Origin of the sequence: Curtobacterium flaccumfaciens (assembly GCF_051548005.1) — a bacterium.
In the GTDB taxonomy this organism is placed as follows: domain Bacteria; phylum Actinomycetota; class Actinomycetes; order Actinomycetales; family Microbacteriaceae; genus Curtobacterium.
In genome coordinates, this window is the sequence record NZ_JBPUGH010000005.1 from 1 (window position 1) to 57,671 (window position 57,671).

The window sequence follows — 57,671 nt, forward strand, 5'->3', positions numbered from 1 at the left end:
GACCCGTCCCACCCGGGGTGCACGTCCTGGAGCACCTCGAGGTCGCTGTCGACGGTCAGCTCGGTGACCAGTGCGAGGTGCGAGGGCAGGAGGTCGAGGTCGTCGTAGTACTCGCGTGCCCGGTCGTCCTGCCCGTCGACGCCGAGGTCCTCGTCGTTCTCATCCTCGGCATCGCCGTCGTACGGCTCGAGCACGCCGAGGTCGTAGCAGAGCACGTCGAGCACGAGCAGCTTCGCGGCGAAGTCGGCGAACTCGACGGGTTCTTCGGTGGTGTTCGTCTCGGCGTCCATGGACCGGAGCGTAGCGATCAGCTCCCGAGCACGTGCCCGATCGGCGTGGGTCGCGCAGGACACGGGCGTGTTGCGGTCACCGGAGAGAACCCTGTGAGACTGGACAGAATGGTGTCCCCCGGAAGATGGTGGGGCATGGCCACCACCACGAAGGACCGCCCCGCCGGCGAGCAGACCGAGCTCCGGCGGGTCATCGGTCCGAAACTCCTGCTGCTGTTCATCGTCGGCGACATCCTCGGCACGGGTGTCTACGCGCTCACCGGTCAGGTCGCGGCGGAGGTGGGCGGAGCGGCGTGGCTCCCCTTCCTCATCGCGTTCGCGGTGGCGCTCCTGACGGCGTTCTCGTACCTCGAGCTCGTCACGAAGTACCCGCAGACCGCCGGCGCCGCCCTCTACGTCCACAAGGCGTTCGGCATCCACTTCCTCACGTTCATCGTCACCTTCATCGTGATGTGCTCCGGGATCACCTCGGCGTCGACGGCGTCCCGGGCGTTCGCGGCGAACCTCGGCGCCGGGTTCGGCCTCGAGCTGCCGAACGCGGTCGTGATGCTCATCGGCATGGGCTTCATGCTGCTGGTGATGGCCGTGAACTTCCGCGGGGTCAGCGAGAGCGTGAAGACGAACGTCGTGCTGACGCTCGTGGAGCTGTCCGGTCTCGTCATGGTCATCCTGATCGGGTTCTGGGCGATCGCCGGCGGCAACGCAGACTTCTCGCGCGTCGTGATGTTCGACACCCCGGAGGACAAGACGCTGCTCCTCTCGATCTCCACCGCGACGTCGCTCGCCTTCTTCGCGATGGTCGGCTTCGAGGACTCGGTGAACATGGCCGAGGAGACGAAGGACCCGTCACGGATCTTCCCCAAGGTGATGCTCACGGGCCTGGGCATCACCGCCGTCATCTACGTGCTCGTGTCGATCTGCGCCGTCGCCGTCGTGCCGATCGGTGAGCTCGCCGGCAACGAGACCCCCCTCGTGACCGTCGTGCAGACCGCCGCGCCGGGCTTCCCGATCGCGGCACTGCTGCCGTTCATCTCGATGTTCGCGGTCGCCAACACCGCGCTGATCAACATGATGATGGCCTCGCGCCTGCTCTACGGCATGAGCAAGCAGGGTGTCCTCCCCGGGTTCCTCTCCCGCGTCTCCCCCGCCCGACGCACGCCGTCGACCGCGATCGTCTTCACGACGCTCATCTCGCTCGCCCTCATCGGCTGGGTGTCGCTCAACCCGGACTCCCCGATCGTCGTGGTGCTCGGTGGGACGACGTCACTGCTGCTCCTCTCGGTGTTCGCGGTCGTCAACCTGTCGGTGCTCGTGCTCCGGCGTGACCGGGTCGACCACCGGCACTTCCGGGCGGGCGTGGTCATCCCCGTGATCGGTGTGGTGACGTGCGTCTGGCTCGTCCTGCCGTGGTCGTCCGGTCGTGATCCGCAGCAGTACGAGATCGCCGGCGGCCTGCTCGCGCTCGGCATCGTGCTCTGGCTCGTGACGTGGTTCACGCACGGGCGCAAGCAGGCCGAGAAGGCGCCGACCGGACTCGTGACCGAGCCCACGGCCGTGCAGCGCGACCGGGACGCGTCCGACAACCGAGACGCGTGATGGACAGCGTCGATCTGATCTTCGCGATCTCCATCGGGATGGTCGTGGTGTCCGCCGGCGCTGCCGCGGGCTGGTTCCGGCGACGCCGCGACGAGTGACCTGACGCGGGACGGACGACACCCGATCGGGCGGGAGCGGTTCTCCAGGAGGTGCACGTACCCTCGTCATGCTCCGAACCGCCCCGCCCGAGAGGACCCCGCCATGCGCCGCGCTGGCATCACGATCGCGTCGGTGTTCGGCGCGGGCGTCGTCGCTGCGGTCATCGGCGTCGTGGTGCTCGTCGTCGTCGCGGTGAACTCGTTGTCCGGCGCCGCCCGCTCCGCCGAGGTGGCCGCACCCACCTGTCCCGCGGCAGCCACCAAGACCGTCGGTGGCATCGCCGTTCCGGCCGGTCCGATCGCGGGCTTCTGCCAGGACCGCCTGGTGAACGCCGCGGCGGTGATCCAGGCGGCGAAGGCGCTCGGCATCGGGCCGCACACCCAAGCCGTCGGGGTGATGACCGCGATCGGCGAGTCGAGCCTCGTGAACCTCGACCACGGAGACGCCGCCGGACCGGACAGCCGCGGGCTCTTCCAGCAGCGTGACAACGGCGCGTGGGGCACCTACGAGCAGCGGATGGACCCGTACACGGCCGCGTCGATGTTCTACGCGAAGCTCGTGAAGGTCCCCGGCTGGAAGACGATGACCCCGACCCAGATGGCCCACGCCGTGCAGATCAACTCGGACCCGGACCACTACGCGAAGTTCTGGCCGGAGGCGAAGGCGGTCGTCGAGGGCCTGACCGGCGAGACCGTCCCCGACACCGCACCGCAGACCTGACACCGCACCGCACTTGACCCGGCGCCGCAGGGCTGACGCGGCCCCGCGGAGCCGAGGTCCTCACCGCCACGCTGCTCGTCACGCTGCCGCCTCGTCGAGCTCGAGCATCTCCACACCCCGGTCGTGCACGATGACCTGCCCGCGGAGCCGCACGTGCCGCTCCCCGAACGAGCACGCGACCGCGTCCACCCACTCCCAGTCGACGGCGTGCGCCTGGTCGTTGCCGGGCCGCTCCCACACGACCACGACGTCGTCCGCGCCGACCTGGTCGGTGACGTCGGCGATGAGCGCCGCGAAGTCGTCCACGTGCTCGTCCGGCTGGTAGGGCAGTTCGGAGACGGGCAGGAGCAACGGGATGGGCACGCCGCGCTCGGCGAGGAAGACGACCCAGCACTGCCGGGTCAGCGGGCGACCGATGAGCGTGCGGACGAGGTCGAGGACGTCGCCGTCGGTCCGGACGGGTTCATCGGTGAGGCGGTCGATCATGTCGGTGTCTGGCATGCCCCCAGCGTCCCGCCAGAGCGCGCGTCAGCCAGGCACGGAACGGGCATCTGTGGAGAAGCCGACCGCCAGGCGAGCCCGTGCAGGAACCGATCAGATCCCGCGCGTGACCGCTGCGTCCACCAGCAGCCGGCAGGCGAAGAACACCACGACGATCGCCGTGATGCCCACGACCGGGACCGGCCACGCCACCCGACGGCGGGCCATCCGGAACACCGCCCACACGATCGCGACCAGCGCGACGAGGCCGACGAGCACGGGACCGACGTACACCACCGCGCCCCCGAGCGCCGCGTTGCAGCTGTTCCCCGGGGCGTTGCACGACCCGAACGCCAGGGAGAGGAAGACGACCGCCCACCCCGCGACGACGGCCTCGAGTGCCAGGCCGACCAACAACACGACCGAGGCGACCACGTCTGCGACACGACGGCCACCTGTCAGGGGGTGCCGTGCCTCCCGGCCGGTGGGAGCGACCGACGAGCCGGCCCCGTCCGCCGACGAGCCGGCCCCGTCCACCGACGAGCCGGCCCCGTCCACCGACGAGCCCGGGTCGGGGCTGCGCGCTGCCGAGGCCATGGTGGTCACGACGCGGTCCGCGACACCGACGCAGGCCGCTGCCCGCGGGTCGACCAGAGCGCGGCGGCGATCAGCAGGGGCTGTCCGAACAGGCGGCCGATGCGCTTGGCGTCGGTGTCGAGGCCGAACGCCGACCGACGGTTCAACCACTGCGCGACGTTGCCGGGGAACACGGCCACGAAGAACCACGCGGCGACGGTGCCGACGCGACGACGGGCCGATCGGGGCGCGAGCAGGAACGCCGAGCCGAGGCCGATCTCCGCCACGCCGGAGCCGAGCACCACGGCGTCCGTGTCGAGCGGGAGCGACTCGGGCACCTGGGCGCGGAAGTCCTCCCGGGCGAACGTCAGGTGCGAGACGCCGGCGAACACGAGGAAGAGTCCCAGCAGGACCCGGAGGAAGGAGCGCATGCCTCCATCGTGCTCGTCGGGCAGCCCGGACGCTCGGCGACCGGCGGGAGTCGGACACATCCGGCGAGCGCGAGGACGGCGGGCGGGTCGCTCCCGGCGTCGGTACGGTCGGGTGCATGGCTGCTGTCGCCCGGGACCACGAGCCGCCCGGAGTCCTCGCGACCGTGGCCGTCGTCCTCGCGCCGGTGTCGTTCTACCTCGGCCTGTTCCTGCCGGCGGAGGGCACGGGCAAGCACCTCGTGCTCGGCACCGTCTTCGGGGTCGTCGGCGTCCTGTGCGCGTGGCGGGCGATCCGCATCGCCGGGCGGCGGCGGGCGGTCCGGGTGTGGTCCTGGCTCGGGGGCGTCGTGTGCCTGCTCGGACTCGTGATGCTCTACTGGCAGGTCCTCGTGCTCGTCACCGGCGGCGCGTTCCCGCCGCCGTTCTGGTCGCCGTACGCGAACCGCTGACGGGGCAGGGCGCGCAAGGCGAGGCCGCGGCGGCGGGAGCGCGGGCGAAACCTGGGCGCCGCGCGCACTGTCGCTTCCGCGAGAGCGACAGAACGCCGCCGTGCGACAGCCAAGATCTGTCGCTTTCCCGGGGTGGTCGGCGCGCTCTCCTCGAGATCTGTCGCTTGGGCGTGGCGCCCCGCGCCCGACGCGCCCACCCACCGGCCGGGAGGCACGGGTCGGGTCCGCACCGCGCCTCCAGGCCGTCCCGTGGTCACCACGCGGGCACGCGGCCGCCTGAGCCTGCAGCTCACGCTGACGCGCGATACGCGCGCCCGCGTCCGGTCACCAGCCGAAGGTGCCGGCTCCGCCCTTGAACGGGCCGACGACCTCCGAGGTGATCCAGCCGCCGTAGAAGTCCCCTTCCTGCGCCTGGACGACCTCGCCACCGACCTCGCACGAGTCCATCGCCGAGGGGTAGATCGCGACCCGGTCCCGGAGCTGCTCGTAGCCCGGCTCCGGGGTCGGGTAGTTCCACGCCGCCCGAGGGGCCACGACGCCGCCACCCCGGACGTCGAAGTACCGCGCACGCCCCTTGAACTCGCACATGCTCGATCCGTCGGCCGGCGCGAGCGTCCCGTCCGCGAGGTCGGCGACGGGCAGGTAGTACACCGGCGGGTGCGAGGTCTCGAGGACCCGCACGGCGTCGGTCGTGTCCGCGATCACTTCCCCGCCGAGCCGCACGACGACACGTTTCGAGACGGCCTCGACAGCGGGTGGGCGCGGGTAGTCCCACACCGACTCCTGGCCCGGCCCCGGTTCGATCCGCTCTGGTCTGCGCATGTGCCCGTTCTACCGCCGTCGGTCCGGAGTCCGCCGAGAGACGACGGACCGGAGTCCGCCGGGCGGTGGCGGGCCTCCGTCGATGGGTGCAGAGTGGGCGGATGACATCGACGTCACCACGCGCGACCCTGTTCCGCCGCAAGCCCATCGACACGATCGAGGACGAAGCCGGCGGCGAGGGTGGCCTCAAGCGGCACCTCGGTCTCTGGCAGCTCACCGCGATCGGCATCGGCGGGATCATCGGCGCGGGCATCTTCACCCTCGCCGGCACCGTCGCGCACGGGGTCGCCGGCCCCGCGGTGCTCATCTCGTTCCTCGTCGCCGGTGTCGCGAGTGCCGCGGCAGCGCTGTCGTACGCCGAGTTCGCCGGGATGATCCCGAAGGCCGGCAGCGCCTACACGTACGGGTACGCGGTGCTCGGCGAGATCGTCGGGTGGTTCATCGGCTGGGACCTGCTGCTCGAGTACACAGCGATCGTGGCCGTCGTCGCGATCGGGATCTCGGGGTACGTCGGGTTCCTCGTCGGCCAGTTCGGCGTCGACCTGCCCGCCTGGATGCTCGGGGCGCCCGGCACCGGGGACGGGCACGTGATCGACGTGTTCGCGATCGTCCTGTGCCTGCTGACGGCGTTCGTCCTGACCCGGGGCATCCGGAGCGCCGCGCGGTTCGAGCTCGTCGCGGTCGGCATCAAGGTCGGGCTCGTCGTGCTCATCGTCGTGCTCGGCGTGTTCCACATCAACAGCGCGAACTACCAGCCGTACTTCCCGTTCGGGTTCGGCGGGGTGATGACCGGTGCCGCGACGGTGTTCTTCGCCGTGTTCGGCTACGACGCCATGTCCACCGCCGCCGAGGAGTCGGTCGACGCCCGGAAGCACATGCCGAAGGCGATCCTGTTGTCGCTCGGCATCGCGATGGTGCTCTACGTCCTCGCGACGCTGGTGCTCACCGGCATGCAGAAGTACACGGACATCGACCCCGCCTCCGGGTTCTCGTCGGCGTTCGCGTCGGTCGGGCTCGGCGGGGTGGCGAACGTCATCGCGATCGGCGCCATCGTGGGCATCATCACGGTCCTGCTGACCTTCATGCTCGGGGCGTCCCGCGTGTGGTTCTCGATGAGCCGCGACGGCCTCATGCCGAAGTGGTTCGCGCACACCGACCCGAAGCGCCACGTGCCCACCCGCGTCACGTGGATCATCGGCATCGCAGCGGCGGTCCTCGCGGGCCTGCTGCCGATCAGCATCGTCGCGGAGCTCACGAACATCGGCATCCTGCTCGCGTTCGTCGTGGTCTGCTCAGCCGTGATCGTGCTCCGCTACCGGCAGCCCGACCTGCCGCGGACCTTCAGGCTGCCCTTCATGCCGGTGATCCCGGCGATCGGCGTCATCGCGTCGCTGTGGCTCGTCACGTTCCTGCAGTGGGAGACGTGGGTGCGCTTCGCGGTCTGGTTCGCGATCGGACTCGGGGTGTACCTGGGGTACTCGCGGAAGCACAGCAAGCTGGCCACGTCGGAGCGCAGCGGGTCGTAGCCACGCGCGGGTGGCGCGCGCGGGTCAGCCCTCGCTCCGGTGCTTCCCCTGCGCCGCCGCCGGGTCGGCCATCGGGTGCGACCGGAACCACCGCAGCAACTCCCGCGACCGGCTCCGGTCCGCGCTCCGGTCCCCCTCGGGGAGGAAGTCGCTGAACCCCTCGGGCGGCTCGGTGCCCTGGTCGCCGCGGTCGTACGCCATCGACCACTCCGGGAACCGCCGGGTGTGGATCGACTCCTCCGCGAGCAGCACCACGCTGTCGTGCCGGTCGTCGTCGAGGATCCGACGGTAGGTCGCCATCACCGCGTCGTACGGCCCCTCGAGCAACTGCATGAACCGGCCGCCGCGCGCGACGAGGAGCCCGGTGAGGCCATCCGCGGTGTTCCGGGAGCGCGCGTGCTCGAGCACGGCGTCGAGTTCGGCGTCGTCGAACGGTGTCGTGGCCGAACTCATGTACACGAGGGACTGCAGCATGCCGTCGATCCTGCCCGAGCGCGGTCCGGAGCGCTCGCCCCAGAACGGGACGTCGGTGGGTGCTGGCACGATTGACGGGTGCCAGCCGCCCCGATGATCGACGCCGTCGACGTCATCCGCTTCGTCGGACCGCAGGCGTTCGGGCGCGCCCGCGACGTCGTCCGCGCGGGCCTGGTCGAGGACGCCACCTGGCACGACGACGACGGCACGGTCACCGCGACGGTCTCCGGCTCCGCCGACGACCCGTACGACGTCCGCATCGAGACCACCCCGGCCCGCGGCGAGTTCATCCGACCGGTCCGCAGTTCGTGCTCCTGCCCGCTCGGTGGCGACTGCAAGCACGTCGCGGCGGCGCTCCTGACCGTCAACGCCCGCTCCCTCGCGGCGGCCGCCGGTCCGAAGGCGCTGGCCCCGGCTCCGCCGGCCCCGGACTGGAGGCACGAAGTCGCCCGCCTCGCCGGTGACACCGAGCAGGCGGTCGCGCCGCAGGGCACCCCCATGGGGATGCAGTTCGAGTTGCGAGACGCGGTCTCCGCGCGCTTCGCCGCGCGTGCGCGCGCAGCCGGCCGGTCGCTGCCGGCGGCCTCGCGGACGGTGCGGCTCGGCGTGCGTCCGGTCACCCGGAGCGACGCGGGCAACTGGGTCCGCGGACAGCTGACGTGGAGCACGCTGCCGTACTCGCAGAACCGGCTCGGGCTGGCGCCGGAGCAGCACGCGTGGTTCCTCCAGCTCGCCGCGCTCCACCGTGCCGGGGCGCTCGCGGGGCTGCCCGGCGAGAGCGACTGGATCCACCTCGACGACTTCGAGAGCCCACTGCTCTGGCCGCTCCTCCGGCAGGCCGAGGGGCTCGGCATCGCGTTCGTCACGGGCAAGCAGGCGAGCGGCGTGACCCTCGGGTCCGAGGCCCGGGTGCTGCTCGACACCGCGCGCTCGGAGGGTGGGCTGGTGATCGGCGCGAGCGCGGTGATCGACGGGCGTCCGGTCGTCGCCGGGGCTGCACGCACGATCGGCGACCACGGCGTCTACGCCTTCCGCGAGAGCCCGGCGTTCCAGGTCTCGCTCGCCCCCACCCCCGAGCCCGTACCCGAGGACCAACGGCGCATGCTCGTCGAGGGCGCCCGCATCACCGTGCCCGAGGCCGAGGTCGACGAGTTCCTCGCCGACTGGTCACCGCGGCTCCGTGGAGCACGCGGCCTCGTCAGCTCCGACGGCTCGGTGGAGCTCCCGGAACGCGGCGCCCCCGAACTCGTGCTCACGGCGACGTTCGAGCCGGCCCGGGCACCGCGGACGGACGACCGCGTGCACCTGCAGTGGCGCTGGCACGTCGACGGCCGGAAGGACCCCGTCGCCCTGCACGGACCCCTGCCCGACCTCACGGAGGTCCGTGCCGCCGACGACGCCCCGGTCGGGCCCGGCGGTGGGCTCGACTGGTTCGCCGACGGGGTCGTGGACGGAGCCGACGTCGCGGTCTTCGCGAACGAGCTGCTGCCCCAGCTGACCGCGCACGGCATCCGCACGGTGGTGCAGGGCGAACGGCTCGACTACGAGCGGCTGAGCGGTCGGCCGAACATCCGCGTCACGACGATGCCGTCCGAGAAGCACGACTGGTTCGACCTCGGCATCATCGTGAGCGTGAACGGCAAGGAGATCCCGTTCACGCCGCTGCTCCGAGCGCTCGCGGGGCGTGCTCGGCGGCTCAAGCTCATCGACAACTCATACCTGTCCCTCGCCGACCCGGCGTTCGACCGGCTCAAGGAGCTCATCGACGAGGCGCGCGACCTCGGCGAGTGGGAGCCCGATCAGGCGATGACGGTCACCCCGCTGCAGGCCGGGCTGTGGTCGGAGTTCGACCAGCTCGCCGACGAGACCTCCCACGACGAACGGTGGCAGGCGATCGCCGCGGGGCTGCTCGGTGCGACCCCGCCCGCCGACACTCCCGTGCCGGACACGGTGCACGCCGAACTCCGTCCCTACCAGCACGCCGGGTACGCGTGGCTGGCCTTCCTCCGTTCGCACGGCGTCGGCGGGGTGCTGGCCGACGACATGGGCCTCGGCAAGACGCTCCAGGTCCTCGCGATGATCGCCGCTGCCCGGGCGGAGACACCGACCGGCGCGCCGTTCCTCGTCGTCGCGCCGACCTCGGTCGTCGGGAACTGGGCGTCCGAGGCCGCCCGGTTCGTGCCCTCGTTGCGTGTGTCGACCGTGACGTCGACGTCGCTGAAGGACCCGACGCTCGTCGCCCGCACGGCTGCGGAGTCCGACGTCGTCGTGACCTCGTACGCGCTGCTCCGGCTCGACGCCACCGCGTGGTCGGAGCAGTCGTGGGCCGCGCTCGTCCTCGACGAAGCCCAGTTCGTGAAGAACCCGCAGTCCCAGATCCACCGCGTCGTGACGGACCTCCGCGCGCCGGTGAAGTTCGCGATCACGGGCACGCCGCTCGAGAACGGCCTGACCGACCTCTGGGCGCTCTTCCACGTCGTGGCGCCCGGACTGCTGTCGTCGTGGACGCGCTTCGGCGACGACTACGTGAAGCCCCTCGGCTCGCCGGACCTCCGCGGCGACGCCAGACGACAGCTCACCGAGCGTCTCCGACGGCGCATCCGGCCGCTCATGCTCCGGCGGACGAAAGAGAGCGTCGCCGCCGACCTCCCGCCGAAGCAGGAGCAGGTCGTCCGGGTGACGCTCGACCCGGCGCACCGGGAACTCTACGAACGGACGCTCAACCGGGAGCGCCTCAAGGTCCTCGACCTCATCGACGACCTCCCTCGCAACCGCATGATCGTGTTCCGGTCCCTGACGCTCCTCCGGATGCTCGCGCTCTCCCCCGCCCTCGTGCCCACCGCGGCGCCCTCGGGCGACCTCGACGCGCCGGCCGAGGTCTCGGACATCCCGTCCGCGAAGCTCGACCTGCTGCTCGACGAGCTCGACCAACTCGCCGCTGAGGGCCGACGAGCGCTCGTGTTCAGCCAGTTCACCTCGTTCCTCCAGATCGTCGCCGACGCGCTCGACGCCCGCGGGCTCGGGTACGAGTACCTCGACGGGTCGACTCGCCGCCGACCCGAGGTCATCGACCGCTTCCGCAACGGCACCGCACCCGCGTTCCTCATCTCGCTCAAGGCCGGGGGCTTCGGGCTCACCCTGACCGAGGCGGACACCGTGTTCGTCCTCGACCCGTGGTGGAACCCCGCCGCCGAGAACCAGGCCGTCGACCGCACACACCGCATCGGGCAGACCCGGTCGGTGAACGTCAACCGCCTCATCGCCGAGGACACCATCGAGGAGAAGGTGCTCGCCCTCGCCGCCAAGAAGGCCGAGCTGTTCGCCACGATGATCGACGACGACGCACTCTTCGCCGATGACCTCACCCCCGACGACATCCGCTCGCTGCTCGCCTGACCGAGTACGTGGCAGGTCGGAGCCGGGTCGTGCGTCGGTTCAGTGGACGTCGAGGGCGGCGATCCACTGCTCAGCGGTGACGACGTCCGCCTGTCGCGGGAACACCTTCTCGGTCAGGACCCGGTGCACCTCGGGGTCGCCGTCCGTGCAGGCGTCCGCGAGGACCGTCAGCCCGAAGTCGAGGTCGGCCGCCTGCCGCAGGGTCGAGAGCACGACGCCGCTCGTGGCGATGCCCGCGAGGACGAGGTCGGTCGCGCCGAGGCCGCGCAGCAGCACCTCGAGGTCCGAGCCCGTGAACGCACTGACCCGCCGCTTCACGACGACGAGGTCGTCATCGGTCAGGCGGAACGCCCCGTGGACGTCGGTGGCCTCCGGTAGCTGATCGCCCATCCTCGCTCGGGCCGCCCCGAACATCCGGTTCCGGTCGGCGATCTCCGGTGCGCCGGGTCGGAACGCGACGCGGACGAAGACGACCGGGATGCCCGATGCGCGGGCGGCGTCGACCGCGGCGACCGCGGCGTGCAGGGCGCTGTCGGTGCCGAGGCGGTCGACGATGCCGTTCTGGTAGTCCATGACGAGGAGTGCGGAGCTCACGTCCGGAGGCTACCGATGTCTGCCGTGTCCGGCAGGATCGTGAGTCTGCTCGACCGCGCCAACCAGGAGTCCCTTCCCCCATGACGACCCGCCGACGCCGCCGCACCGGTACCGCCTCCGTCCTGCTCGTCCTCGCGCTCGCCCTCGCTGGCTACGCGCTGCACGCCGCCGGACTCCTGCCGACCGACGAGTCCTCAGCGGCGACCGACACGGGCTCGATCGCGACGGGCGGGTCCCCCGACGACCGGGGTGACCAGCCGAGCACCGGGACCGACGTGGCGGAGCCGAGTCGGGCCTCCCGGCCGGGGGTGGACGCGGCCTCGTCGCTCCGTACCCTCGCGACCCTGCCGGTGAAGGGCAAGGCACCCGCGACGAGCTACGACCGCACCGCAGACTTCGGCACGGCGTGGCTCGACGTCGACCGGAACGGGTGCGACACGCGCGACGACGTCCTCGCACGGGACCTGACGCACGTCGTTCGGCAGGGGCCGTGCCGGGTGCTGACCGGGACGCTCGTGTCGCCGTACACGGGTGGGACGATCGCGTTCGTGCGCGGGCAGACGACCTCGACCGAGGTGCAGGTCGACCACGTCGTGGCGCTCGAGAACGCCTGGCGGACCGGTGCGCAGCAGCTGTCACAGACCGCACGCGAGGCACTGGCGAACGACCCGTTGAACCTGTTCGCCGTGGACCAGCACTCGAACGCGCAGAAGCGCTCCGGGGACGCGGCGACGTGGCTGCCCGCGGCGAAGGGCTTCCGCTGTACCTACGTCGGGCACCAGGTCACGGTCAAGGCGAAGTACCACCTGTGGGTGACGCCGGCTGAGCGGGACGCGATGGTGCGGGTGCTCGACCGCTGCTGAGACGGAGCAGCTCGTTCGTCCACTGGCAGTTCCGGTGCGCTGGCGCCGCGGTTCCTCCACCGGAACTGCCACCGGCGAGATCGGGTAGCACTCCCCCGAACGACGCGTCATCGATCCTCACTCCGCACGATCGAGGCGGCACCCGTGCCCGCACGTATCGTCCCCATGCGACGCGCGACGCAGGCGGGCGCTGACCACGTGCGTCGATCACGGGCGCGACGGCATTGGCCCGGACCACGTCTCCCTCCCGGTGGTTGGCCGATCCGGTTCGCCGACATCGGGAATCCCGCACCCGATCGGCCACCCGGCGGAACCGAGCACGACGCCAGACCCACCATTAGGCAACAGGTGTAGTCTTTCTTCCGATGCAGATGCATCGATTGGACTCGCTGCCCGCGCCGGATGCGGACCCCGTGCCCTTCACCGTCGAAGACCTCAGGAGGCCTCATGTCCACCAACCGTTTCACCGACCGCGTCGTCCTCATCACCGGCGGCGGCTCCGGCCTCGGCCGCGCCACCGCCGTCCGGCTCGCGTCCGAGGGGGCCGCGCTCTCCCTCGTCGACGTCTCCGCCGAGGGTCTCGAGGCCACGAAGGCCGCCGTCCTCGAGGTCGCCCCCGACGCCGACGTCCTCACCACCGTCGCCGACGTCTCCGACGAGTCGCAGGTCGACGCGTACGTCCTCGACACGACCGAGCACTTCGGCCGCATCGACGGCTTCTTCAACAACGCCGGGATCGAAGGCAAGCAGAACCCGACTGAGTCCTTCACCGCGGCGGAGTTCGATCGGGTCGTGTCGATCAACCTCCGCGGCGTGTTCCTCGGGCTCGAGAAGGTCCTCGGGGTCATGCGCGAGCAGGGCTCCGGCATGGTCGTCAACACCGCGAGCGTCGGTGGCATCCGCGGCATCGGCAACCAGTCCGGCTACGCAGCGGCGAAGCACGGCGTCGTCGGACTCACCCGCAACTCGGCCGTCGAGTACGGCAAGTACGGCATCCGCATCAACGCCATCGCTCCCGGCGCGATCTGGACGCCGATGGTCGAGAACTCGATGAAGCAGCTCAACCCGTCGGACCCGCGCGCAGCCGCCGAGGAGTTCATCCAGGTCAACCCCACCAAGCGCTACGGCGAAGCGCCCGAGATCGCCGCGGTCATCGCGTTCCTGCTCTCCGACGACGCCTCGTACGTCAACGCCACCGTCGTGCCGATCGACGGCGGGCAGTCGGCCAAGTACTGATCAGCGCGCGCGTCAGGCTCCGGCCTGGAGGCGCGACCCGGGTCCGTCGTGCCCGCCGACCGTGACAGCATGGTCGGCGGACACCCTGGAGGGGAACGCATGAGCACCGACGGACAGCACGGGTCGGCCTTCGGCCGCGGCGTCGACAAGGCACCGCCCACCGCAGCCACCGAACTCCGCCGGCGGATGGCAGCCTCACCCGCGGGGTTCCTGCGAAGCGCAGCCTGGGTCCCGTGGAAGCCGGAGGGCACGCCGGACGGCGGCAGTGTGGCGCACGTGATGATCCGCGAGAAGCCGTTCGTCCCCGTGTTCACCGACCCCGCCGACCTCGCTGCCGGGCTACCCGACACCGAGGGGCGCCCGGTGCCGATGCACGAGCTCGTGACCGCGCTGCCGGAGGAGTTCGGCATCGTCGTCGACCCGACGAGTACGGCGGACGCCAACTTCCTGCACGCCGACGTCCTCGCCGAGATGCGAGCGCAGCTGCGCGGCGGCGTGGCGACCGACGAATCCGACGAGGGCTGACTTCAGCCTCGACGGTCCGGACGTCTCACGTCGCGATCTCGGTGACGACCGCCGACGTGATGATGACGACCATCAGGAGCGCGATCAGCGTCACGCAGGCAGCGACCCATCCGTGCGGACCGTCCCGCCTCGCGCGACCGGCAGCGATCGCACCGCCGATGAGGACCGCGAGCAACACGATGCCCTCGATCAGGCTGGGCACCCACTCGACCGCGGTGTTGCACGCGCGCGTCGACGTCGGTCGGCCGCAGCCGTACTGCGAGACAGCCGCGATGAGCCACTGCACCAGGAAGGCGGCACCCGCGGCGAGGGCCATGAGCACGAACAGCACGACCGTGACCACGAGATCGATGCTCATCGTTCGCGCGTTCCGCGGGGATGCTGTGGTCGCCGCTTCCTCTGACATCGTCGTCCCCCTGATCCTCGACGTCCGGTCGGGAGCCTACCGACCGTCCGGACCGGGCTCGACGAGCTCGATGAAGCGCGACAGCAGGGAGAGCCCGGCGATCGAGGGAGGCAACCCCGTGGTGAGGGCCGGCGAGTACACGAGGTACGCCGCCCACTTGGCCCGGGACAGCGCCACGTTGAGCCGGTTCGGCATGAGCAAGAAGTCGAGGCCGCGCGGGATGTCGGCCGCACTGGACGCCGCGAGCGACACGATCGACACCACGGCCTCGCGCCCCTGGAACATGTCGACCGTCCCGACCTGGGTGCCGGTCAGGCCGGCGCGGTCGAGCTCCTGGCGGATGAGCGCTCCCTGCGCGTTGTACGGCGCGACGACGATGACGTCCTCGTCCGTCAGCGCCCGCGTGCCGGAGTCGTCCGTCCACGACCGGCCGATCACGTCGCGGGCGAGGGCGACGACTCGCGCGGCTTCCTCAGCCGACGACGTCGTGTTCCCCGCGTGGAGGACCGGTACGGGGTGCACGCCCGCGTCGATCCCGTCGAGGTGCCGGCCGGACGCCATCGACGACAGCTGCCCGTCGTACGAGAGCGACGACACCGAGGCGGTGAGCGCCGGCTCCATCCGACGCGTCCGCGCCAGGAAGTAGCCGAACTCGGGCGGCAGGACGTGCTCGCCGTCCGTCAGCCAGCCCAGCGCGGAGACGTCGACCGGCTCCGGGTGCGAGCCCTGCGACACCTGGGGCAGCTGCTGCGGATCGCCGAGCAGGAGCAGTCGGGTGGCGGCGATCGAGGAGGCGATCGTCGGGGCCAGCGAGAACTGCCCGGCCTCGTCGACCACGAGCAGGTCGAGGGAGCGCCGCGGGATCGTGCCCTCGTTCGCGAACGTCCACGCCGTCCCGCCGACGACGCCCCCGGAGCCGGTCTCGGCGCAGGACGAAAGGAAGGCAGCGACCGCGGCGTTGTTCTTGACCGGCGTCCACAGCGCAGCCTGAAGGTCGTCCTCGGTCGCGCCCGACTTCGGTACCTTCACGACCCGGTCGGCCGGCACCCCGGCAGCGACGACCGCAGCGAGGAAGTTCTCCGACGTGGCGTGCGACTGCCCGACGACGCCGACGCGCCAGCCGTACTCGCGGACGAGCCGCGCGACGACGTTCGACCCGACGTAGGTCTTGCCCGTGCCGGGAGGCCCCTGGATCGCGAGGTACGACCGGTCGAGCCCGAGCAGCGTCGCGACCACGGCCGACACCGTGTCGTCGCCCTGTACGGGAGCGATCGGCCCGCGCGGCGGCACCCGCCGGAGCAGGTCGAACGCGGGATCGGGCAGCATCTCCGGCAGTGCGTCGAGGACCTCCTGGCCCCACTCGGCGATCGCCTCGGGCTGCGGCTTCGCGCGCGGCGGCGCTGCCGGGGCCAGCGCGACCGGGAAGTCGAGGTGCGGCTCGCCGCCACCGACCGGCAGGCTCTCCTTGACCAGGACCTCGAACGCGTCGCCGTTGTCGGCCGCGTCCAGCACGACCGCTCGAGCCGACGCGCCCTTCGACCCCGGGGCCGGGGCGGTGATCGACGACGGGAGTGGGTCGTCGTAGACGAGGTGGGGCGTGCCTCCAGGCCGGATCCGCGAGCCTGGCGCGAGCGTCCCCGACAACCGGATCTCTCGTGACTGCGACCGGGCGCGCGGCAGCGTGCCCCAGTCGCGCTCGACCGACGCACGCTCGACCACGAGCACGTCGCGGGTGTCCGCCCAGTCGTCCACCGGGTTCCGGAGGCGGTCGAAGTGGTCCTGCCAGAAGGTCTTGGCCTCGCGGCGGTGGTAGTCGATCGCGGCTGCGGCGAGCGCGAGCGCCTGCTGGTCCGGCGTGCGGTCGAGGGCGTCGACACCCTCGAGCGACGCGGCGAGGGCCGTGTACACCGGGTTCGGCTCACGGTCGACGGGGATCGGGGGCAGCAACTCGACAGGTTCGACGGCGGTCGGTGCCGGGGCCTGCGCGCGCAGCGACAGCAGCCAGTCGCGGAGGCGCAGCGTCGAGCGGCAGTCGTAGGCGTTGTAGTCGGCGACCTCGTCGAGCATGTGCTGGCCGGCTGCGGCATCACCGTTCCGGAGTTCCTCGATCGCGTCGACGTAGGCGGTGATGCTGTCGGCGGCGTTCGTGACGTCGCTCATCCGCAGGTCGGCGCCCATGTAGAGCGGCTCGAGCTTCTTGATCGAGTAGCTGTGGCTGCCGACGACGAGGGCCTTGCGGACGATCGGGTAGAGGTCGACGAGGACGCCCGCGCGCAGGAGGTCGTCGACGGCGTCCTCCCCCACCCCGTGCCGGGCGGCGAGGGACAGCAGGTGTGTCCGCTCGTACGCCGCGTAGTGGTAGATGTGCATGTCCGGGTACTGCTCGCGGCGCACCCGAACGAACTCGAGGAAGTCGACCAGCGCCTGTCGTTCGTCGCGGAGCGTGTGTGCCCAGAACGCCGTGAACCGGGCATCGGGGTCCACGAGCCCGAAGAGGTAGTCGATCCCCCAGTGCACGCCGTCCTCGGTGTACAGCGGGTCGCCCTCGAAGTCGAAGAACACGTCTCCCGCGTCGGGCGTCGGGATCGCGTCGAGGGCGCGCGGGTCCGCCACCTCGAAGACGGGGGCGCGGCTCCCGCTGGTCTCGGACCCCGCCGCTTCGGACTCGACCTGGAGGCGCGCCTGACGCACCAGGCGATCCTGCGTCGATCGCGACATCGCTGGCACGGCCGCGGTGCGCTCCGCCAGGTCGTCGATCGTCCGCACTCCGGCGCGGATGAGCTTCGTCCGCTGGTCGAGGCGCATGCCCGCGACGAGCACGAGGTCGCGGTGGTCCGCGACCTGCGTCGTGCAGATCGGGCAGCGGCCGCAGCTGCTGTAGCGCGGGTCACCCCAGAGGAGCTCGTCGTCCGCTGCCATCCGTTCGGCGATCACACGCTGCAGTTCCGCCCGCTGGGTCCGGTACACGGGCGCGATGTCGGCGAGGTTGTGCGTGGTGGTCGTGCGGTCGCCGAGGACGAGGTGGACCTGCTGCCCGGTCGGGATGCCGTGTGTCTGCATCTGCTCGGCGTAGGCGGCGAGCTGCAGGAGCGCGCTGATCTTGGCGTGGCGGGCGAGCTTGGTGTCGTAGACCTCGTACTCGCCGCGGTCGTTGCGGATGATGAAGTCCGCGAAACCGATGAAGCCCGGGGCATCGGGCGCCGCGGGACGGTGGAACGTCGGCTGGTACAGGACGTCCGCGCCGGTGCGAAGCGTGTCGAGCGCTGCCTGCGCGGCGTCCGCGTAACCGGCGGGTGCCGGCCGGTCGAACTCGACGACCTCGTGCGTCTCCTTGAGGATCTTGAGGTAGTCCAGCTCGTGCTGGTCACCGAGCCGGGCGGTCCGTTCGAGCATGTCGTCGTGGACCTCGGTCAGGGGCTCCCCGCGGCCGAGCTTGGCGTCGAGGCGTCGGAGGAACGCCCACTCGCACGCTGCCCACGTCGACAGGTCGCTCGGGCTGAGCAGGACGCTGCCGTCGGCGGTGATCTGCATGCGGGTCCCCCGTCTCATTGGTGCCCTGTGAGCCTAGGGGCGGCTGGTGACACCGCGTGCGTCGACGGCCAACGCCGACTCACCGGACCTCTGCCGATTCCCAGAGCCGTCGGAGCCCTCGCCGCACCTGACGGCCTACGGGCACCAGCAGCATCCCCACCAGCGCGATGACCGTTGCGGCACGGGAGAACGGAACGAGCTGCCAGGGGCTGGGCGTCCACGTCGCGAGGAGCCAGCACAGTGCGCCCAGCACGACCGCGATGGCGAGACCGCGGATGACTGCGTGAGAACGACGGGCGATGTGCTCGCCGACGAACACGGCGGCCACCGGAGCGGACAGGTGCGCCGCGGTGACGACCCAGTAGGGCACGGCAGGCTCGAGGGGAACCGCGACGCGACCGAGCATCGTCAGCAGGAGCACCGCGCAGACCCAGGCCGTCGGGCGTTCAGGCCGCCACACGACGACGGCCGCGACGAGCAACAGAGCGCACGCGACAGTCCCGATGATCGCGGGGCTCGCGCCAAGGTACGGACTCGCGAGCGCGAACCGCCAGATGTCGTCGACGATCAAGAGCAACACGCCGAGGCCACCGAGCACGGTCACGACGCGCACCATCTGCGAGGTACTCATCGCTGCTCCTTGTTCCCTGCGGCACGACACGCTCGTTTCCACGCTTCGCCGTGCGACGAGAGCAGCGCTGGCCAACGCTCCTCGTCCCGCGTCGCACGCAGGCGATCGAGTTCAGTCCGTGTGATCGACGACTCGACCACGTCCGCGACACCGCTGAACGCAGCGTCGTAGAACGCTCGGTCAGCGTCGGCGGTCGACTCGCGGCGGATCAGACGCACTGCTTCGTCGTAGGAGTACTGAGCACAATTGGTCAGGAACTCCTGCTCTGCGGACAGGCCGGTCCCGCCCGTCGCTGTCCGAGTGGACCCTTTCACGACAGCCCCCGTGGCCGCCGCGATTATGCAACTACACCGCGTACTGAGGTGTCAAATCCTGGTGTATCAGTTCAGGATCGTCCGTCCTCCACCTGCTCGAACCGCGGCCCCTCGTACCCGTACCGTGACACCCACGCCGTGAAGTCCGCGAGCGACCGGACCCAGTGCCCGCGCTCCCCGTACAGCGCCTGGTACACGACGACCGGCTCCTCGGTCTCGACGTCCTTCGCCACGAGGACCACCTCGTACTCCCCACCCTTGAAGTGCCGGTAGCGCCCAGGCGCCACCGAAACAGACACTGACGCGACCGCCGGCAGCAGCGACTCGAGCAACCCCGCCACCCGCCGCTTGATGTCGTCCCGGATCGGCCGCACCTCGTCGATGCCCTTACCGGCCGGGTCGGTCAGCTCCCAGTCCTCGTACCGCTTCCCCGGGAACACCGGGCACGCGTCCCCGCACCCCATCGTGATCACTGCGTCCGAGGCCTGCACGTCGGACGTCAGCAGCAACTGCGGCACCGCCCCGGTGATGTCGATCCCCTCCTCCGCCATCGCTTGGACGGCCACCGGGTTGATCGCAGACCCCGGCTCACTCCCGCCCGACAGCACGCGGACCCGGTCTCCGCCGAGCGCCCGCGCGTACCCGGCGGCCATCTGGGAGCGCCCGGCGTTGTGGACGCAGACGAACAGGATCGTGGGAACGTCGCTCATGACGACCAGCCTGCACCACGTCACGCGGCGTCACGACCGTGCACGCGGAACAACGGCCGCCGTACGGTCCCACCATGACCGTCGTCACGGCCGTCGCCGTCCTCGTGGGTGTGCTCGCCGTCGCCACCGTGCTCGGCCTGGTCCTCCGCAGCCGCACCGGCCGCGCCCGCACAGTCAGCAGCGCGGCAGCACCGAGCGCCGCGCGCCCCGAGCCGAGCGCAGTGAGCCCCAGCACCACCGCCCACGGCATCGCTCCCGCCGAGGCCTTCGGCACCCGTGCCACCCTCGTCCAGTTCTCGACGCCGACCTGCGCCCGCTGCCCCGGCACCCGCCGCCAGCTCGACGCGATCGCCACCCAGCACGACGGGGTCGAACGCCTCGAGATCGACGTCGCCGAGCGGACCGAGGTCGCGACCCGCTACAACGTCGTGCAGACCCCGACGGTCCTGCTCGTCGACGCCGACGGTGCCGTCCGCACCCGCTTCGGCGGCCCACCACGTCCCGCGGAACTCTCCGCAGCCCTCGCGACCGTCCTCCAGGAGGCACCCGCATGAGCGACACCACCACCAGCATCGACCCGCGCTCCCCACGCTTCGGCGCCGCGATCACGACCGTCCTCCTCGCCGTGACGATCGTCCTCACGCTGATCCCCGCCACGTACGCCGCCGGCATCGTGCTGCTCACCGCGATCGTCGTGCTCTTCGCCATCGGCGGGATCGGCGGCATCCGACGCCACCCCTACGGCGCGCTCTTCCGCCGCTTCGTCCGCCCGCGCCTCGCCCGGCCCGCCGAACTCGAGGCCCCGGAGCCCCCGACCTTCGCCCAGCAGGTCGGCCTGTTCGTCACCGCCGTCGCGCTCTTGCTCGCCCTCGTCGGCGTCCCGTACGCCGCACCCGTCGGCGCCGCCGTCGCCCTCGTCGCCGCGTTCCTCAACGCCGTCTTCGACGTCTGCATCGGCTGCCTCCTCTACCTGTGGCTGGTTCGCGCGGGCGTCCTCCGTCCGCGACGCACCACCGCCTGACGGCCGGGAGGCACGGGCCGCCTCCGCAACGCACCCAGCGCTCGTGAGGCGATCCGGCCGGGAGGCACGGGCCGCCTCCGCAACGCACCCCGCGCTGGTGAGGCGATCCGGCCGGGAGGCACGGCCCACCTCCGCAAGGCAGCCCGCGCTGGTGAGGCGATCCGGCCTGGAGGCGCGCCCCACCTCCGCAACGCGCGCCGCCCTGGCGGGGCGATCCGTGCCTCCAGGCCGACCGCGCGAAAGCGCGAACGCATGCTTCCCTAGACTCGCGGCATGAGCTCTCCGGCGCGGACCGAACGTGGCCTCGACCGACTCGTTAACTTCTCCGACGCGACCGTCGCCATCGCCATCACGCTGCTCGTGTTGCCGCTGGTGGACCTCGCGGGCGAGCTGCGGGACGGTGAGTCGGTCAGCACGCTGCTCGGTGAGCACTGGCCCGCGATCGTCGCGTTCGTCGTGACGTTCTGGGTGATCGCGCGGTTCTGGACGTTGCACCACCAGGTGTTCGAGCACGTGCAGTCGTACAGCCCGAGGGTGCTGCGGCTCAACTTCGTCTGGCTCATCAGCATCGTGTTCCTGCCGTTCGCCGCGAACCTGCTCAACGCCGGCGCCGAGCGGGACCGGCTGACGTACGCGCTGTACATCGGGACGATGCTCGTGACGAGCCTGTCGCTCACCGCGATCGAGTTCGCGCTGCAGCACTCCCCCGAGCTGCTGTCCTCGCCGCTGCCCGACGTGCGGAAGGGCCTCATCGCCGCGGGGCTCCTCGCCGTAGCGCTCGTGCTCGCCGTGGTGTTCCCGACCGTGGGGATGCTGTGGGTGCTGTTGCTCCTGCTGCAAGGGACGGTGGCGCGGGTGCTGCGCGGGCGGTCCTCGTAGGGTGGAATGCATGGGGGACTACGAGGGCATCGCTCGGCGGGCGTGGCGGCGGACGGTCTGGATCGCGATCGGGGGCTTCGTCGTGGGGGCGATCGTGGGGCTGTTCCTGCCGAGCGACGACGATGCGCTGAGCCGCTTCCTGTCCACCGTCGGGTTCGCAGTGGCCGTCGGAGGGATGAGCGGAATCGGTGCGATCCTTCCAGCGACGATGAAGCTGGCGCCGACGATGCAATGGCCGATCCGAGAGCTCGATCGGACGAGCCGACGAATCGTCCGCCGCGCTGTCTTCGCTGGGAAGCCGATCGAACCGCGCGACTCCGAGATGGCCCATCGTGCGTACGACTGGGCTCGGGGCGTGGCCCTGTCGATGCCCCTCTCACTCGCTCAGTTCCTGCTGCTCTACGTCGGGCTCGCCGGACTGCAGCTCCCGAATCTCCTTCGTGACGACGGCTTCCTGTCAGCGTTTCCGAAGATCTTCATCGGCGTGCTCCTCGTGGTCGCGGTCATCGTGAGCGTCGCATTCGGACGGCAGATCCGCGGCGCCCGTCGGTACCTCGCCGCCGCAGCGGAGTAGTCCGTGCCGTTCACCGACGCCTCCACAGTCCTGCTCAAGAAACTCGCGACCTACCTCCCCGACGAAGACGACTCGGGCGCCGCCGACATCGTCCCCGGCTACGTCCGCGGGGCGATCCGCCGGTTCGAGATCGGCGGCCGGGTCACGCTCACACCCGAGGTCCTCTGGTTCGCAGCGCACCCGATCAACTACGCGCCCCGCACCCGCTTCGGGATCCCCGTCGAGGAGATCGCCCGGCTCGACGACGTCTCGAGCGGCCTCCGCCGGAAGGTCCGGGTCACCATGCAGAGCGGGTCGGCACCGACGTTCCTGATGTGGGGCATTCCCCACTTCATCGAGGCGGTCGAGCGGGCGCGCGCCGCGCTCTGACTCCTCGCGGAGGGTCGGCGGTCGCCGCTCGGCAGTCGGCCTGGAGGCGCGGATCGCCCCCGCCACGCCCGTCCGGTGGCGGAGAGTCCCCCCACAGAACCCTCCGACACCGGCCGCGACTCCGTCCGCCGCCCGGCGAGTGGTCAGGCTGCCGCTGCGCGGACGGTCAGCGCCTGCTCGCTCAGCGCGACAAGGTCGTCCGCGCGGAGGGCCGGCCAGCCGTGCAGGAGCTCCCGCCACTCGGCCGGGAGGGCGCTCGCCCCGTACAACGCACCCGCGAGGCCACCCGCGATCGCCGCCACCGTGTCGGTGTCGTTCCCGGTGCGGACGGCGCGGACGAGGGCGTCCTCGAAGCTCGTGCTGCGCTTGACCGCCGCGTAGGCAGCCTGGAACGCCGACACGACCCAGCCGTTCGAGTCCGTGAAGTCGACCGGCTCCGAGTGCTCCGCCGTCACGATGCGGTCGACCCAGGTGCGCCGCTTGTCGAGGTCGAGCAGGTCGAGGCCGGCCATGATGTCGAGCTCGCCTGTGAGGACTGCCTTCCGGATCGCCACGCACCAGAGCACGCACGCGTCACCCGCGTCCGACTCGTAGTGCGTGAGGTCGCTGATCGCCCGCGCGGCCTCGGCCAGTCGGACCTCCTCGTCGGCTGCGCCCGTCAGGTAGCCGAGCACCAACGGCGCCGTCCGCATGAGCGAGCCGTTGCCCGCCGACCGCCCCTTGTACTCGTGTTCCTGCCGGGCCGAAGCCCGCGCGCATTCGGCGGAGCGCGCCTCCAGGCCGGTGAGCACGTTGCGTGTCTGGATGCCGACGTCGGGGGCGGTGCGTGCCCAGTCGGCCCAGGCGGCCACCAGGCCGTCGAGTGCCGGCTCGCTGGCGGGGTCGCCGCCGCGGGCGAGCGTACGGAGGATCGGGACGGCCATGCTCGTGTCGTCGGTCCACTCCCCCGGCGCCCATCCGAACGAGCCGCCGCCGGCCATACGGATCGGGGTGGGTTCGGGGACGGCGGGGCGGAACTCGTAGCCGGCGCCGAGGGCGTCGCCGGCGGCGGAGCCGAGGACGGCGCCAATCGCGCGGTCGCGGGTGGTGGGGTTCATGGCCGCCTGCCTTCCGGTCGTAATTTGCGCGATTCCGCGCTAACTGGGTCTCACTGTTCCACGTCGTCACGGTTTGCGCAAGTGTGCGTAAACTAGGCGGCGTGACTTCGTCTGCGTACCGCGATCCTTCCGGCAAGCGCCTGGTCGACTACCCGCGGCCGTCCGTGGCTGTGGACACAGCGGTCCTGACCGTGCCTGTGGGGGAACCGCTGTCGGTTCTCCAGGTGCGCGATGCCGTGGACGGGGATTGGCGACTGCCGGGGACGTTCGTGCACGAGGGCGAGCGGCTCGCAGCGGCCGTGTTGCGGTCGCTGTCCGACAAGGCGGGGGTGACCGGGCTAGCGCCGTCGCAGTTGCACGTCTTCGACGATCCTTCGCGGGACAGTCGGGGGTGGGTGTTGTCGGTGGCGCACCTCGATGTGGTGCCGGCTTTCTCGCTGTTGTCGCCGAGGCTGGACGCTTCGCGGGCGCGGCTCGTACCGGTCGACGATGCGACCGGGATGGTGCACGGGCACGACGAGATCGTGGCGTTCGCGGTGGCCTCGTTGCGGGCGCTCTACGCTGCGGCGCCGGACCCGCGGGGGCTCGTGGCGGAGCCGTTCACGATGACCGAGCTACGGCGGGTGCACGAGGCGGTGGCGGGGCGGGCATTGCAGCCGGACTCGTTCCGGAGGGCGATGTTGCCGGGGCTCGTGGTGACGGAGGGGAAGCGGGCGGAGGGGCCGGGGAAGCCGGCGGGGACGTACCGGCGGATCGATCGACGGTAGCGGGCTCGTTCCTGCACAGTCAGGTCGTTCGGCCGCTTCACCACATCCCGACGGCACCGCTCGTCGGACGCGCCTCCGAACGGCGACACTGCTCGTGATGGAGCACTGGGATGCGGACGATGCTCGACGGCGGCACATGGCGCGCTTCGGCCGACGGGACACGGCGCCCGAACTCGCCCTGCGGCGCGAGCTCCACCGCCGCGGGCGACGCTTCTTCGTGGACCGGCAGGTCAGTAAGCAGTGTCGAGTGCGACCTGATCTTGTCTTCCCCCGCGCTCGGATCGCGGTGTTCGTCGACGGGTGCTTCTGGCACTACTGCGAGGAACACGCGCACCTGCCCAAAGCCAACGCTGATCTCTGGCGCCGGAAGCTGCTGGCGAATCGGCAGCGGGACGCCCAGAACGAGGCGATCCTCGTGTCCGAAGGGTGGCGAGTGCTGCGCTTCTGGGAGCACGGTGACCCGGGGTCTGCTGCGACGAAAGTCGAGCGGGAACTTGACCGGTGGGACGGGATCATCCGATCCGCGGCGTAGCGTGAAGGACCATGGACTTCGTGATCGAGGTCGTCGGGGGCGTACTCACCCGTGCCGACGGCGCTGTGTTGGCCTGCCGACGAGCCCCAGGTCAATCGGCAGGAGGCTTGTGGGAGTTCCCCGGCGGCAAGGTGGAACCGGGCGAACTTCCCGAGACAGCGCTCGCGCGTGAACTGTGGGAAGAGCTGGCGATCGACGTGACCGTCGGAGAGCGGATCGACCGGTCGCTCACGGCGGTCGAAGGGACCGGCATCGATCTCGCGACGTACCGGATCATCTGGTCGTCGGACGCGCCGATCTCCAGCTACGACCACGACGAGCTGCGCTGGCTTTCGCTGGCCGAGCTCGACACGGTCGAGTGGGCCGAGCCGGACGCGCCGACGGTACGTGCCCTGAAGCGCGCAATCTAAGCGCTGACGCTGACGAATTCGTGGTCATCAGTCGGCCACCACACCGTGATCCCGACGGAGATGCACAACGCCTCCATCGACCCGTCCGGCCTGGAAGGCAGGAGCACCGCGGGTGTCACCGTCAAGCCGCGACGCCGTGCGACCGCCGCGTAGTCGAGCGCCTGCCCGATCGCGGTCCGGACGTAGGCCCGTGCGGTCGACTTCTTCGCTTCGACGACGTGGCCGATCGTCGGCACGTACAGGTCGGGCACGATCGTGACCCCGTCCTCCGTGAGCCGCAGCACCTGGACGTCCTCACCCCGAGCACGGAGCCATTCGCCGAAGCGCGTCTGCAGCTCGAACTCGCGACGGGAGACGGACCGAACCGACTCACCTTCTTCGACTCGGCGGACCTGGTACTCGCGGAAGTCGAGGGGATGCCAGGGCGTCGTGGCCGGAGGCACGACGGTCGCGGAGCCTGTGCTCGACGAGGCACCCTTCTCGTCGACGAGGGAGGGCAAGAGCGAGGTGTCCGCGTCCACTGCCACGAGGTTGAAGACCAGTCCGTCTCGATCACGAGTCGTGCCTCTCTCGGGGAAGCGTTCCCAGGTGTACGGCTGCTGATCGAGCGCGAAGCTCCCGACGTAGGTGACGGTGCCCTGACCACGGAACACGCGGATGGCGCGGCCAATTTCTTCGGACTCGGCGAGCGCCTTGTTGTTGGCCGTCAACGTCTGGTCGCCTGTCTGCCCCTGGCCGCTGTACCGGAACACGCCGTCGCCGTTGAGGCCCTCGTGCAAGCTGTACCCGTGCTCGCCGCCACCAACGTTCGTGAAGACGAACATCTCATCTGTCTGCGTGGCTCGGGTTATTCCGCCTTGCCAGCTCCCGCCGAAGCGGTCGTGCAGCTCGCGCCGGGCGATGCTCGTGCCGATCGGGATGTCCCAGACCATTTCCATTCCCCTCGTTATGGGAACGCTAGGCGACGACCGTCGAACTGATCGAGCTCGGTACCGCCCCCAGAACGGGTGCTCCCTCTTCGGTTCCGCAGAGAGAATGGTTCAGTACCGGAAGCTTCGAGTCAGCTCCGGCGTGATCAACACTCGCCTCGGGAATCGCAATCGTGACGATCGTCGACACGTCCGCTGCGGCTGTTGTGCAAGGGCACCGCCGCCGTCGTGTACTCGGCGTCGACCAGCGCCCGAGGTCAGGCTCAGGGGCGAGACGGCGACAGCTTCCGACCGCTCGGGCCTTTAAGGTGAGAGATGGTGCAGCCGAACCGACGGGCTGTACAGGGGCGAGAGGGCGCAACACGTGTCGTTGATCGACGTCGATTCGACAACCACCGACCGAGCATGGCCGAACGTCGCCCCAGGCAGCGTGGTGCTCGTCCGCGACGCCGAGTGGCTCGTTCTCTCAACGGCACCGACCGGCTCCGGCCTCCTCGTCACAGCGCAGGGCCTGTCGGAGCTCGTGCGCGACACCACCGCGACGTTCTACAGCGACCTCGACGACATCGAACCGCTCGATCCCGCCCAGGCGAAGGTCGAAGCAGACGACTCGTCCGGCTACCGCCGCGCGAAGCTCTGGCTCGAAGCGACTCTCCGCAAGACTCCGGTGCCGCTGCACGAGGACGCCCTGACGGTGAGCACGCAGATGCTCGCCGACCCGCTCGACTACCAGCGCGCAGCGGTCCGCAAGGCACTCGACCGCGACAACCTCCGTCCCCGCATCCTGATCGCGGACGCCGTCGGTCTCGGCAAGACCATCGAGATCGGGATGATCCTCTCCGAGCTCGTCCGTCGTGGCCGCGGCGAGCGCATCCTCATCGTGACGCCGAAGCACGTGCTCGAGCAGATGCAGCAGGAGATGTGGACGAAGTTCGCGCTCCCGTTCGTCCGGCTCGACTCCCTCGGCATCCAGCGCGTGCGCCAGAAGCTCCCGGCCACCCGCAACCCCTTCAGCATGTACAAGCGAGCGATCATCTCGGTCGACACGCTGAAGCAGAGCCAGTACCGCAGCCACCTCGAGAAGCAGCGCTGGGACGCCGTCGTCATCGACGAAGCGCACAACGTCATGAACAACACGACGTTGAACGGCGAGCTCGCGTCGCGCCTGGCCCCGCAAACGGACGCGCTCATCCTCGCGTCCGCGACACCCCACAACGGCAAGAAGGACTCCTTCGCGCGGCTCGTCCGCCTGCTCGACCCGACCGCGGTCACCCCCGAAGGTGATCTGATCGAGGACGAGGTGAAGCGGCTCATCATCCGCCGGCACCGCCACAGTCCGGCCGTCGCGATGGAGGTAGGCGCCGACTGGGCGGAACGTCAGGAGCCGAACAACGTCCTGGTGCCGCCGTCCCCGGCAGAAGCAGCGATCGCCACGGAGCTCTCCACGGTTTGGCTGCACCCACAGGACGGACCGTCCCCGTACTCCGGCGAGAACGCATCGCTGTTCCCGTGGACCCTCGCGAAGGCGTTCCTGTCGTCGCCGAGCGCCCTCGACGAATCGGTACGCGAGCGTCTGAAGCGGCTCCGCAAGGGCGATGCCGACAGCGACGTCCGGCGAGAGATCGATGCGCTCGAGCGACTCGAACAGCTCACCGTCACCGCGCTGAACTCGGGCTCCGGGAAGTACGACGCCCTACTCCAGCACGCCAAGGACATCGGCGTCGGCCCGAAGTCGGAAGAACGCCTCGTGGTGTTCTCCGAGCGCGTCGCGACCCTCCACTGGCTCCGGCAGAAACTCGCGAAGGACCTCAAGCTGTCGGACAAGCAGATCCGCGTGATGCACGGCGGGCTGACCGATCAGGAGCAGCAGGAGCTCGTGGACAGCTTCAAGCAGTCCGCCTCCCCTATCCGCGTGTTGGTCACCGGCGACGTCGCGAGCGAGGGGGTGAACCTCCATTCCCAGTGCCACGAACTCGTGCACTTCGACATCCCGTGGAGCCTCATCCGCATCGAGCAGCGGAACGGCCGGATCGACCGGTACGGCCAGAGGCACGCGCCCCGGATCACGACCCTGCTGCTCGATGTCGACGACGACGAGTTCTCCGGCGACGTCCGCGTGCTCACGAAGCTCCTCGAACGCGAGACCGAGGCACACACCGCACTCGGCGACGTCGCGTCACTCATGGGTGAGTACAGCGCGGCCGCAGAGGAGTCAGCGATCCGCGACGTGCTCCTCGGCAAGCGCAGCTTCGACGACGCGGTCCCCACCGTCGAGGCAACGCTCGAGGAAGGCGACGACATCACCCGGCTGATGGCCGAGCTCGCGGCCGAACAAGCCGGCGAGAGCAACCAGGACACCGTGCTCGCAGCCGAGCACGAGTCGGCGCACCCGGGGCAGCACGACAAGGCGGACATCGGGACCGGCCTGTTCTCGGACCTCGTCTCATTCCTGGACACGGCGTTGGCCGAACGCTTCACCACCCCGACCGCCGACGTACGACATGGTGGCGTCGCGTGGTCGCGCACCAACGCGATCGCGCAGCTCGAACCGACCGCCGACCTCCGCCAGCGCCTCGAGGTCCTCCCACAGACGTACCTCCGCGACCGGCGCGTCACGGAACGACTGCTCCTGGCGACCACCCCGATTCAGGGCAAGGCAGAGGTCGTCAACGCGGTCAACGACAAGTCGAGCCCCTCGACCTGGCCGCACGCGCACTTCCTCGGCCCGCTGCACCCGGTGCTCGACTGGGCGGCGGACAGCGCACTCTCCCGACTCGGCCGCAACCGCGTGTACGCCGTCCGCGGCGCCGTCGACCACCCCGTCGTCGTAGTCCACGCCACCCTGACGAACCGCGCCGGCCAGGTCGTCGCCGGGTCGTTCCTCACCGTCGACTTCCCCGACGTCGCGGAGCACTCGTTCCACTTCACCCAGCCGCACGCCGACGCACGCTCCGCTCTGACGCACGTCGGATTCACCTCCGAAGTCAAGACCAATGCGGGAGCGGTCGACGCCGCACCGCTGCAGCGCCTCATCCCCGTGGCCGTCGAGGCCGCCCGCAACCAGGCGGTCCAGCAGATGGAGGCCACAGCAGACGACATCCGCCGTCGCGTGCACGAGTGGGCCGCACGGATCGACGACTGGCAGGGCGCCGCCGCGGAACAGGCCCAATTGCGCGGGCTCCGCGAGCACCGAGACCGCGTCGACGACGAATCGAAGCTCGTGGACCGCATGACACCGAACCAGCACTTCGTGCGCCCCCTGTTGGTCGTCGTCCCTGCGGACAGCCCTGCAGCCCCCGAACACCCTGGAAGCGAGCACTGACCCGTGGGAACCCTCACCTCGGAAGCGATCGTCGTCGGCGAAGACTGGATCAGCGAGCACTACCTCACCACCGACGCGAAGTCGCAGTCCTTCCAGAGCCGAGTGCTCGAGCGACGGGCGGCCTGGGATGCGGAGGACGCGGTGGGCGGCCCGTCCACGCGTGCTCGCTTCACAGCGAAGCGGGCCGAGCTGATGAGGCTGCTCGCGGTCGTCAACCCGGAGGGCGTCGACGACGCGGCTGACGGACGGGAGGCCCTCCACGCGCTTTCGACGCAGCTGCGGTCCGTCTTCGGGTACGTCCAGGGCGTCTTCCACCTCGGCGAGACGGGTCCGGTCCGGCGCGTCGCGATCTACGGGCTGGAGGACGCAGCGCCGCTGGCACTGATCGACGCCAAGCCGGTCGCGCAGATCGAGGACCTGCTCACCAAGGACGGCGACACGCTGCTGTCGAGCTGGACGCCGAACGATGATGACCCGAAGCCGCTGACATCCGTCGTCCGCGCACTGTCGGTCGTGTTCGAGGGGACGGCGAAGTTCGCGCTCGTCTTCGCCGGCCGGTGGCTGCTGATCGCCGAACGCGACCGGTGGTACGAGGGCCGGTACCTCGCGCTCGACTTGCAGCTCGTGTGCGAGCGGAACGACGCCAAGCGTGGTGGCGAGATCGATCGTGTCTTGACCTGCGTGGAGGCCGCATCACTCGCCCCGGACGGTGATGGTGACGTGTGGTGGACCGCGACGCTCGAGGACGCGGTCAAGCACACCGTCGGTGTCTCGGAGGATCTTCGCGAGGGAGTCCGCGAATCGATCGAGATCATCGCGAACGACGTGGTGGAGCGCCGCCGGGAGCGGGGACTCGAGCCCCTGCCGAAGGACCAGGCCCAGCCACTGGCGAAGCAGTCGCTGCGGTTCCTCTACCGAATCCTGTTCCTCCTCTACGCCGAGGCCTCACCGCAGCTCGGCGTTCTGCCCGTCAACGCGCCGGAGTACGAGAACGGCTACAGCCTCGATCGCCTCCGGGAGCTCGCGCTCGTCGTGATCGAGAGCCCGCAGGGCGAGCGAGCCACGCACCTCTACCAATCCCTCGACGTGCTGTTCCGCCTCGTGGACCGCGGCCACGCGCCTGAGGCGAGGGATGACGACGGAGCCGAGCCGGGCCTCCAGTTCGAGAGCCTGCGAGCGGACCTGTTCAAGCCGGAAGCGATCGCCCTGATCGGCGAGGTCGGTCTGAGCGACCGGAACCTGCAGCAGGTGCTGCGCCGGCTGCTGCTCAGCAAAGAGGCGAAGGGCAGGGACCGGGGTTACATCAGCTACGCCGACCTCGGGATCAACCAGCTCGGTGCGGTCTACGAGGGCCTCATGTCCTACACGGGCTTCTTCGCCGAGGAGGACCTGTTCGAGGTCGCGCCGAACGGCGACCCGTCGAAGGGATCGTGGGTCGTCCCCGTCGGGCGCGAGAGCGGCATCGATCCGCACCACTTCGTGACACGAGAGGACCCGACGACGGGCCAGCCGAAGCGGGTACGCCATCCCGCGGGCTCCTTCGTCTACCGGCTCGCAGGCCGCGAGCGCCAGCAGTCCGCGTCGTACTACACGCCGGAGGTGCTGACGCAGTTCACGGTGTCCCAGGCGCTCGAGGAGCTGCTCGACCAGGGCGGTCAGCGGACGAGCGCAGAGGACATCCTGTCGCTGACGGTCTGCGAACCCGCACTCGGCTCGGGCGCGTTCGCGATCGAAGCCGTCCGTCAGCTTGCGGAGCAGTACCTGACACGACGTGAGAAGGAGCTCGGCGAGCGCGTCGACCCGGACGATCGACCACGCCAGCTGCAGAAGATCAAGGCAGCGATCGCGCTCCACCAGGTGTACGGCGTCGACCTCAATGCGACCGCCGTCGAGTTCGCCGAGATCACGCTGTGGCTCGACACCATGTCGGAGGGGCTCGAGGCTCCATGGTTCGGCCTGCATCTGCGTCGCGGGAACTCGTTGATCGGCGCCCGCCGCGCCGTCTACGACAAGTCGTCGGTCTCGAGCAAGGCATGGCTCAAGCAGGTACCGCGTGACGTGCCGCTCCTCAACGAGACGCAACTCGGTGGTGGTCAGCTCCGTGCGTCGACCGCCGGAGCGGTGCACCACTTCCTCCTCCCCGCTGAGGGATGGGGCAGCGCGGTCGACGCGAAGGAAGCGAAGGAACTGGCGCCGGAAGCGCTCGCGGCGTTGAAGACCTGGCGACGCGGGATCCTGGCGAAGCCGACCTCGAAGCAGATCGACCAGCTCATCGCACTCGCCTACCGAGTCGAAACACTGTGGGACCTCGCCCGGCGTCGACTGACCATCGCCGAGCAGGAGATCCGGCGCGAAATCCCGCTGTGGGGCCGCGACCGACCGGACTCCGAGCGGAAGACCGTCGTCTCTCGCGAGGAGATCGAACGGACGCTCAACGACGCGGACGGCGCGTACCAGCGACTCCGTCGGGTGATGGACGCGTGGTGCGCGTTGTGGTTCTGGCCGCTCACGAACACGCTCACCGATGGCGCTACTCCGCCGACGCTCGACGAGTGGATCGCGGCGCTTCGTGAGCTGCTCGGAGAGCAGACGGTCGCGAAGCCGAAGGCGGTCGCCCAAGGTCAGGTCACGCTCGGCTCCTCGCAGTCCGGCTGGGAGGCGCTCAACGACGAAGAGCGCGACGACCTCGCCTTCGCGAGCGCGCGCTACGTCGTCGACGTCATTCGAGACCACCCATGGCTTGCGGCATCGCAGCGGATCGCAGAGCAGCAGGGCTTCTTCCACTGGGAGCTCGACTTCGCGAGCGTGTTCGAGCGCGGCGGGTTCGATCTGCAGGTGGGCAACCCGCCGTGGGTGCGCCCCCGCACTCACACCGATTCGCTCCTCGCAGAGTTTGATCCCTGGTGGCAACTTCGCGGCAAGACAGACGCGGCGACAGAAAAGGTCCGCAGGACCCAGACGCTTGCGCATCCTTTCGCTAGAGAGGTAATTCTTAGCGCCGTCGGCGACCTCGCTGCAACGGCTGGCTTCATCGGATCGTCGGCCTATTACCCAGCATTGCTTGGGCTGCAGCCAGATCTGTATCGCTGCTTTATGTCGATTTGCTGGCGAAACGCGACGCCGGACGGCATTAGCTCTCTGATCCATCCTGAGTCACATTTCACGGATGAACGCGGCGGTGCACTGCGGGCCGAAACATATCACAGAATCGCTCGGCATTGGCAGTTTGTCAACGGGTTGATGCTTTTTGAAATCAAAGACAGTAAGCGCTACGGGGTGCACGTCTATCGCCGTCGCAGCATGTCCATCAGGTTCCACCATGCATCAAACCTGTACCACCCGACAACAATCACTTCGTCTTTCATGCATGATGGCTCGGGGCCGGAGCCAACTCTGCGCACAGAGAGCGGAAAGTGGAATTTGGCAGCGCACCGCAGTCGGATCATGCTGATTGACGACGAAGTGTTAGACGGATGGCGCACCCTTTCCGGCGACCAAGGCCCGATTGACGAAACCCGCATGCTGTATCTACCCACAAAATCGGTCTCCGACGCTTTGCAGAAAGCGCTGAGCTTTGACAGGATTTCTTCGCTCTCGGGCGAATATTCCTCCGGCTGGGATGAAGCGCGAGAGACGAGGTCGGCCACCTACTTCGACGTCGAATGGGGGCCGATTCACCACTGGGCGGAAGCAATCGTGCAGGGACCTTTCCTTCACGTTGCGCGTCCCTTCTTCAAACATCCGCGCCGAACCATGCTCCACAACCAAGACACGGTGGAATACGACATCGAAGCCTTGAGTTCGAGGGAGCTCCCTCTGACATCCTTCAAGCTGCGAAGCAGCGCCGACGACGCACGAGCTGCTTACGGACGGTGGTCGGACGGTAACTACGTGAACCAGTCGTATCGGGTCTCCTGGCGCGTGATGGCCGATAACGCGGGGCAGAGAACACTGATCCCCGCCATGCTGCCACCGGGCGCAATGCACGTTGATGGCATTCTCTCAATCGGCGGCCCTGGTATCAGTCCCTTGAATCTCGCTGCCCTTGCGGGAGCACTTTCGACGCTGATTTACGATTCGATGGTCAGAATGTCCCCGAAGTCGACCATCCGCAAGAATGTGATTGATAGATTGCCTTGGAATGGTAACCACCCGCTAATTCCCAACTTGGCAGCGACCGCTTTGCGTCTGAATGCACTCACCGACGCTTACAATGATCTCTGGAATGCATGCGCAGTTGAAGCCGACTTCCGCGGCTCGCCTAGTATCACCCAAGCTCGAATCACCGGGGTCGGCAGATCATATGAAAGCCGCCGCAATCTGCTGATCCAATTGGACGTCATCACTGCCCTGATCTTTGACATCACCGTAGAAGAACTCCTGGTTCTCTATCGAACCAGCTTCCCCGTGCTTCGCAAGGAAGAACTTGCGACTCGCGTAGATCTGAACGGTCGGCTCGTGCCGAACGAAGTACTCAAGGCGTGGAGGCAGAAACAGGACGCGATTAGCGAGGAAGAACGCACCGCGACGAATACGTCGGGCAACACGTACACGTACGAGCTGCCGTTCCGGACGCTCGATCGCGAGGCCGACATGCGCCAGGCGTACGCCCACTTCGAGAAGCTCTTGAAGGACGAAGCATGAGCGAGCTACTCCCTTCCGTGCAGGCTGGCGAGATCACGAAGGGGCTCGTCGACTTCTTGACGACGACGTTCGCGCTGTCCGAGCCCGAGGCGCAGACGACGCTGCAGCAGTTCCTGCAGGACCCGGAGGACGGGATCTTCCGCGGGCCGTACGTCCGACTTCGCCTGCCGTTCCGCGCAGCCGATCCGGGGTGGGAGGCGGCTCTTGAATGGACTCCCCCGAACGCTCCATACGGGCACCAGGCAGAGGCGATCGCGCGGCTCTCCAGTCTGCAGACGCCCGAGCACGACGGCCCGCAGCCGACGCTCGTCACGACCGGAACCGGGTCGGGCAAGACCGAGGCGTTCCTCTACCCAATCCTCGATCACGTTCTGCGCGCGAAGCGACAGGGCGTCGAGGGCATCAAAGCGCTCATCCTCTACCCGATGAACGCGCTCGCGAACGACCAGGCTCGGCGCATCACCGACCTGATAATGACCGACTCCGCCCTCGGCGGTATCCGAGCGGCGCTCTACGTCGGTGAGGAAGGCCCGCAGCGTTCGGCCGTGACGAAGGACGGGCTGATCACTTCCCGTCCCGCCATGCGGGAGCAAGCGCCGGACATCCTGCTCACCAACTACAAGATGCTGGATCAGCTGCTGTTGCGTCCGTCGGACGCGACCCTCTGGGACCAGAGCGCCACGAGCCTCCAGTACCTGGTCCTGGACGAGTTCCACACGTACGACGGCGCGCAGGGGACGGACGTGGCGATGCTGCTGCGTCGCCTCGGACTCGCGCTCAAGGGACGTTGGGCAGACGATGACTTCGACGATGCGGCGCGGCAGCGTCCGCTCGGCGTCGTGACGCCGGTCGCGACGTCGGCGACGCTCGGTGACGGGAGCGACCCGAGCGCGATGATCGCGTTTGCGAACACGGTGTTCGGCGGCGGGTTCGACGCGTCGAGCGTCGTGACCGAGACACGGCTGTCCGTCGATGAGTGGGCCCGTGAGGCCATCGAGGCGGTCGAGAAGCTGCACCTGGCACCGGTTCCGCTGATCGACGCTCGCGCCGCGCAGCTCCAGGAGCAGCTCTCCGGTCATCGGCGTAGCCCGGATGCGATCACCGCGGCGGTGCTCGAGCTGCTCTACGTCGCAGTGGAGGACGAGGACGGGCAGGAGCGCTACGCCGAAGCGCTTGTCTCGGCGACCGACGACGCTGACCGACTCGAGCTCGAGTTCACCCTCGTGTTGGCGCACCCGTTCGTCCGCTCGCTCGTGATCGCGAGCGAGCAGGCGACGTCGCTGGCCGACCTCGCGCGGACGCTGTTCCCCGACGAGCTCGTCTCAGGTGCACGGCCAGCGGACCGTGACGAAGCCCGCCGCACCGCGATCGTGATGGTGCTCGCCGCGCTCAGCCACCTCCGCAAGGAAGTCGGACGCCGGTCGGTGTCGGTCGACCTGCACCTCTGGGTCCGCTCGCTCACTCGTGTCGACCGGGCAGCACAGGCGCTGCCCGAATTCCGCTGGGCCGACGACGGCGAGCTACGCACCGATGCCGGTGTAGGGCCGGCCGGCGCTGAGATCGCGCCCGCATTCCCCGCCCTCTACTGCCGACACTGCGGTCGCAGTGGCTGGGGTGTCGAACTGGCCCCGACCGGCTGGGACTTGGCCCAGACCGATGCGAACATCCGCCGGAACCACGCCACCAAGCAGTCGAAGAGTCGCTTCCGAGCACTCATCCACGCACCCCGCGAAGGAGAACTCGCCCTCACCGACGAGAGCGACGACGATGGCCTGACCACCGGTCCGTGGTGGTTCCGCGTCGCCGACCGGCAGATCACGAGCGAACCCCCGGAAGCCGACGACGAGGGAGTCGCGGTGCCGGTTCTGACCCTCACCGGCAACGACGCCGACGACGAGTCCCGCGACGACGTCTGCCCCAACTGCGGCAAGACGAACGGCATCCGCTTCCTCGGGTCGGCCATCGCCACACAGCTCTCCACGGTGGTGACGACACTGTTCGGCGATCGGCACCTCGACGTCGGCGAGAAGAAGGCTCTGGTCTTCACCGACAGCGTGCAGGACGCCGCACACCGTGCCGGCTTCATCCAGAGCCGAGCTCGGGTCTTCAACCTGCGGAACGCCGTCCGACAGGCGGTCATCGAAGAGACGACGCTCGACGACATCCCCGCGGCGATGATCGCCGCCGCGCACACGCCGAGCGAGCGCTACCGGCTCCTCCCGCCCGACCTCGCCGAACGGAACGGCTTCCGCGGGTTCTGGGACACGGACAAGGCCGTGTCGGCAGTCGTCAAGAAGCGTGTGCAGCGCAGACTCGCCTTCGACCTCGCGCTCGAGTTCGGGCTGGAATCGCGAGTCGGACGCACGCTCGAGGAGACCGGCAGTCTGGCCGCGCACGTCGAAGCGGGGCCGGCAAGCCGCTTGGAGGCAGTGGGTCGCGCAGCCGTCGAAGGTCTCGAAGTCGCCTGGTCGCTCGACGACACCCGTGATGGTCTCCTCGACACCGCATCGCTCGTCCGCTGGGTGCGCGGCACCCTCGAACGGCTGCGAGAGCGCGGCGCGATCGACCACCCCTGGCTGGTCAGGTACGTCGAGAACGACGGCAACCGTCACTGGGTGTGGGGCGGCCGGCCGCGGCACGAGGGCATGCCCGCCTTCCCGCAGGGTCGCGAAGCGCCGGCGTTCGCTCGGGTGGGCAAGAAGACGACCGGGGCGCGTGAGTCGGCGCTCGACACGGTCACGTCATCGCAGAGCTGGTACGCGCGCTGGACAGCTCGCTGCCTGGGCGTCGTGCCGTCTGCGGGCGAGAAGCTCGCGCGACGGCTCTTCGAGACGCTAGACCGCGAGGGGATCGTGACGTCGAGGCCGATCGCGGGTGGCGACACGCGTGCCTACGGAATCGCGCCGAGCAGCATCATCATCGCGCCGGTCGTCAGCGACGGCACCGGGCAGACGCTCGTGTGCGACACGTGCGAGACCGAGACACCGTCCGCGCGCACGACGGCGGAGCAGCTCGCAGGCGGGCCGTGCACCATGGCGCGGTGCCCTGGCACGCTACTGCGGAAGGACGCTGAGCCGGAGAACTTCTACCGTGACCAGTACGACAACGGGAAGATGCGCCGTGTCGTCGCACGCGAACACACGAGCCTGCTCGAGGACAAGCTCCGGCTGGACTACGAGACCCAGTTCAAGAACAGCAACGCGCAGCCGGACGCGCCGAACGTCCTCGTCGCGACCCCGACCCTCGAGATGGGCATCGACATCGGTGACCTGTCGACGGTGTTCCTGGCAGGACTCCCCCGGACGGTGTCGTCGTACCTGCAGCGTGTCGGACGGGCCGGACGTCTGACCGGGAACGCCCTCATCCTCGCGTTCGTCCTCGGACGGGGAGACCAGCTGCCGAAGATCGGTGATCCGTCCTCCGTGATCAACGGTGCGGTCCGTCCTCCTGCGACCTACCTCAACGCGGTCGAGATCCTGCGACGGCAGTACACCGCGTTCGTCATCGACCAACTCGCTGCCGCCGGAGCGATCCCGGAGATCCAGTACGCGCCGAAGGTCCTGGGCGATTCCGCTGCGGGATCGTTCCTCGACCTGGTCGTCAGGCACGCGGAAGAACACGCGGACGAGCACCTCGCTCGTTTCACCGGCGCGTTCGGATCGTTGAACGACGACGTGATCGGCGGGCTCGCCGATTGGGCTCAGCCGGTGGCTACAGCTGAGCGATCGAGCCAGCTCGCGCGGACGCTGCTCGACGCGAGCCTGCACTGGAACCAGGAACTCGAGCGGATCCGGATCCGGATCAAGACGATCGAGGAGTCGCTGCCCGAACTCAAGCGTCTGGCCGACCAGACCCAGGAGAGCGACGACGTGTCTGCCGCAAGGGCGGCTGAAGCATCATTGCGCCTCGCGAGGAAACAGGCGGGGCAACGACGGACCGAGTTTTGGGTAGCAGCCCTCGAGCGGTACGGCGTGCTCCCCAACTACACGCTGCTCGACGACCGCGTGCAACTCGATGTCGGTCTCACTTGGATCGACCCCGAGTCCGGCGAATTCGCCGAGGAACAGCGGAGCTACGAGCGAGGGCGCAGCCGAGCGATCAGCGAGTTCGCACCGGGCGCGCACTTCTACGCGCAGGGCCTCGACGTGACGATCGACGCTGTTGATCTCGGGACCGACGGCGAACGCGTCAGGACGATGGCCTTCTGCCCCGAGTGCGGCTTCGCTCGGGACCTCGACGAGGGCGCGCTCACGACCTGCCCGCGGTGTTCGAGCACCGCCGTCGCGGACGTCGACCAGCGCCTGCGCGTCGTCGAGATCGAGCACGTCTCGGCCGAGGTCCGCCGTGACGAGTCGAGCATCAGCGACGGCAACGAGGAACGCGAGCGCACGCGCTTCACCGTCCAACTCGCCGCAGACCTGGACGACGCTGACGTGTCTGCACAGTGGTACGTCGACGAGGTCGGGTTCGGGTGCAAGTTCGCGCGCTCGATGACGCTGCGCTGGGTGAACCTCGGTCGCGCCGGGCTCGGGGCGAGTCACTTCGTCGCAGGGTCGGAACACGCTGCTCCGCTGTTCCGCGTGTGCAAGGGCTGCGGGAAGCTCGACCGGGAAGGCGACACGAACAATGCATGGGAACACCGTGCGTGGTGTCGGTTCCGGAAGGACCGCGCTGAGCACACGGACACGATCGCTCTCACGCGGACGCTCACGACGCAGGCCATCGTGCTCCGCGTCCCGCCGTCGATGACCGTCGGCGACGCCCTGTCGATGCCGAGCCTGTCCGCCGCGATCCAGCTCGGTCTGCGCGAGGTGATCGGCGGCGACCCCGACCACCTCCAGCTCGCGACCATCGTCGAGCCGGTCCCTGGTGAGGACGTGAACAACCTCGCGCTGCTCATCCACGACACCGTGCCGGGTGGGACCGGCTACCTCGCCGACCTCGCGGACCCAGCGCGCATCCGCGAGGTGTTCGAGCGGGCCATGTCCGTCCTGGATCGATGCGACTGCGCAACGGACCCAGTCCGAGCGGCGTGTGACAAGTGCCTGCTGCCCTTCGCCCCCGGCGGCGACGTGGGCAGTGTGTCGCGCACGAGCGCGCTCCACAACCTCCAGGTCTTGCTGCAGTACCGGGACGGGAGCGCGTCGGAGTGGTCCACGACCGAGGTCGACCCGGGCGTCCAGGATCCTGAGTCCCACTTGGAGCAGTGGTTCCGGAAGATCTTCAAGGAGCGTGTTACGGCGCTCGGCGCCAGCCTCACGGAGATCCCGGGCGAGTGGGGGTCGACGATCCAGGTCACGCTGCCTGGGCAGCACCGGACATGGTCGTTGCGGCCACAGCAACTCGTCGGGGGTACGAGGCCGGACTTCGTGCTCGAGGCATCCGGAGCTCACGTTCCTCCGGTCGCGATCTACACGGACGGGTTCGCCTACCACGCATCGCCGGCGCATCTGCGACTCGCAGACGACGCCACGAAGCGCCAGGGCCTGCGCGATCTCGGGTACCGCGTCATCGCGCTGACGTGGGACGACCTGCGCCGTCTCCGGGACGACGAAGCAGAACCCGCTCTCGACGTCTACGACCCGTCGATGTCCTTGAAGTTCGCCGGGCCCTTCCAGCTGACCCCAGCGGACGTCAAGATGCTCGACGAGAACCCGATCACAACGCTCATGGGGTGGATCCAGAGCCCCGAGGATGCTGCTGCACGGACCGAACGTCTCGCCGATGCGCTCCCGATGCTCGCGATCCCCAGGAGCAAGATGGTCGCCGAGGACCGGTCGATCGTCGAGCAAGCACTCGCCCTCGCACTCGACAGCGCCGGACCGCTCACGGCTGGCCCGACGTCCTGGGCACTCCGGTCCGCGCACCTCGCGATGCTCGCGCGTCGTCCAGTGGGCGTGACGGGAGCGACGCCGCCCGAGACAGCGCTCGTGCTCGACGACGGGCCGGAAGCGCTCACCGCACCAGGGTTCCGGGAGGCCTGGCAACGGTGGCTGCGCCTGTCGAACCTGCTCGGGGCACGCTTGGCGAAGCCGGTCACGATCACGACCGCCAGTGCCACCGCCAGCGTCGCGGTGGAGCCGACGTTGCCAGTCCGTGAAGAGTCCCGCGCGGATCTGACCACGGAGTGGCAGGAGCTGATCGCGCTGGCCGAACCGCACGAGGCAGCGGTCCTCCAGCGGCTTGCAGAAGTGGGCGTCGCCCTGCCCGTCCTCGGTCACGAGACGGCCAGCGGCATCCCCGTCCCGGTCGCCTGGCCCGGGGAACGCATCGCGCTCGACGCGCCGCTGAGCAATGCGGACCGCGAGGACCTCCTCGGCGAGGGCTGGACCATCGTGTCCCCCTCGGATGATCCTGCACTCCTGCGAATTCCGCACCATCGGAAGGACCCCTGACATGCCGTTGCTCGTGATGGCGAACATGCAGCAGAAGCTCGAGAAGGTCGTGCAGCTGAAGCTGTTCGCGTTCATGGCCAAACTGCAGGCCGACGACACGCTTCCCGGCCTGCACATCGAGCCGATCGTCAACTCCGCCGACGCTCGTGCACGGACTGGTCGTGTCGACCAGAAGCTGCGGGCGGTGCTCTACAAGATCGAGGTGCCGTCCGGGCCGACGACCTACGTCTGCGCAGGTGTGTACGAACACGACGAGGGCACCGAAATAGCGAAGACGCAGGTGCTTCGAGTCAATCCCGTCAACGGGGTTGCGGAGCTGATCGCTGCGCCGGCGCCCGCTGCTCCGGCTCCGCAGGCAAACCGCTGGGTCCCGGAGACGCCGCCGGAGTCGAAGCCGTTCCTGGAGCAGTTCGGGTACAGCGCCGGGGACCTGACGGGTGCCCTCGGCTTCGACCTCGAGACCGCTGAACGGCTCCTCGCATTCGCGGCGGAGGATGACCTCCTGGCGTTCGCGGAGTCGCTGCCGAACCAGTGGCAGCAGAACGCGGCGCTGGGACTCGCGGTCGGCGATTCGATCGAGGGGATCAAGACCTCACTCGGGCTCGGTGGCGACGAGTTCGACGCCACCATCCCCCCGGCAGATGGACGCCCCGCGGAGGCGAGTCTGAGTGTCTCGCCGGAGCAGGCCGAGGCGTCGGAGATCCTCGAATCGCTCAAGCGCCCGGCATCGCAGATGCAGTTCACGTTCATTGATGACGACGAGGAGCTCCGCCGCGTCATCGAGGGCGGTGACTTCGGAGCCTGGCGCGTGTTCCTGCACCCCGAGCAGCGCGCGTACGCCACGCGCACCTACAAGGGGCCGTTCCGCCTTACGGGAGGCGCCGGTACGGGCAAGACCGTGGTCCTGCTGCATCGAGCTCGGCAACTCGCGGCGGACTCGGACGCACGGATCGTCCTCACGACGTTCACCAGAACTCTCGCCACAATGCTCGACCGAGACCTCCGACGTCTCGATCCCGAACTCCGTCGCGCAGCGCAGCTCGGCGAGCCCGGTGCCCTCACCGCAGGGATCGACCAGCTCGCGCACGCCGTCCGCGACGCCGCAGAGCCGGGCGGGTGGGAGCGGGCTTCGATCGACGCCATCGGGTGGGACGCCGATCGATCCGCCTCCCTGGTGTCGAACGCGACGGGGTGGGACGACGCGGTGTTCGATGCGAAGCCGGATCTGCCGAATGAGCTGCGTTCCCCTGCCTTCATGGAGAGTGAATACCTGCAGGTCGTCCTTCCGAACGGTGTGACGTCCCGGGCGGACTACTTCGCCGCCCGACGTCCCGGGCGTGGAGTGGCGCTCGATCGGGCGAAACGAGCACAGGTGTGGTCCGTCGTCGAGCAGTTCCGGCGCAACGCACGAGCTCATCGCCGACTCTCGTGGGCAGAGCTCTCGTCCGTGGCTGCCGCGTACCTCGACGCTCACCCGGAGGAGCGCCCGGCTGACCACGTCCTCGTCGATGAAGCCCAGGACCTGACGCCGAGCCACTGGACCATGCTCCGCGCGCTCGTCGGCGAGCACGACAACGACTTGTTCGTCGCCGAGGACTCGCACCAGCGCATCTACGGGCAGCGGGTCGTACTCTCGCGCCTCGGCATCAAGATCGTGGGCAGGTCACGACGCTTGACCCTCAATTATCGGACGACGCAGCAGAACCTGCGGTACGCGCTCGGCGTCCTCGAAGGCGGTGAGTTCACGGACAGCGAGGGAAGCCCGCAGGACGAGCAGGGCTACCGGTCCGCACGACTCGGACCCGAGGTACGGGTCCGAGGACACGAGACGCCGTCTGCGCAGTACGACGCCCTGGCACAACAGCTCGTGGAGTGGAGGGCCGAGTCCGACGACGACGTGGAGTCGACTGCGGTCCTCGTCCGGACGAAGAGCGCAACCGAGACCGTGGTCCAGCAGCTCGCCACGCGCAACGTCCCCGCCACGGAGAAGTCAGCACGTGGCAAGGTCCGAGTGATGACCATGCACAGCGCCAAGGGCCTCGAGTTCTCCCGAGTCGTGCTGTTCGACGTGTCGGAAGGCGTCGTCCCGAACAAGCTGGCGCTGCAGCACGCTGCGCCCGAGGAGCAGGCCGACGCCGAGCTTCGGGAGCGCTCACTGCTCTACGTCGCGGCGAGCCGTGCGCGCGACGAACTCGTCGTCAGTTGGCAAGGAGCGCCCTCTCCGCTCCTGGCAAGGTGAGGGCCGCATCGCGGTGGTGGACGAAGCGGCGCTCACGCAGCTGGTGACCTCGCTCGTCCCGACGATGTCGAGGAGCCTGGCCGAGCAGTTCAACGTGTTCCGGGTCATGCACCACGGGACACACGAGAAGCAGCTGTCGAACGTGTTCGCCTGGCTCCTGCGAGCAGATGCCTCCCACCATCTCGGCGATGCCTTCCAACGTATCCTCCTCGCCCGTATCAATTCGGCCCTGTCTCCGGACGAGCAACTGCCGCTCGTCGGGTTCCGCGTAGTGCAGGAGGTCGACACGACGGTCGCTGCCGATCCGGGGAAGGACATCGCCGACATAGTCCTGTTGCGGGACGACGCAGCGGTCATGATCGAGAACTTCGAGACGTCGGACGGCCACGGGCATGACTACGAGAACTACCTCACCTACGGCAGCGCAAACCAACGACGGAGCGTTGTCGTGATGCTGTGTGGGCGTGAGGAACGCCAGCGCTTGTCGATGGGCTGGGAGGAAGCCGCCGTCATCACCTACGCCGAGGTACTCGACGATCTCCGGGCGCATCTCGACGCGAATCGCCGGTGGCGTGCCGACAACCCCCGGCAGGACGTGTTCATCAATGAGCTCGTCGACCAATTCGTGGAGGGACCAGAGGCGATGTCGCTGCATGACCAGTTGACGTTCATCAAGACGATGTGCGAGACCGGCGAATCTGCTCGGTACGGGCGACGCCCGAACGACGTTGTCGCGAAGGAGTTCGCCGAGCAGGTCGCTCAACACGCGCAGCGGCAGTTCGAGGACGGCCGGCGGACGCTCGGCTCGGTCAAACGTTCCTTGCGACAGCACGCCGAGCGAGTGGTCCGCCGAAGGGTCAACGAGCTCCTCGGCGGCGCGGCGGTCCGCTCCGTCTCGGCGAACTACCAAGGGCAGTGGGAGTGGTGCTCAACGCTCGTGACAGCGGACGGTGAGCCGAACATCTTCCTGGAGTTCGGGCCGACTGCCGTGACGGAGAACGAGCGAGCTCCGGAGCCCGTGAGCCACCCCGACTACTCGAGAGTGTTCGTCACGCGGCAGGCGGGGGCGGGGATCGACCGCATCATCGAGACGGAGGTCACGCTCGCAGAGGTCCTCGCGGGTCTTCCCGACGACGACGAACGCCTGGTCGGCACTGTCGTCGCCATGATGCAGGATCGCTCGCCCTCATCCTGATCGTCGAGCTGACAGTCGTCCTTCGGGGAGCGACGACAACTGACCTGCAATGTGGAGGGTCGATCGATCGAGATCGAGCGCGTGCTGCTGGACGATCGGCCCGTCGACCACCCGAACCTGCCGCGCCTCCGACTCTCCCGCCGCGTACACGAGGTATCCCCCGCTCAACCCGAACCTCCGGCAGTACGCCGCCATCTGGTAGAGATCAGTGTTCGGATACTGCCCGTGCGTCTCGACCTTGTACTTCACGTCGATGCACGCCCGTACCTCCCCGTCGACGAGCCACACGAGGTCCGGCGCGATCTTCACCGCCCCTTCGACATCGAGCGTCGACGCGTACTGCGCCACGATCTCTCCCCCATGCGGCTTGAAAGCCTCCCGCAGCGCCGCGGTCACGAAGTCCTCGAACACCGACCACATGTCGACGAGGAACCCGGCCCCCACGAGCGACCCGGCACGCTGCTCGATCGACGCGCCCGCCAGCACGAGCGATGCCAGCGGCAGCAGAGCCGAGTACCGCGCGTTCCGCCGATCTGGGCGGACGACCGGCGCCGGCGCGCCGACCGGGATCACCATCACCCCGTCGAGCACCCGCACTACCCGCCGTAACCGCCCGACGACGTCGGCCGGTACTCCCGGCAGCCGGAGCAACCGCGTCGCCGCGGTCAGCACGAGCTGGTTCTCCGCGATGTCCTCCACGTAGTCGTCGAACGACACCTCGACCGGAAGCGGCTGCCCGCCCCGGCGCGTGAGCTGGTCACCGATCCGCCACCGACCGCGAACGAGCGGCAGCGCATCGTCGCGTGTCACGTACCCGCGGAGCGCACCTCCGGCGAGCGCCCGCGAGGCCTGCCGCTCGAACGCGTGCGCCAGCGCCGGCACGAGGTCCTCGTCGGCCGCGAAGCCGAAGTCCTCGTCCTCCCAGATCGCGCTCCCCGCCCTCGCGTAGCCGAGCATCGCGAACAGCCGCCGTACCGGCGTCTTCGGCCGGATCCACACGTCGTGACCGGCGATCCGGACGACACCGACCTTCCGCACACCGCTGACGCGGTACTCGTCAGCGACGAACGTCGGCGAGATGTCTGCGATCCGCGCGGCGACGAGGCCGGCCGCGACCTCGCGCGGCATCCGGTGCAGCGTCGGCTGGTCGGCCTCCCGTAGCTCAACCCGCGGTGTCGGCACCTTCGGCCCCGTCCGCAGCGTCGCGCGTCGCCTGACGACGCAGCGTTGCCAGGCCGTACCGCGCCTCCAGGTCGACGCCGTCACCGTAGTGGTGCTCCGCGAGGAGCGGCAGGATTTCGTACCGCCACACGTCCGCCAGCCCGTTCGCGTCGAGGTCGCGCATCAGGAACGACGGACCCACCTTGGCATCGTGGTCGGCGATCGCCGCGTTGAGTCGCGTCAGCAGGCTGGCGCGGTCGTCCTGGAGGCCCTTGGTCGCCGCCCAGCCGGCCAGCACGTCGCGGACGGGGTGGCGTTCCGGGTGCAGTTCGATGAACGCGAAGCGGCGCCGCATGGCGGCGTCGAGCATCGCGATCGAGCGGTCGGCGGTGTTCATCGTGCCGATGACGAAGATGTTGCTCGGCAGGGTGAACGGCTCGTCGCTGTAGAGCAGCGAGATCTCGCTGTCGCGGTACTCGAGGAGGAAGTACAGCTCGCCGAAGACCTTCGCGATGTTGCCTCGGTTGATCTCGTCGATCACGAGGAAGTAGTTCGCCTCGGGATTGGCGGCGGCGCTGTCTGCCAGGCGTCGAAGCGGCCCCTTCCGGAGGCTGAACGCGAGGTTGCCGCTGTCGTCGTTCGCGACGGGGCGGAAGCCCTCAAAGAAGTCCTCGTACGAGTACGTCGGATGGAACTGCACGATCGTCGTCTCGCCGTCGGTACCGTCCGTCACGTGCTTCGAGAGTGCCTGCGCGAGGAAGGTCTTACCGGTGCCGGGAGGGCCGTAGAGGATGACCTGCTTGCGGCGTTCGATGAGGTCGAGGGTTTCCTGGAGCCACGCTTGTGGCATGTGAAGGCCCTCGGCGAGGGCTCGGGTGGTCCCGGGGAAGTCGGTACGGAGCAGTCCGCCGTCCCGCGCGTCTCTCTCGCCCTCGTTCGTCACGAAGTCCGCTCTGTCCCAGATGGACCTCAGCGGCTCCCGGTAGTACACCGCTGCTTCGCGGCGCTTCGTCTGCAGGGCGAGAGTGATCTCCAGCAACTCCCGGTCTGGATCAGCGGCAATTTCGTCGGCCTCGGTCTCGCCGACGATCTCACCTCGGAATGCCTGCCGAATCCGTTCCCGATCGACTCCCGACACCACTTCACCGAATGCGCCGGGATGCACGAGGTACATGAGTTCGTTCCGTTGGGTGGGGAACGGTGTACCCTCGATCTCCAACACGAAGTCACGCCACGACCAAGGATCCTCGAGGAGCGACTCACGCTCGTCGACATCAAGTCGGACCCACGCGTCGACGAGGCGGACGACGATCGACAGAGCATTGTGAATGCCGTGCGACATGCCTTGACCGGGATTGAACGACCAAGACACTAATGCGTCGTTCACTTCGGCAGGAACGAGCACGCGCTCGTCCATGAGGTTCAGGAGGGTTTCGACCCGCTCACGCTTCTTGCGTTCGCCCGGGTTCTGCAGGGGCAAGACCTGCCATGCGACAAGTTCTGCCATCAGAAGACGAGCGTCGTCGCTCGAGTCAGCGAATTGCGTCGCCAGCTTCTCCGTGAACGACGCACCGGGGACCTCGGCGCGGTCGACGAAGCACCGCAGGAGTTCCTCGGTGACCTCGGCGCGCCAGACAGCCCGGTGTTCCGCGAACACCGAAGACAGGTCTCGCAGCCCTCGTTCACGGAACCGCAACGCGACGGAGCGGACCCTCGCAGCTCTCGCATCGGGCGGCAGGATCTCAGAGGCGAGACGCGACTGAGGGTCGACACTGTCGGACTTTTCGTTCCTCCGAGCGGCTCTCCCCGCTTCGCGGCGCAGCGTTACCGGATCGGGATCGTTCTGCAGCGCTTCGCGTCCTGCTTCGGTGATCTCCCAACGTCCGTCTCCCGACTTCGTCATCGATCCCGCGCGACCGAATGTCGACGTCCCGTTCATGAACGCGTCGAACCCGCGCGTCCGAGAGTTGTTGCGCACGCTGATCTTCTCCGCCTCAGACAACGGGAACTCGCGCTCGACTGCTTCCCACACTTCCGGACGTCGACCAGGTTCGGTCCTCGCGTCCAAGTATCGGAGCGCAGCGAGCAGCCTGCTGGCTTTCACGTTGTCCGTCATCCTCGGGCTCTCCCTTGCAAGGCACGTCTGCGCTTGGTCTTGGTCCGAGCCTAGAGTCCGCCGCCCGTCTAGCGGGCACATCGCTCAACTGCTCGACGGCAACGTCAAGGTCAACCCGCGCGATGACGATGAGCTGCCCCTCACCGCGAATATCTCCGACGGGATCACATCGTCACTCGTCCCCTGTCAATTCACAGTCGGTCGCTAGGGACCGGATGAAGGGCCGTCGGGTTCAAGGCCTTGCTCACGCATGAACTCGAGTGCGCGTTCCAAGATCTGGATCTTCTTGCGAAGTTCGACGAGGGCGGGCGACTTCGGGTCGGAGAACTCGTCGAGCCGTTCGTGAGCTCGTCGGACCTGACGCTCGGTCTCGACGAACAGATGCCACACGGCAGGGTCCTGCTCAATGTCGAGCTTCTGTCGGAGGATGACGGCTGCCAGTTGCCGCATGACGATCGATTCGACGGCTTCAGCTGACGTTCCGGAACTCGCGAGACCGAACGCGATGCCACCGCCGCCTGCAGTCACGAGGCTGCCGGCCGTGATCAAGCCCCCGATCATGCCGCCGGGACCGAAGGCTGCGAGCGCGCTCGTCAGGGCAGCCGCTCCCGCGAGGCCTGCACCGGCGGCGAGGGCCAGGCCTCCCGTGGCGACGACGATGGCCACGGCACCGGCACCCAGCGCGCCGATCTTGATCCAGTTGGGCCCCTTGCTCCCGGCGAGGACCTTCTCCGCTCGGTCCACAGCGTCGAGGACGTCACCGCCGAGGACACTCCCGAGGCCGAGCTCAGCGGTCAGGTCTCGCATCGCCTGCCGCTTCACGGAATCGCTGAACCCGATGTCGAAGGGCCGCAGGAAGTTGTCCGACGCGAGGACGATCAGCTGGACGAGCGCGTCCTCCTTGGTCAAGTACGCGCCCGGAGCCGGCGGCGCTGCTTCCGCGGTGGGATCGGCGAGGTCGAATCCCAGAGCGGCGATCTGCTCGGGACGGGGCCTTCCTTCGCTGTCGCGACGCTGCAGCATTGCTTCGACCGCTGTCGCTTGGACTGCCCGCAGTGCTCCGAGGAACCGGTCCCGCTGGTCGTCCTTCAGATGTGTCCCGACGAGGTGCGCGTACCGGAGCGCGAGTAGGACGACCCGCTCGTCACCATCGAGGGGAACGTCGACGGTGTTGACGGTGTTGACGAGTTCGGTCGAGAGCGAGCCGTACATCGCGTACCCGATCGCCTCTGCGACCCGCCGGTCCGACAGGTACTCGACTGCGTCGTGGACACGAGGGCTCGGCGGAGTTGTGACACGGAGGTCCAGTAGCCACGGCATGACAGATGAGAGACCGCGGTGCGCAGCGACAGGGTCGAAGCCGTTCCAGAAGTTGATCCACCAGCCGAGGTTCGTCGGGGGCTCCTGCATCACATCCCGCAGGTCCGTCGCGCGCACGGAACCGCTCGCCAGGGGGCTTCCGATCGTGACAATACCGACGACGTTCAGCCCGATGGGGAGCCGGCGGACGAGGTCAGCGGCGACGACTGAACCGAGGCTGTGCCCGACGATCAGCAGGTCTCCGGAATCCGGGAGTGCGTCGAGGACGCGAGTGAGCACGCGCGCGCGGGCTTGCTCATCGTGCAGGTAGTTGTGTGCCTGCTTGAACGGGTTCGTCTCGAAGGCGACGTCCACGACCATGCCAGCGCCGAGCCAGTTCTGCAGGTCCTCGTGCTGGCCGAGCCGGTACTCCATGGCACTCGTCCGCCGCTCGAACTCACGCCGGTTGACCCTCGCGTCGTCCTTGTTTTGTTGCTTCACAGTGATGGGGGGAAGGCGGTACTTGCCGTCCCCGTTGCGCAAGGCGAACGCGTACTTCGGCGCGATCCACTGGCCGGATTCCAGTGCGGGGTAACCGAGCCGAACGAGCGCACCGGACAGCGCGACCTGCCAGCCGTCTTCGACATCGCCGGTTCCGACACCGTGGAGGAACAAGAGGACGGGACCAGCACTCACGAGCGACCTTCCGAGAGACGTGACGAACCTTCGACGTCGCTCAGGCTAGTGGGAAATCAAGCTCGAACAGGAACGATTTGACCATCGCGGATGCGTGCTCGATCACGACCGTGTCGCTGCTACCGTGCCGACGTGGGTCTGAACGAGTTCTTCGAGGGGTTGAGCGCCGTAGCGACAGCGGGCGCGCTGGTCGCAGCTGTCTACGCGGGTCTGCAGGCGCGACGCCTCTACCGGATCGAGTCGGATCGGGACGAGGAGGCGCGCGCGGCGGCACGGGCATCGCAAGCGACGAAGGTCAGTGCGTGGGCAGCGACGCGAATCCGGACCGGTGGCCGGGTGCTGTTCGGCGTCGTCGTCCGTAACTCATCGGATGACCCGGTCTACGACGTGCAGGTCACGTGCCACGGTTTCTCGTCTCCACGCGTCGCCACCTTGCAGTGCGTACCGCCGGGCGAGTACTTCGTCGCGAACACGGTGGACGAGGGCTCCTCCGCGGAGTGGGATTACCCGAAACCTGTTCGAGAGGTGGTGGGCGACCCGCTGCGGCCCTTCACCATCTCGGATGCGAAGGGCGTGGACGCAATCACTTTCCGCGACAACACCGGCGCCGGATGGCATCGCGCCGCTCGCGGCGAGCTGACGAAGACTCCTTGAGCATCGCTGGCGGCCACCCCAGAACAGGTGCTCCCGAGTCTGAGTCGCTTCCACGAGGATGGTTCAACACCACTCGTCCCGGGGACGACGAGCGGCACCGAGGACCAGGGACGCCCCGAGGGACACCACCATGACGATCGCCGGTGAATCCGCAGGCACCGAAGCCCGACGCCAACGAGGCCTCGCCGCCGAACACCGCCGCCGCGCCGACGATGCCGAGCAACGAGCCACCCGCTTCGAGATCGCCGAACGCACCGAGAGCGAGACCGCCCGGATCCTCGCCCCGCTGTCCGGCATCGGCCACTACCTCCTCGCTGACCGCCGCTGGCCCGGCAGCCGCACCGCCCAGGTCGACATGGTCGTCGTCGGCCGCTCCGGCGTGTTCATCGTCGACACGAAGGCCTGGCGCGACGTCGCGATCACCGGCGACCGGATCACCCGCGGCCAAGAGGACGTCACCGACGACATCGCCCGCCTCGCCGACCTCGCGTACTCGACCGAAGCGGCACTCACCGACACCGGGCTCGCACCCGGCGAGGTCCACGCGATCGCCGCATTGGCCGGCCAGCGAAGAATGCACGCCCGCGTCGCCTCGGTCGATGTCCTCGGCGTGCACGACGTCATCGGGCACATCACGAAGCGTGGCGCCCGGCTCTCGGCGCAGCGCGTCGACGAGGTGCTCGCCGCCCTCCTCGAGCACTTCCCCGTGATCGGCGCGCCGGACGCCCCGCAGCAGATCGTCGTCCCCGCCCCGGTGCTCCCCCGCGAGCCCGCACCGACGACCGCACCACCGCCTCCGATCGACGACGAACTGCTCGACCAGCTCGTCGACGGCGTCCTCGAGGCCCCGATCGAGGAATGGATGGCCTTCCTCGACCCCGCCCAGGCCAAGCTCGTCCGCCGCAACTTCAACGGCCCGGCACGCATCCGCGGCGCGGCCGGCACCGGTAAGACGGTGGTCGGCCTGCACCGAGCCGCCTACCTCGCCCGCGCCACCGGCGGCCGCGTCCTCTTCACCACCTACATCCGCACCCTCCCCGCCGTCCTGGAGTCGCTCCTCGAACGCCTCGCGCCCGACATGGTCGGCCGCGTCGACTTCGTGAACGTCCACGCCTTCGCGAGCCGCCTCCTGAAGGAACGCGGGATCGCGTTCCGTGTCGACAGCCTGGAGGCGCGGCGTGCGTTCGACGACGCATGGAACGCGACCAGTGCCTCCAGTCCGCTCCGGGCGGCGCGCTTCACGCGCCGCTACTGGGAGGAGGAGATCAGCCACGTCATCAAGGGGCGCGGTCTGACGCGGTTCGAGGAGTACGCGGACCTCGCGCGCGTGGGCCGCAGGCACGCGCTCCCCGTCGAGGTGCGGCAGGCCGTGTGGGACCTGTACGAGGCGTACTCGGCCGGCCTCCGCACGCAGGGCGTGTGCGACTTCGAGGACACGGTGCTGCTCGCCCGCGACGCCGTGCGCGAGGTGCCGCTCGGGCGATACGACGCGGTCATCGTCGACGAAGCGCAAGACCTGTCGTGCGCGATGGTGTCCCTGCTGCATGCCCTCGTCGGCGACCGCGCGGACGGGCTCACCCTCATCGGGGACGGCCAACAGACGATCTACCCCGGCGGGTACACCCTCGGCGAGGTCGGGATCAGCCTCTCCGGGCGCGGTGTCGTGCTCGACGTGAACCACCGCAACACGGCCGAGATCCTCGAATTCGCGAAGCAGATGGTGGCCGAGGACCAGTTCGTCGACATCGAGGGCATCGACGGCGCCGGCGATGCAGTCTCGGCCGTGAGCCGCACGGGCGAGCAGCCGACGATCCACCACTTCGCGAACCGCGCCGACCACGACGCTGCCCTGCTCGCCCGCGTGGAGCAGGTGCTCCGCCTGGTCGGTACCGGGTTCGGCGACGTCGGCATCCTCACCGCGACGAACCCGCAGGCAGACAAGGTCGTCGCGCTGCTCAATGCCGCGGGGGTCCCCTCGGTGTCCCTGAAGAGCTACGCGGGCAAGAGCTCGGACCGGGTGCGGGTCGGGACGATCAAGCGGGCGAAGGGCCTCGAGTTCAAGCAGGTACTCCTCCCCCACGTGCCGGCGAAGCTGCTCGCCGAGGCGCCCGAGACCGAGTCCGTCGCGGTCCGTGAGCGTCGCGAGCTCGACCGCCGCGAGCTCTACGTCGGCATGACGCGGGCACGCGACGGTCTGTGGGTGGGCTCACTCGAACGATGAGCGCCGAACCTCGTCGATCGCCTCGACCACTCGCTGAGCTGTGAGCGACTCGCGGAACGCGACCGTCACCCGTTGACCGTCCTCGGTCGTGATGGCGACTCCGCACGACCCACCCACCGAGTAGAGCCGCCCCGGCCCGCTGTGCAGGCGACCCTTGATGCCGTTCCCCGCCCAGGCGGCGATGGCGTCGACGTTGATCAGCTCGACTCCGGACACCGACTCCGCCCGAATCTGGGTCCGCCAGAACGGCGCCAGCCCGAGGACGACCACTTCGGCGTCGACGGACACGAACGCTGCCGTTCGTTCGACGTTCGTGATCGCCGTCGCAACGCCGACGAACGTCCCCGCCAGCGCGATGATCGACCCGCGATCGAACCCGTTCACCGCGGCCCCCGCGACCACGATCGCGAGGATCGGGGGCGCAGAACGCGATCGCCGCGAACCTGACGCCGCGCGGAGCTCGATCCCGGAACTGCATCATGCTTCCCCTCCATCGCCGTACGTGCTCGGGCAGCGGGCCAGGCATCGGTGAAACTCAAGTATCACGTTCTGCTAGCGTACTCCCATCGGCGATCGGGAAGGGGAAGCGCACGATGTCTCGGGGAACACTGCGGTACGACAGTTCGGAGCTGCAGTCACTGTTGAGCGAGCTGCGGACGGTGCGGAGTGCGCTCGACCGCGCGGACGAGCACTCCAGCACCACTGCCGACGCTGTCGGCCACTCGGGGCTCGCAGATCGCATCCGCTCCTTCTCAACAGGCTGGGACGGCATGCGGGGAGACCTGAGCGACGCGATCGGCGAACTGATGGAGACCGCCGCGAAGGTGGACGAGGCGTTCGACGAAGCGGAACGTGCGCTCGAGACGTCCGTGAGCGGGGACCGGCGATGAGGCGTGTGATCGATGGCGACCCCGCAGCCGTCCGGTCCATGGCTGAACAGTACCGGTTCATCGCGTCGACCATCCAGAGCGCATCGGCACGGCTCGGGCGCCTGGACACGGCGGACACGTCGAGCGATGCGATCGACGCGTTCGTGCAGAAGGCCGTGGACCTCGCCGCCAGACTCCGGAGAACGGAGGGGCGGTACCAGGACACCGGCGACGCGCTCGGCGACTACGCGACGGCGCTGGAGGCAGCGATCGCGGACGCCGAGCGGGCGGCTGCGTCGAACGACGCGGCGGCGCTCGAGTTGGAATCGGCACAGCGGCTCGATCGGCACTACCGGGGTCTCGCCGAACAGGCGTCGAATCCTGACGATGTGCAGCACTTCGCCGATCAGGCAGTGGCGCAGCAGCACCGAGCTCTCGCCTCCCAGGTCGACGTCGCCCGAGCAAACACGGCATTGGACGATGCCCGACGAGCTCGCGATCGTGCGGCCGAGGACGCCATCGGCCGGATCGACGACGCCACCGACGACGGGCTGCACGACAACGCGTGGAACACGTTCCAGCACTGGATGCGCGAGAACGACGGTTGGCTGTCCGAGGTGAGCAAGAACCTCGGGTACATCGGCGCGGGACTCGCAGTGGCGTCGCTACTCTGCCCGCCCCTCGCTGTGGTGAGCGCGATAGCTGTTGGGGCGATGGCACTCGGGGCGCTCATCGACACGGCACGGGCTGCGGCGGGGACCGGTTCGTGGACCGACGCAGTGCTCTCGATCGCTGGCTGCTTCACGTTCGGCGTCGGCACGGCTGCAGTGAAGGCGATGTCCACCGAGGCAAAGGCCGTTCGGTCGGCGCGCGGTCTGCGACTGGCTGCGAGCAGCAGCCGTCCGCGGTCGATGGTGGCTTCGACAGAGCGGACGTTCGCGCGATCGCGGCCGAAGTTCGGCGACCGTGCACTCGTCCGGGCGTTCGGCGATCGTGACATAGCCCACGTCCTGAACTACATCGGCCGATCCGTTCCCGGCCAGGTCGTCGGTGACGCTGTTCGACTCAACCAGCTGATGAGCAGAGCGCGCTCGTGGCGACGCTTCGAGTTCGGCTTCGGGCTCACGAAGACCGGCGCTGGCACCTTCGACCTCACCAGCTTCGTCGATGTGCGGCGCAGCCCGACCCTGGGGACGGCATGGTGAGGACCGAGTACACGGTGCCCGGCTGGGAGAAGATGTGGCACCCCTTGAGCATCCTGTTCCGCGTGTCCATGGGGCTCCCGTCGTGGGCTGTGCTCGCGACCGGGATGTACCTGCTCTCGGTCCTGCCCGACGGGATCCATCCGGATGATCAGTGGGAGCAGCATCCCGGATGGCCCGATCCAGTACCGCCAGCGTGGCCGTACTGGATCGCGATCGGCATGGCCATCGGTGGGTTCATCGGTTCGTTCACCTGGAACGGTCGGAGCATCCTCCGCGACCCGCAGGTCGTCGGAGGAGCCTTCTTCGTCAACGCGTTCTTGATCGCCGTCTTCGCGACGAAGTTCCCCGGGGTAGAAGCCTGGCCGCACTCGCTCGTCTGGGCCGCCCCCGTGTTCGCCCTCATGTCCGCTGCCGGCTTCTTCACGAGCATGCGCGAAAGCCGGCGCGCGGCCGAGGCCGAGGCGGCCGCCGCTGCCGAGGTGGAGGGAGGCAGCGCATGACCACCGCACCAGAGCGCTACAGCATCGCAGTGCCCGCCGGATGGGTCCACATCGCGGGCCGGATCGACCCTGCGGAAGCAGCACGACGAGCAGTTGCCGACGCTCTCGAAGCCGGCGCATCAACGGGCGGCTGGACGACCGAACTCGGATCCCAGCTGCAGGTTGCCCTCGACGCGGACACCTTCGGCCTCGTCCTCGACTCGTACGTCCCCGCCGGCGGCATACTAGGCACGCAGTTGTCGTGCAGCGTCGTCGTCGCCGCCGTCGAGGTGGATGCAGCACCGAGCGAAGACCTCGACGAGTTGCTCCTCGCGCAGCTCACGGCGCACCGTGGGCAGCTGCTCGAGATCGCTGGGGCTCCCGCTGTCCGGTGGTGGGAACACGACGCGCCGCCGGCAGAACTGGTGTCGCCCGGCGTGCGAAGCCTCGGCACACGTGTGGTCCTCGCGCGGGTTCCGGAGCGCTCGGACCTCCTCCTCGCGTTGCGACTCACCGTGGCCTCGCCGACGCACGCCCCGCTCGCCGACGACGACATCGCTGGCGAGCAGATGGTCGTCAACGCACTCGGCGTCCTCTTCGACGCCATGTGCGCCTCACTGCAGTGGCGGTCGTCGGCGGGCGAGCACCTCGTCGTCGAACCGGACGGGACGGTGTCGGCGTGAACGGTGACCTGTCCTTCCGGTACGACCCATCTGCCTGGACATTCGTCCCGCGCATCTGGCCGAACGACGAGTTCGGGCGGAGCGCCAGGCGATGGGCGAAGACCGCTGCTCGGGCCATCGGGGAGCGATCCCCGAGTGTGACCAGGGAACAGCGCGCGTGGCTCCGGCCATCGCTCGAGCGCCTCGCCACGATGCCGAACTGCGGGGACGCAGCGCTCTACCTGTACCTCCGCGAGATCGGCGGCCCGTTCCTCACGCTCCAGGTCTTGCCGATCGAGGCGACGACGAGCGCGGACGAAGCGACGGCACAGCTGCTGCGACTCGACGATGGCGCCGCCGACTTGCGCGAGCCGGACGCGGTCCAGCGCCACATGGCGGCGGGCCTCGGCGTCGGGAGCCGGGGTGCCTTCGTTACCGACGACGGCGAGGGCGGCGAACAGGTCGCCCTGCTGTGGGTCTTCCAATCTGGAGGCACGGATGTCCGGATCTCGACCGTCGCGAACCACCCGGAGACCTTCGCCGCCGTCGAACCCGAGATCGACGAGTTCATCGACGGCATCACCGTCGTCAGCTGAGCGTGCCGGCGTGCCGGGGCCACCTGAGACGCTGATCACCACGTCAACACGAACCGCCCCCGCGTCCCACCCGCTTCGAGCCGCTCATGCGCCTCCCCAGCCCGCGAGGCCGGCAGCACCTCCGCCACCCGCGGCGTCACCGTCCCGCTCTCCACCGCGTGCCGCAGTTGCTCGAGCTTGTCGAACGACCGGTACTCCGAGAACACCATGATCTGCTCGAACCGGATGCCCCGAGCCCCGTCACCCTCCCACCCCCGCACGTCGAGGAACACTCCCCCGTCCCGCACGGCATCCACGACCTCAGACCGCTGCACCGCAGCATCGGCGAGCGCATCGACCCCCTCCGGCACGAGCTCGCGCACCGCAGCAGCGAACCCGGCCCCACGCGCCACGACGTGCGACGGCCCGAGCGACCGGACCAGCGCTTCGTCCGCCGGAGCAGCATCCGCGATGACGGTGAGTCCCGCAGCGACGGCGAGCTGCACGACGTAGTTCCCGAGCAACCCGGCGGCTCCTGTCACGGCGAGCGTCTGCCCGGGAGCGAGCCCCGCCCGCGAGAGGATCTGCAACGCCGTCAGCCCGTTCATCGGCACCGTCGATGCGAGCGGAAGAGACGTCCCCCGAGGGATCCGCGTGAACGACCCGACCGGCGCGACCAGTTCCTCGACGTACGCGCCACCGTGGGCACTGAGCGGCAGCGCGATCGCCATGACCTCGTCACCGACCTCCCACCCGGACACGTCGGGCCCGACCTCGTCGATGACCCCGGCGGCGTCCATCCCCGGCACGTACGGCGGCGACGCCTGCGAGCTGTCGCGCTGGCCGGCTCGCACACCGGTGTCGGTGGGGTTCACGGCGAACGCCTGCACCCGGATCCGCACCGACCCGGAACCAGCGTGCGGCTCCGGCACCTCGTGGACGGCGAGGGCCTCCGGCCCTCCGAACTGGTCGACTCCGACGACCTTCACCCGTCCGGTCTACCGGACGGGTCCCAGCCGCACCTAGCGAGCGGGCGGGTGGCGGTGGTCGAGACCCGCCGTCTGTCGGACGGGAGGCGCGGATCACCGCCGACCCGCGCCTCCTGTCGGGTGCCCGGCCGGCTACGCGGCGGGGGCGAGCGCGAGCTGTTCGCGCGCCGCGACGGCGTCGGCGGCCGGGGGCCGGCCGTACGCGTCGCGGTAGTCCCGCGAGAAGTGGGAGGCGCTGCGGTAGCCGACGGCGGCCGCGGCTCGGGCGGCGGTGTCGGCGTGCAGGACCATGCGACGACGCGCTTCCCCGAGTCGGGTGCGCTTGAGGTACTGGGCGGGTGACATGCCCGTGGCCTGCTTGAAGCGGGCGAAGAGGGTGCTCTCGCTGACCCGGAGCTCTCGGGCGAGGCGCTCCATCGTCCACGGTTCGTCCATCCGCCCGGTCAGGAGGGCGGTCGCGTCGGCGACGAGTCCGGCCTCGGCTCCGGTCCGGTCGAGCGCCGCGGTGATGCGGGGTGCCTGCGAGGTCTGCAGCAGGCGGAGGACGATCTCGCGCGAGACGAGGGGGAACAGGACGGGGATGTCCTCCGGGGCGTCGAGCAGTGCGAGCAGGCGGCTGAAGGCGTCGGCGAGCGGGGGCGTCCACGTGCCGAGTCGTGGCAGGTCCGTGCGGCTCGTGCTGGAGCTCGTGCTCGACATCGTC

47 protein-coding genes and 1 pseudogene (1 of these 48 running past the window's edge) are annotated in these 57,671 nt (G+C 69.1%); 28 read left to right on the forward strand and 20 right to left on the reverse strand.

Annotation, left to right across the window (positions count from 1 at the left end; all coding sequences use genetic code 11):
* On the reverse strand, positions 1-290 hold a 290-nt coding region (locus ACSW7Y_RS01465), incomplete at its 3' end, for a DUF6892 domain-containing protein (protein WP_438124577.1).
* Between the two features lie 135 nt (positions 291-425).
* Here ACSW7Y_RS01465 and ACSW7Y_RS01470 point away from each other — a divergent pair.
* Positions 426-1,886: an APC family permease gene (locus ACSW7Y_RS01470; RefSeq protein ID WP_438124578.1), complete on the forward strand. Its 1,461-nt coding sequence runs from the start codon at positions 426-428 to the stop codon at positions 1,884-1,886.
* Between the two features lie 201 nt (positions 1,887-2,087).
* Positions 2,088-2,705, forward strand: a complete 618-nt coding sequence (locus ACSW7Y_RS01475; protein WP_438124579.1) for a hypothetical protein — start codon at positions 2,088-2,090, stop codon at positions 2,703-2,705.
* Positions 2,706-2,783: 78 nt separating this feature from the next.
* Here the strand turns inward: ACSW7Y_RS01475 and ACSW7Y_RS01480 are convergent, their stop codons facing one another.
* The 3 genes from ACSW7Y_RS01480 to ACSW7Y_RS01490 form a co-directional block, all read right to left on the reverse strand.
* Positions 2,784-3,206, reverse strand: a complete 423-nt coding sequence (locus tag ACSW7Y_RS01480; protein ID WP_438124580.1) for a hypothetical protein — start codon at positions 3,204-3,206, stop codon at positions 2,784-2,786.
* Between the two features lie 93 nt (positions 3,207-3,299).
* The gene (locus ACSW7Y_RS01485; protein ID WP_438124581.1) at positions 3,300-3,791 is read right to left on the reverse strand and encodes a hypothetical protein; all 492 of its coding nucleotides are present in this window, start codon (positions 3,789-3,791) and stop codon (positions 3,300-3,302) included.
* Positions 3,788-4,192: a DoxX family protein gene (locus ACSW7Y_RS01490; RefSeq protein WP_438124582.1), complete on the reverse strand. Its 405-nt coding sequence runs from the start codon at positions 4,190-4,192 to the stop codon at positions 3,788-3,790. The genes ACSW7Y_RS01485 and ACSW7Y_RS01490 overlap by 4 nt, the downstream gene beginning before the upstream one ends.
* Positions 4,193-4,308: 116 nt before the next feature.
* Here ACSW7Y_RS01490 and ACSW7Y_RS01495 point away from each other — a divergent pair, with 116 nt between their 5' ends.
* Positions 4,309-4,641, forward strand: coding sequence for a hypothetical protein (locus tag ACSW7Y_RS01495; RefSeq protein WP_438124583.1), 333 nt, complete (start codon positions 4,309-4,311; stop codon positions 4,639-4,641).
* Between the two features lie 324 nt (positions 4,642-4,965).
* Here ACSW7Y_RS01495 and ACSW7Y_RS01500 read toward each other — a convergent pair whose 3' ends face one another.
* On the reverse strand, positions 4,966-5,463 hold the full coding sequence (locus tag ACSW7Y_RS01500) for a DUF427 domain-containing protein (protein WP_438124584.1): 498 nt from the start codon (positions 5,461-5,463) through the stop codon (positions 4,966-4,968).
* A gap of 101 nt (positions 5,464-5,564) precedes the next feature.
* On the opposite strand from ACSW7Y_RS01500, the gene ACSW7Y_RS01505 reads away from it, so the two are divergent.
* The gene (locus ACSW7Y_RS01505; RefSeq protein ID WP_438124585.1) at positions 5,565-6,989 is read left to right on the forward strand and encodes an amino acid permease; all 1,425 of its coding nucleotides are present in this window, start codon (positions 5,565-5,567) and stop codon (positions 6,987-6,989) included.
* Positions 6,990-7,013: 24 nt separating this feature from the next.
* Here ACSW7Y_RS01505 and ACSW7Y_RS01510 read toward each other — a convergent pair whose 3' ends face one another.
* Positions 7,014-7,532, reverse strand: coding sequence for a BLUF domain-containing protein (locus tag ACSW7Y_RS01510; protein WP_438124586.1), 519 nt, complete (start codon positions 7,530-7,532; stop codon positions 7,014-7,016).
* Between the two features lie 9 nt (positions 7,533-7,541).
* Between ACSW7Y_RS01510 and ACSW7Y_RS01515 the strand changes: the two genes are divergently transcribed.
* Complete coding sequence (locus tag ACSW7Y_RS01515; protein ID WP_438124587.1) at positions 7,542-10,859, forward strand: SNF2-related protein; 3,318 nt, start codon at positions 7,542-7,544, stop codon at positions 10,857-10,859.
* 39 nt (positions 10,860-10,898) lie between these two features.
* Here ACSW7Y_RS01515 and ACSW7Y_RS01520 read toward each other — a convergent pair whose 3' ends face one another.
* The gene (locus ACSW7Y_RS01520) at positions 10,899-11,453 is read right to left on the reverse strand and encodes a cysteine hydrolase family protein (RefSeq protein WP_438124588.1); all 555 of its coding nucleotides are present in this window, start codon (positions 11,451-11,453) and stop codon (positions 10,899-10,901) included.
* A gap of 80 nt (positions 11,454-11,533) precedes the next feature.
* Between ACSW7Y_RS01520 and ACSW7Y_RS01525 the strand changes: the two genes are divergently transcribed.
* From ACSW7Y_RS01525 to ACSW7Y_RS01535, 3 genes are all read left to right on the forward strand, one after another.
* Positions 11,534-12,316 carry an HNH endonuclease family protein gene (locus ACSW7Y_RS01525; protein ID WP_438124589.1) on the forward strand — a complete coding sequence of 261 codons (783 nt, stop codon included), beginning with the start codon at positions 11,534-11,536 and terminating at the stop codon, positions 12,314-12,316.
* A 447-nt stretch (positions 12,317-12,763) separates the two neighbouring features.
* Entirely contained in the window at positions 12,764-13,552 is a 789-nt protein-coding gene (locus tag ACSW7Y_RS01530; protein ID WP_438124590.1) for an SDR family oxidoreductase, read from the forward strand.
* Between the two features lie 99 nt (positions 13,553-13,651).
* Complete coding sequence (locus ACSW7Y_RS01535; protein WP_438124591.1) at positions 13,652-14,077, forward strand: SseB family protein; 426 nt, start codon at positions 13,652-13,654, stop codon at positions 14,075-14,077.
* A 25-nt stretch (positions 14,078-14,102) separates the two neighbouring features.
* Here ACSW7Y_RS01535 and ACSW7Y_RS01540 read toward each other — a convergent pair whose 3' ends face one another.
* From ACSW7Y_RS01540 to ACSW7Y_RS01560, 5 genes and pseudogenes are all read right to left on the reverse strand, one after another.
* Positions 14,103-14,435, reverse strand: coding sequence for a hypothetical protein (locus ACSW7Y_RS01540; protein ID WP_438124592.1), 333 nt, complete (start codon positions 14,433-14,435; stop codon positions 14,103-14,105).
* Positions 14,436-14,519: 84 nt separating this feature from the next.
* Entirely contained in the window at positions 14,520-18,014 is a 3,495-nt protein-coding gene (locus tag ACSW7Y_RS01545) for a TM0106 family RecB-like putative nuclease (RefSeq protein WP_438124593.1), read from the reverse strand.
* Positions 18,015-18,093: 79 nt separating this feature from the next.
* On the reverse strand, positions 18,094-18,645 hold the full coding sequence (locus ACSW7Y_RS01550) for a hypothetical protein (RefSeq protein WP_438124594.1): 552 nt from the start codon (positions 18,643-18,645) through the stop codon (positions 18,094-18,096).
* Positions 18,646-19,030: 385 nt separating this feature from the next.
* Positions 19,031-19,258, reverse strand: coding sequence for a DUF1653 domain-containing protein (locus tag ACSW7Y_RS01555; protein ID WP_438124631.1), 228 nt, complete (start codon positions 19,256-19,258; stop codon positions 19,031-19,033).
* Positions 19,259-19,267: 9 nt separating this feature from the next.
* A pseudogene (locus ACSW7Y_RS01560) lies at positions 19,268-19,669 on the reverse strand (arsenate reductase ArsC); the annotation flags it as partial.
* Positions 19,670-19,743: 74 nt separating this feature from the next.
* Between ACSW7Y_RS01560 and ACSW7Y_RS01565 the strand changes: the two are divergent.
* From ACSW7Y_RS01565 to ACSW7Y_RS01585, 5 genes are all read left to right on the forward strand, one after another.
* Positions 19,744-20,223: a TlpA family protein disulfide reductase gene (locus ACSW7Y_RS01565; protein WP_438124595.1), complete on the forward strand. Its 480-nt coding sequence runs from the start codon at positions 19,744-19,746 to the stop codon at positions 20,221-20,223.
* On the forward strand, positions 20,220-20,690 hold the full coding sequence (locus ACSW7Y_RS01570) for a DUF4395 domain-containing protein (RefSeq protein ID WP_438124596.1): 471 nt from the start codon (positions 20,220-20,222) through the stop codon (positions 20,688-20,690). Before ACSW7Y_RS01565 ends, ACSW7Y_RS01570 begins: the two co-directional genes overlap by 4 nt.
* 273 nt (positions 20,691-20,963) lie before the next feature.
* Positions 20,964-21,569, forward strand: coding sequence for a TMEM175 family protein (locus ACSW7Y_RS01575; RefSeq protein ID WP_438124597.1), 606 nt, complete (start codon positions 20,964-20,966; stop codon positions 21,567-21,569).
* Between the two features lie 10 nt (positions 21,570-21,579).
* Positions 21,580-22,143, forward strand: coding sequence for a hypothetical protein (locus tag ACSW7Y_RS01580; RefSeq protein ID WP_438124598.1), 564 nt, complete (start codon positions 21,580-21,582; stop codon positions 22,141-22,143).
* Between the two features lie 3 nt (positions 22,144-22,146).
* Positions 22,147-22,512 carry a hypothetical protein gene (locus ACSW7Y_RS01585; RefSeq protein WP_438124599.1) on the forward strand — a complete coding sequence of 122 codons (366 nt, stop codon included), beginning with the start codon at positions 22,147-22,149 and terminating at the stop codon, positions 22,510-22,512.
* A 143-nt stretch (positions 22,513-22,655) separates the two neighbouring features.
* On the opposite strand, the gene ACSW7Y_RS01590 is transcribed toward ACSW7Y_RS01585, so the two are convergent.
* Positions 22,656-23,609, reverse strand: coding sequence for an ADP-ribosylglycohydrolase family protein (locus ACSW7Y_RS01590; RefSeq protein ID WP_438124600.1), 954 nt, complete (start codon positions 23,607-23,609; stop codon positions 22,656-22,658).
* A gap of 101 nt (positions 23,610-23,710) precedes the next feature.
* Between ACSW7Y_RS01590 and ACSW7Y_RS01595 the strand changes: the two genes are divergently transcribed.
* The 3 genes from ACSW7Y_RS01595 to ACSW7Y_RS01605 all read left to right on the forward strand — a co-directional run bounded on the left by ACSW7Y_RS01595 (position 23,711) and on the right by ACSW7Y_RS01605 (position 25,318).
* On the forward strand, positions 23,711-24,376 hold the full coding sequence (locus ACSW7Y_RS01595) for an NUDIX hydrolase (RefSeq protein WP_438124601.1): 666 nt from the start codon (positions 23,711-23,713) through the stop codon (positions 24,374-24,376).
* Between the two features lie 97 nt (positions 24,377-24,473).
* Positions 24,474-24,908, forward strand: coding sequence for a very short patch repair endonuclease (locus ACSW7Y_RS01600; RefSeq protein WP_438124602.1), 435 nt, complete (start codon positions 24,474-24,476; stop codon positions 24,906-24,908).
* Between the two features lie 11 nt (positions 24,909-24,919).
* On the forward strand, positions 24,920-25,318 hold the full coding sequence (locus ACSW7Y_RS01605) for a (deoxy)nucleoside triphosphate pyrophosphohydrolase (RefSeq protein ID WP_438124603.1): 399 nt from the start codon (positions 24,920-24,922) through the stop codon (positions 25,316-25,318).
* Here the strand turns inward: ACSW7Y_RS01605 and ACSW7Y_RS01610 are convergent.
* The gene (locus tag ACSW7Y_RS01610; RefSeq protein ID WP_438124604.1) at positions 25,315-26,250 is read right to left on the reverse strand and encodes a hypothetical protein; all 936 of its coding nucleotides are present in this window, start codon (positions 26,248-26,250) and stop codon (positions 25,315-25,317) included. The two genes, ACSW7Y_RS01605 and ACSW7Y_RS01610, sit on opposite strands and share 4 nt — an antisense overlap.
* 361 nt (positions 26,251-26,611) lie before the next feature.
* Here ACSW7Y_RS01610 and ACSW7Y_RS01615 point away from each other — a divergent pair, with 361 nt between their 5' ends.
* From ACSW7Y_RS01615 to ACSW7Y_RS01635, 5 genes are read left to right on the forward strand one after another with little or no spacing between them, the layout of a single operon-like run.
* Positions 26,612-29,569, forward strand: a complete 2,958-nt coding sequence (locus tag ACSW7Y_RS01615; protein ID WP_438124605.1) for an SNF2-related protein — start codon at positions 26,612-26,614, stop codon at positions 29,567-29,569.
* 3 nt (positions 29,570-29,572) lie between these two features.
* Positions 29,573-34,213, forward strand: coding sequence for an Eco57I restriction-modification methylase domain-containing protein (locus ACSW7Y_RS01620; protein WP_438124606.1), 4,641 nt, complete (start codon positions 29,573-29,575; stop codon positions 34,211-34,213).
* On the forward strand, positions 34,210-40,608 hold the full coding sequence (locus ACSW7Y_RS01625; RefSeq protein WP_438124607.1) for a DEAD/DEAH box helicase: 6,399 nt from the start codon (positions 34,210-34,212) through the stop codon (positions 40,606-40,608). The genes ACSW7Y_RS01620 and ACSW7Y_RS01625 overlap by 4 nt, the downstream gene beginning before the upstream one ends.
* A 1-nt stretch (position 40,609) precedes the next feature.
* On the forward strand, positions 40,610-42,847 hold the full coding sequence (locus ACSW7Y_RS01630; RefSeq protein WP_438124608.1) for a 3'-5' exonuclease: 2,238 nt from the start codon (positions 40,610-40,612) through the stop codon (positions 42,845-42,847).
* Positions 42,786-44,042, forward strand: a complete 1,257-nt coding sequence (locus ACSW7Y_RS01635) for a PD-(D/E)XK nuclease family protein (RefSeq protein WP_438124609.1) — start codon at positions 42,786-42,788, stop codon at positions 44,040-44,042. The genes ACSW7Y_RS01630 and ACSW7Y_RS01635 overlap by 62 nt, the downstream gene beginning before the upstream one ends.
* On the opposite strand, the gene ACSW7Y_RS01640 is transcribed toward ACSW7Y_RS01635, so the two are convergent.
* The 3 genes from ACSW7Y_RS01640 to ACSW7Y_RS01650 all read right to left on the reverse strand — a co-directional run bounded on the left by ACSW7Y_RS01640 (position 44,034) and on the right by ACSW7Y_RS01650 (position 49,314).
* Entirely contained in the window at positions 44,034-45,170 is a 1,137-nt protein-coding gene (locus ACSW7Y_RS01640) for an McrC family protein (protein WP_438124610.1), read from the reverse strand. The two genes, ACSW7Y_RS01635 and ACSW7Y_RS01640, sit on opposite strands and share 9 nt — an antisense overlap.
* A 34-nt stretch (positions 45,171-45,204) precedes the next feature.
* Complete coding sequence (locus ACSW7Y_RS01645) at positions 45,205-47,319, reverse strand: AAA family ATPase (RefSeq protein ID WP_438124611.1); 2,115 nt, start codon at positions 47,317-47,319, stop codon at positions 45,205-45,207.
* A 204-nt stretch (positions 47,320-47,523) separates the two neighbouring features.
* Positions 47,524-49,314 carry a hypothetical protein gene (locus tag ACSW7Y_RS01650; protein ID WP_438124612.1) on the reverse strand — a complete coding sequence of 597 codons (1,791 nt, stop codon included), beginning with the start codon at positions 49,312-49,314 and terminating at the stop codon, positions 47,524-47,526.
* 132 nt (positions 49,315-49,446) lie between these two features.
* On the opposite strand from ACSW7Y_RS01650, the gene ACSW7Y_RS01655 reads away from it, so the two are divergent.
* Both ACSW7Y_RS01655 and ACSW7Y_RS01660 read left to right on the forward strand, forming a co-directional pair.
* The gene (locus tag ACSW7Y_RS01655) at positions 49,447-49,968 is read left to right on the forward strand and encodes a hypothetical protein (protein WP_438124613.1); all 522 of its coding nucleotides are present in this window, start codon (positions 49,447-49,449) and stop codon (positions 49,966-49,968) included.
* Positions 49,969-50,098: 130 nt separating this feature from the next.
* Positions 50,099-52,189, forward strand: coding sequence for a 3'-5' exonuclease (locus tag ACSW7Y_RS01660; RefSeq protein WP_438124614.1), 2,091 nt, complete (start codon positions 50,099-50,101; stop codon positions 52,187-52,189).
* Here ACSW7Y_RS01660 and ACSW7Y_RS01665 read toward each other — a convergent pair.
* Positions 52,175-52,591 carry a hypothetical protein gene (locus tag ACSW7Y_RS01665; RefSeq protein ID WP_438124615.1) on the reverse strand — a complete coding sequence of 139 codons (417 nt, stop codon included), beginning with the start codon at positions 52,589-52,591 and terminating at the stop codon, positions 52,175-52,177. The two genes, ACSW7Y_RS01660 and ACSW7Y_RS01665, sit on opposite strands and share 15 nt — an antisense overlap.
* Before the next feature lie 191 nt (positions 52,592-52,782).
* Between ACSW7Y_RS01665 and ACSW7Y_RS01670 the strand changes: the two genes are divergently transcribed.
* Genes ACSW7Y_RS01670 through ACSW7Y_RS01690 form a run of 5 tightly spaced genes read left to right on the forward strand, consistent with a single transcriptional unit; the run spans position 52,783 to position 56,000 of the window.
* Positions 52,783-53,079 (forward strand): hypothetical protein, encoded by a 297-nt coding sequence (locus ACSW7Y_RS01670; RefSeq protein WP_438124616.1) that lies wholly within the window; start codon positions 52,783-52,785, stop codon positions 53,077-53,079.
* Positions 53,076-54,263 (forward strand): putative T7SS-secreted protein, encoded by a 1,188-nt coding sequence (locus tag ACSW7Y_RS01675; RefSeq protein ID WP_438124617.1) that lies wholly within the window; start codon positions 53,076-53,078, stop codon positions 54,261-54,263. The genes ACSW7Y_RS01670 and ACSW7Y_RS01675 overlap by 4 nt, the downstream gene beginning before the upstream one ends.
* Positions 54,257-54,763 (forward strand): hypothetical protein, encoded by a 507-nt coding sequence (locus tag ACSW7Y_RS01680; protein ID WP_438124618.1) that lies wholly within the window; start codon positions 54,257-54,259, stop codon positions 54,761-54,763. Before ACSW7Y_RS01675 ends, ACSW7Y_RS01680 begins: the two co-directional genes overlap by 7 nt.
* Positions 54,760-55,425 (forward strand): hypothetical protein, encoded by a 666-nt coding sequence (locus ACSW7Y_RS01685; RefSeq protein ID WP_438124619.1) that lies wholly within the window; start codon positions 54,760-54,762, stop codon positions 55,423-55,425. Before ACSW7Y_RS01680 ends, ACSW7Y_RS01685 begins: the two co-directional genes overlap by 4 nt.
* Complete coding sequence (locus ACSW7Y_RS01690; RefSeq protein ID WP_438124620.1) at positions 55,422-56,000, forward strand: hypothetical protein; 579 nt, start codon at positions 55,422-55,424, stop codon at positions 55,998-56,000. The genes ACSW7Y_RS01685 and ACSW7Y_RS01690 overlap by 4 nt, the downstream gene beginning before the upstream one ends.
* A 35-nt stretch (positions 56,001-56,035) precedes the next feature.
* Here ACSW7Y_RS01690 and ACSW7Y_RS01695 read toward each other — a convergent pair whose 3' ends face one another.
* Both ACSW7Y_RS01695 and ACSW7Y_RS01700 read right to left on the reverse strand, forming a co-directional pair.
* A complete protein-coding gene (locus tag ACSW7Y_RS01695) occupies positions 56,036-56,968 on the reverse strand; it encodes an NADP-dependent oxidoreductase (RefSeq protein WP_438124621.1) in 933 nt (310 codons plus the stop codon).
* 132 nt (positions 56,969-57,100) lie between these two features.
* Positions 57,101-57,671: the 3' portion of an AraC family transcriptional regulator gene (locus ACSW7Y_RS01700; protein ID WP_438124622.1), read on the reverse strand. 386 nt of this gene lie beyond the right edge of the window; 571 of the gene's 957 nt are visible here — the last part of the coding sequence; its start codon lies off the right edge, out of view; it ends in the stop codon at positions 57,101-57,103.

Coding starts and splice junctions, on each gene's coding strand:
- ACSW7Y_RS01470 (WP_438124578.1), top strand. CDS start 426: ATGGCCACCACCACGAAGGACCGCCCCGCCGGCGAGCAGACCGAGCTC.
- ACSW7Y_RS01475 (WP_438124579.1), top strand. CDS start 2,088: ATGCGCCGCGCTGGCATCACGATCGCGTCGGTGTTCGGCGCGGGCGTC.
- ACSW7Y_RS01480 (WP_438124580.1), bottom strand. CDS start 3,206: ATGCCAGACACCGACATGATCGACCGCCTCACCGATGAACCCGTCCGG.
- ACSW7Y_RS01490 (WP_438124582.1), bottom strand. CDS start 4,192: ATGCGCTCCTTCCTCCGGGTCCTGCTGGGACTCTTCCTCGTGTTCGCC.
- ACSW7Y_RS01495 (WP_438124583.1), top strand. CDS start 4,309: ATGGCTGCTGTCGCCCGGGACCACGAGCCGCCCGGAGTCCTCGCGACC.
- ACSW7Y_RS01500 (WP_438124584.1), bottom strand. CDS start 5,463: ATGCGCAGACCAGAGCGGATCGAACCGGGGCCGGGCCAGGAGTCGGTG.
- ACSW7Y_RS01505 (WP_438124585.1), top strand. CDS start 5,565: ATGACATCGACGTCACCACGCGCGACCCTGTTCCGCCGCAAGCCCATC.
- ACSW7Y_RS01525 (WP_438124589.1), top strand. CDS start 11,534: ATGACGACCCGCCGACGCCGCCGCACCGGTACCGCCTCCGTCCTGCTC.
- ACSW7Y_RS01530 (WP_438124590.1), top strand. CDS start 12,764: ATGTCCACCAACCGTTTCACCGACCGCGTCGTCCTCATCACCGGCGGC.
- ACSW7Y_RS01535 (WP_438124591.1), top strand. CDS start 13,652: ATGAGCACCGACGGACAGCACGGGTCGGCCTTCGGCCGCGGCGTCGAC.
- ACSW7Y_RS01540 (WP_438124592.1), bottom strand. CDS start 14,435: ATGAGCATCGATCTCGTGGTCACGGTCGTGCTGTTCGTGCTCATGGCC.
- ACSW7Y_RS01545 (WP_438124593.1), bottom strand. CDS start 18,014: ATGCAGATCACCGCCGACGGCAGCGTCCTGCTCAGCCCGAGCGACCTG.
- ACSW7Y_RS01550 (WP_438124594.1), bottom strand. CDS start 18,645: ATGAGTACCTCGCAGATGGTGCGCGTCGTGACCGTGCTCGGTGGCCTC.
- ACSW7Y_RS01565 (WP_438124595.1), top strand. CDS start 19,744: ATGACCGTCGTCACGGCCGTCGCCGTCCTCGTGGGTGTGCTCGCCGTC.
- ACSW7Y_RS01570 (WP_438124596.1), top strand. CDS start 20,220: ATGAGCGACACCACCACCAGCATCGACCCGCGCTCCCCACGCTTCGGC.
- ACSW7Y_RS01575 (WP_438124597.1), top strand. CDS start 20,964: ATGAGCTCTCCGGCGCGGACCGAACGTGGCCTCGACCGACTCGTTAAC.
- ACSW7Y_RS01580 (WP_438124598.1), top strand. CDS start 21,580: ATGGGGGACTACGAGGGCATCGCTCGGCGGGCGTGGCGGCGGACGGTC.
- ACSW7Y_RS01590 (WP_438124600.1), bottom strand. CDS start 23,609: ATGAACCCCACCACCCGCGACCGCGCGATTGGCGCCGTCCTCGGCTCC.
- ACSW7Y_RS01600 (WP_438124602.1), top strand. CDS start 24,474: ATGGAGCACTGGGATGCGGACGATGCTCGACGGCGGCACATGGCGCGC.
- ACSW7Y_RS01605 (WP_438124603.1), top strand. CDS start 24,920: ATGGACTTCGTGATCGAGGTCGTCGGGGGCGTACTCACCCGTGCCGAC.
- ACSW7Y_RS01610 (WP_438124604.1), bottom strand. CDS start 26,250: ATGGTCTGGGACATCCCGATCGGCACGAGCATCGCCCGGCGCGAGCTG.
- ACSW7Y_RS01625 (WP_438124607.1), top strand. CDS start 34,210: ATGAGCGAGCTACTCCCTTCCGTGCAGGCTGGCGAGATCACGAAGGGG.
- ACSW7Y_RS01630 (WP_438124608.1), top strand. CDS start 40,610: ATGCCGTTGCTCGTGATGGCGAACATGCAGCAGAAGCTCGAGAAGGTC.
- ACSW7Y_RS01640 (WP_438124610.1), bottom strand. CDS start 45,170: ATGCCGCGCGAGGTCGCGGCCGGCCTCGTCGCCGCGCGGATCGCAGAC.
- ACSW7Y_RS01645 (WP_438124611.1), bottom strand. CDS start 47,319: ATGACGGACAACGTGAAAGCCAGCAGGCTGCTCGCTGCGCTCCGATAC.
- ACSW7Y_RS01660 (WP_438124614.1), top strand. CDS start 50,099: ATGACGATCGCCGGTGAATCCGCAGGCACCGAAGCCCGACGCCAACGA.
- ACSW7Y_RS01670 (WP_438124616.1), top strand. CDS start 52,783: ATGTCTCGGGGAACACTGCGGTACGACAGTTCGGAGCTGCAGTCACTG.
- ACSW7Y_RS01675 (WP_438124617.1), top strand. CDS start 53,076: ATGAGGCGTGTGATCGATGGCGACCCCGCAGCCGTCCGGTCCATGGCT.
- ACSW7Y_RS01680 (WP_438124618.1), top strand. CDS start 54,257: ATGGTGAGGACCGAGTACACGGTGCCCGGCTGGGAGAAGATGTGGCAC.
- ACSW7Y_RS01685 (WP_438124619.1), top strand. CDS start 54,760: ATGACCACCGCACCAGAGCGCTACAGCATCGCAGTGCCCGCCGGATGG.